The organism is Streptomyces sp. NPDC018026 (assembly GCF_044327745.1).
GTDB lineage: Bacteria > Actinomycetota > Actinomycetes > Streptomycetales > Streptomycetaceae > Streptomyces > Streptomyces rubrogriseus.
On sequence record NZ_JBIRFY010000012.1, the window covers coordinates 57,199 to 113,759 of the forward strand.

Below are 56,561 nucleotides of genomic sequence, written 5' to 3' on the forward strand. Positions count from 1 at the left end.
GCGATACAGAAGGGGACGGAGGACGTGAAGGAGGAGCCGGGGTTGCAGTCGGTGGAGAGGGCCACCGTGGCACCCGCGTCGATGAGACGCCGGGCGTCCGGCCACTGGGCGCGGGTGGAGAACTCGGCGCCGGGCAGCAGGGTCGCGACCGTACGGCTGTTCGCGAGGGCGTCCACGTCGGCGTCGGTGAGGTGGGTGCAGTGGTCGGCGCTGGCGGCGTCGAGTTCGACGGCGAGTTGGACGCCGGGGCCGTAGGAGAGCTGGTTGGCGTGGATGCGGGGGTGCAGGCCCCTGGCCCGGCCCGCGGTGAGGATCGCGCGGGCCTGGTCGCCGTCGAAGGCGCCCTGCTCGCAGAACACGTCGATCCAGCGGGCGTGCGGGGCGCAGGCGTCGAGCATCTCGCCGGTGACCAGGTCGACGTAGGCGGCGGGGTCGTCGGCGAGTTCGGGGGCGACGATGTGGGCGCCGAGGAAGGTGACCTCGTCGGTGTGGCGGGCGGCGACGCGCAGGGCGCGGGACTCGTCGGCGGTGGTCAGGCCGTAGCCGGACTTGGTCTCGAAGGTCGTGGTGCCCTGGCGCAGGGCCTCGGCGAGGTAGCGGGTGAGGGACGCCTCCAGTTCCGCGTCGCTCGCGGCGCGGGTGGCGGCGACGGTGGTGCGGATGCCGCCCGCGCTGTAGGGGCGGCCGGACATCCGGGCGTTGAACTCCTCGGTGCGGTCGCCCGCGAAGAGGAGGTGGGAGTGGGAGTCGACGAAGCCGGGGAGGACCGCCCGGCCGGCGGCGTCGACCCGATTGTCAGTGGCGGGTGCTTTGCTTGATTCACCGGTCCACACGACGCGGTCGCCCTCGATGACGACGGCCGCGTCCCGGACCAGACCGAGCGGGGAGTGGTCGCCGAGGGAGGGGTCGTTGGTGACGAGTGCGGCGATGTTGGTGATGACGGTGCTGCTGCTCATGGGGTCCCTGGTGTCCTCGTGGGGGCGGGGGCTGGTCGTTCTGCTCAGGCGCGCAGGGCTTCGACGGCCCGCGCCAGGGCCTGCGGCACATCCGGTACGAGGGCGTGCGCCCCGTCGCGTACGACGTGCCGCCCGCCCACGACCGTGTGCCGTACGTCCGCTGCCGTCGCGGCGAATACGGCCGTCTCGGCGCCGAGCCTGGGCAGCGGCCCCGCTGTCCTGACCGAGTCCAGCGCGACCGTCGCGAGGTCGGCACGGGCTCCGGCCTCGATGCGGCCGGTGTCGTCCCAGCCGAGGGCGGCGTGCCCGTCGGCGGTGGCGGCCCGCAGCAGGGCGGCGGCGGTCCAGTGGCCGCGGGCGCGGGTGCGCAGGCGCTCGTTCAGCTCCATGGCGCGCGCTTCTTCCAGCAGGTCGACGACGGCGTGGCTGTCCGAGCCGAGGGAGAGCGGGGAGCCGGCCCGTTGGAGCGCGGCCGCGGGGCCGATGCCGTCGGCCAGGTCCCGTTCCGTGGTGGGGCACATGCAGGTGCCGGTGCGGCTGCCGCCGAGCAGGGCGATGTCCTCGTCGGTGAGGTGGGTGTTGTGGACGCCGGTGGTGCGGGCGCCCAGCACCCCGTGGTCGGCGAGGAGGCGGGTCGGGGTGCGGCCGTGGGCCTGGCGGCAGGCGTCGTTCTCGGCGGTCTGCTCGGACAGGTGCACATGCAGCGGGGCCCGCCGCGCCTCGGCCCACTGCGCCACGGTCGCCAACTGGTCCGCGGGCACGGCCCGTACGGAGTGGATCGCGGCCCCGATCCGTGCGTGATCCCGTTCCTTGAGAACTGAACAGCGTTCGGCCCAGGCCTGAGCCGTGCCGTCGGAGAAGCGGAGCTGGTGGGTGTTCGGGGGGTCGCCGAAGCCGGAGGACAGGTAGCAGGTGTCGAGGAGGGTGATGCGGACACCGGCTTCGGCGGCGGCCTCGATCAGCGCCTCGCCCATCGCGTTGGGGTCGGCGTAGGGGGTGCCTCCGGGCGCGTGGTGCACGTAGTGGAACTCGCCGACGGCGGTGATGCCCGCCAGCGCCATCTCGGCGTACACGGCGCGGGCGAGGGCGTGGTAGGTGTCCGGGGTCAGCCGGTCGGCGACCGAGTACATCACCTCTCGCCAGGTCCAGAAGGTGCCCGAGCCGACCTGGACGGTGCCGCGCAGCGCGCGGTGGAAGGCGTGGCTGTGCGCGTTGGCGAGGCCGGGCAGGGTCAGTCCGCGCAGGATCTCGGCGCCCGGGGGCGGGGTGGGGACGCCCGTCCGGACCGCGGCGATGCGGCCGTCGCTCACGTCCACGGCGACACCCGGCTCGACGTGGGTGCCGAGCCAGGCGTGCTCCAGCCAGTACGTGCGGGTCCGCTCGGAGGAGGTCACGTGCAGGCCAGCCCTTCCAGTACGTCGGCGAGTGCGTTCACCCCGGCCACGCAGTCGTCCTCGGCGGCGTACTCGGCCGGGGAGTGCGAGACGCCGGTGGGGTTGCGTACGAACAGCATGGCGGTCGGGATGCGGTCGGCGAGGATTCCGGCGTCGTGTCCGGCGCCGGTGCCGAGGACGGGCACCCTCAGCTCCGTCTCCGTGCCGAGGATGCGGGCGAGTTCGTCGCGCAGGGCGTGGTCGAACTCGACGACGGGCGTGAAGGACTCGCGGACCACGTCGAGGTCCACGCCCTGGGCCGCGGCGTACTCACGGGCGGCCTTCTCGATGCCGGTGACCACGGTGTCCAGGCTCGCCTGGTCGGCGGCGCGGGAGTCGAGCCAGCCGCGTACCAGGGAGGGGACGGCGTTGACGCCGTTGGGCTCGACGCCGATCTTGCCGAAGGTGGCCACGGCGCCGGCGAGTTCGGCCTCGCGGCGGGCGGCGAGGACGGTCTCGGCGTACGACAGCATCGGGTCGTGCCGGTCGGCGAGGCGGGTGGTGCCGGCGTGGTTGGCCTCGCCCCGGAAGTCGAACCGCCAGCGTCCGTGCGGCCAGATGGCGGAGGCGATGCCGACACGGTCGCCGGACAGGTCGAGGGCGCGGCCCTGCTCGACGTGGAGTTCGACGAAGGCACCGATGCGGGCCAGCCGTTCGGGGTCGGGGCCCAGGGTGCCCGGGTCGTACCCGGCGGACTCCATGGCCTGCGGGAGGGTGATGCCGTCGCCGTCGGTGAGGCGGTGCGCCTGCTCGACGGTGAGCGCGCCCGCGGTGAGCCGGGAGCCGACGCAGGCGAGGCCGAAGCGGGCGCCCTCCTCGTCGCCGAAGTTGACGATGCCGAGCGGCCTGGTGAACCGCGCTCCCCTCCCGCGCAGTTCGTCCAGGGCGGCGAAGGCGGAGACCACGCCGAGGGGGCCGTCGAAGGCGCCGCCGTCGGGCACGGAGTCCAGGTGGGACCCGGTGACGACGGCGTTACCGGCCGCCGGGTCGCCGAGCCAGGCCCACTGGTTGCCGTTGCGGTCGGTCTCGTAGGCCAGGCCGCGTGCCTCGGCCTGCTCCTGGAACCAGGTCCGGCAGTCGGCGTCGGCGCCGGTCCAGGCGGCGCGGCGGTAGCCGCCGGAGGCGGAGCTGCGGCCGACCGGCAGCAGCTCCGCCCACATGCTGTGGAAGCTCACGCGCCGTCACCCTCGCGCATCGGCACCCGCACGTCGCGCTCGGCCGCCACCGACTCGGCGATGTCGTACCCGGCGTCGACGTGCCGGATGACGCCCATGCCGGGGTCGTTGGTGAGCACCCGGCGGATCTTCTCCCCGGCGAGCGGGGTGCCGTCGGCAACGGTGACCTGCCCGGCGTGGATGGAGCGGCCCATGCCGACGCCGCCACCGTGGTGGAGGGAGACCCAGGAGGCACCGGAGGCCACGTTGACCATGGCGTTGAGCAGCGGCCAGTCGGCGATGGCGTCGGAGCCGTCGAGCATCGCCTCGGTCTCGCGGTACGGGGAGGCGACGGAGCCGCAGTCGAGGTGGTCGCGGCCGATGACGATCGGTGCGGCCAGCTCGCCGCTCGCGACCATGTCGTTGAAGCGCTCGCCGGCCTTGTCCCGCTCGCCGTAGCCGAGCCAGCAGATGCGGGCGGGCAGGCCCTGGAAGTGGACGCGCTCCCCCGCCATCTTGATCCAGCGGGCCAGCGACTCGTTCTCCGGGAAGAGGTCGAGGATCGCCTTGTCGGTCTTGGCGATGTCGGCGGGGTCGCCGGACAGGGCGGCCCAGCGGAAGGGGCCCTTGCCCTCGCAGAACAGCGGGCGGATGTACGCCGGTACGAAGCCCGGGAAGGCGAACGCCCGGCCGTACCCGGCGAGCTGGGCCTCGCCCCGGATGGAGTTGCCGTAGTCGAAGACCTCGGCACCGGCGTCCTGGAAGCCGACCATGGCCTCGACGTGCCGGGCCATGGACTCGCGGGCCCGGGTGGTGAAGCCGGCCGGGTCCTTGGCGGCGGCGTCGGCCATGTCCTCGAAGGCGATGCCGGTGGGCAGGTAGGCCAGCGGGTCGTGGGCCGAGGTCTGGTCGGTGACGATGTCGATCGGGGCGCCCATGGCGAGCAGCTGCGGGACCAGCTCGGCGGCGTTGCCGAGGACGCCGATGGACAGCGGCCTGCGCCGGTCGCGGGCCTCGGTGGCCAGCTGGAGGGCGTGGTCGAGGGAGTCGGCCTTCACGTCGAGGTAGCGGTGCTCGATGCGGCGGTCGATGGCGCGCGGGTCGCAGTCGACGCAGATCACGACGCCGTCGTTCATGGTGACCGCGAGGGGCTGGGCGCCGCCCATGCCGCCGAGTCCTGCGGTGAGGGTGATGGTCCCGGCCAGGGTGCCGCCGAACTTCTTGGCGGCGACGGCGGCGAAGGTCTCGTAGGTGCCCTGGAGGATGCCCTGGGTGCCGATGTAGATCCAGGAGCCGGCCGTCATCTGCCCGTACATGGTCAGGCCGAGGGCCTCCAGGCGGCGGAACTCCTCCCAGTTGGCCCAGTCGCCGACGAGGTTGGAGTTGGCGATGAGGACGCGCGGGGCCCACTCGTGGGTCTGCATGACGCCGACCGGGCGGCCGGACTGGACGAGCATCGTCTCGTCCTGCTTGAGGGTGCGCAGGGTCCGCACCATCGCGTCGAAGGAGCGCCAGTCGCGGGCCGCCTTGCCGGTGCCGCCGTAGACGACGAGCTTGTCGGGGTGCTCGGCGACCTCCGGGTCGAGGTTGTTCTGCAGCATCCGCAGGGCGGCCTCCTGCTGCCAGCCCAGGGCGCTCGGCTCGGTACCGCGTGGCGCTCGGACAGGACGAGGTCCGGACATGGTCTGCCTCCTGGTGGCTTGCTCCCGGCGGATTGTTGCTATGGATATTCATATCCTCGCCTCCTGAATAGAGCTAGTCAACAGGGTCGTGTCCGTGCCGCGCGCAAACGAGCGCGGGGCCCCGGTCGGGGGCCCCGCGCTCGTACTGCCGGATGTCGTTCAGACCGCCGCCGGCGTCTTCCGCCTCGCTCCACCCGGTGCCGCGTCGCCCGCCGCGATGCCGGTGCTGCGGTAGGCCTTGACCGCCTTGCCCGCGGGGCGGCCCGCGTTGTCGGCGAGCCAGTCCACCCGGACCCACAGCAGGGCGTCCCCGGCCTGTTCGCGGCGGCCGATCCAGGCGGACTTGAGCCACAGCCCGGCACCGCAGCCGGCCAGCAGCAGCCCACCGGCGGCAGGCAGGGCGAAGGCGCTGCCGAGGGCGGCGAGGAAGGCGAGGAGCAGCCACCAGCGGTGGCCCCGGCGCCAGTTGCGCACGGTCACCCCGCGGTCCTGGAGCACGTCGTGCTTGCCCGCGCGGACCGCCGAACCGGCCAGGGCCGTGTAGCGCCGCCGGCGCAGCCACGCCACGACGGCCGTGGCGACGATGAAGAGGGCGGCGCCCGCCAGCACACCGATCCGGCGTCCGGTGAGCCCCGGCACCAGCACGCCGATGCCCGCCGCGAAAACGCCCAGCCACCACAGTGGTGCGGCGCCCGCCCGTACGACGACGGCGACCCGAGCCAGCCCCACCTGTCCTCCGCGCGCCACGTCCTGCCTCCTGTCCCGTTCCTGCCTGTGCGATGCGTCTGAAGGGTGTGTCAGGCGCCGCACTGTAACGGGGCAAGCTGAGACGAATCTGAGAACCCGTCCGCCGTCCGGGTCACCTCGGGGGTGCTCCCGGGCCAGTCGGGTCAGTCCACGAAGAGCCCCCGCGCCGCGGCCTTGGCGTCGAACTCCTCCAGCCGGGCCTGCGCGTCCGGCAGGTCGTCGCACATCGCCTCCAGGAGCACCCGGCCGAGCAGCATCGGCGCGCAGGCGGTGTCGAAGGCGAGGCCGGTGCCGACGGCGGCGGGCAGCAGCAGGTCGGACACCTTGGCGACCGGCGCGAAGGCGGAGTCGGCGACGGTCACCACCGTGAGCCCGGCCTCCTTGGCGTGGGCGAGCGTCTCGACGACCTCGCGCGGGTGCCGGGGCAGGGCGAAGCAGAGCAGTGTACCCGCCCCGGCCCGGACGGCGGCGTCGATGCGGTCGCGCAGCATCGTGCCGCCCTCGCCGAGGAGCCGGACGTCCGGGTGGACCTTGGCGGCGAAGTAGGCGAAGCCGTGTGCCTGGGCGGCGGCGGCCCGCAGCCCGAGCACCGGCAGCGGCCGGCTCCCGGCGAGCAGGCGGCCCGCCTCCCGCACGGGCCCCGGGTCGGCCAGCACCTCCGCGAGGTGCCGCAGGTTCTCGATCTCGGCCGCCACGGCCTGCTGGTACTCGTTGACGGCACCGGTGTCCGCGGCCGGTTCCGCGGGCGCGACCTCGCGCAGATGACGGCGCAGCGCCGGGTAGCCGTCGAAGCCGAGGGCGACGGCGAAGCGGGTCACGGACGGCTGGCTGACCCCCGCCAGCTCGGCCAGCTCCACGCTGGACAGGAAGGGCACGTCGGGGGCCCGGCGCACCATGCTGTGCGCGATGCGCCGCTGGGTCGGCGTCAGCCGGTGCCCTTCGAAGAGCGTCTGCAGCCGCGCGGCCGGACTGTCGGTCCCGCTCGTCCCGCTGGTGCCGCCGGTCCCGTTCATGACGTGGCCCCCTCGACCTATTCACGCGCCCCGACTTCTGCATACCTTTATACAGCGAGGCGGCGTCGCAGGCCGACCCGTACCGGCCCGCCCCCGGTGAAAACGGGGGCTGTCCCCAGTGCCGCCGGCGACCCCGCTGCCTAACGTGGGGTCCATGACGGGAATGGACGCACGCGACGCCGACCTCAAGAAGGAACTCGACGCCACCCTGCAGACCCGCAGGGAGCTGGGCGAGGAGTACGAGTCCGCGCTGGTCGACTCGTTCCTGGAGAAGGTCGACCAGCGCATCGACGGGGCGGTGGAGCGCCGGGTGCGCCGGCAGCTCGCCGAGCAGCAGATGACGGCCGCCCGGGACAGCCGGACGCCGGGTCCCACGGACTCCTTCGGCGAGCGCTTCGGCTTCGGCATCGTCTCGCTGGTGCTCGCCATCCCGCTGTCCGCGATCGGCGGCGGCGTGGCGCACCTGCCCGGGATGCTGGTCGCCTGGGCGGGCATCGTCGGGGTCAACGTGGTCCAGGTCGCCCGCACCAACCCGGACCTGTTCGGGCGGCGCCGCCGCGCCGAGCGGGACGACGCCTGGCAGGACTGAGAGAGACAGGACTGAGAAAGGCCTGGAGGACCGGGGGAAGACTGCGCGGGGACCGCCGCACCCCCATCGCTGGGGGGCGGGACGACGGCGGTCCCCGCGGGGGACGCGCGCGGTGCCGGGCCTCACGGCCGGGGCGGCGCGTCCGTGGCGTCCTTGGAGGTCCGGGAGCCGCTCCGGAAGGTCCGTGACGCCGTTCGGCGCCGGCGGAACCGGGGAGCCTCCCCCAGGGCTGAACGCCTGGGAGGTGCCTCCACCAGTCCCTGCCGACACCCCTTACTCTGCCGGTCCCGTGTTAAGCGACTGCTGCGCGCACATGACGCGCGCGTACCACTTCCGCGAAGTCCGCGAAGATCACCGGCCGGGTCACGGATCCCCGCCCGACCCGCTCGTCCTACTTGCCCTTGGCGAGGAAGGACAGCAGGTCCTGCCGGCTCACCACACCGGTCGGCTTGCCCTCGACGAGGACGATCGCCGCGTCGGCGCCGCCGAGCACCGACATCAGGTCCGCGACCGGCTCGCCGGAGCCGACCTGGGGCAGCGGGGCGGACATGTGCTTCTCCAGCGGGTCCTCCAGCGAGGCGCGCTTGGCGAACAGCGCGTCCAGCAGCTCGCGCTCCACCACCGAGCCGACGACCTCGGCGGCCATGACGTCCGGGTGACCGGCGCCGGGCTTGACGATCGGCATCTGCGAGACGCCGTACTCGCGCAGCACCTCGATGGCCTGGCCGACGGTCTCGTCCGGGTGCATGTGGACGAGGGAGGGGATGTGGCCGCCCTCCTTGTGGTTCAGGACCTCCGCGACGCGGGCGCTGGGTCCCGCGTCCTCCAGGAAGCCGTAGTCGGCCATCCACTCGTCGTTGAAGATCTTGCTGAGGTAGCCGCGTCCGCTGTCCGGCAGCAGGACGACCACCACGTCGTCCTCACCGAGCCGCGCCGCCACCTCCAGGGCCGCGACGACCGCCATGCCGCAGGAGCCGCCGACCAGCAGGCCCTCCTCCTTGGCGAGGCGGCGGGTCATCTGGAAGGAGTCCTTGTCGGAGACGGCGACGATCTCGTCGGCGACCTCGCGGTCGTACGCCGTCGGCCAGAAGTCCTCGCCGACGCCCTCGACCAGGTACGGGCGCCCGGAGCCGCCGGAGTAGACGGAGCCCTCGGGGTCGGCGCCGATCACCTTGACCGCGCCGTCACTGGCGTCCTTCAGGTACCGGCCGGTGCCGGAGATGGTGCCGCCGGTGCCGACACCGGCCACGAAGTGGGTGATCTTCCCCTCGGTCTGCTCCCACAGCTCGGGGCCCGTGGAGTGGTAGTGCGAGAGCGGGTTGTTCGGGTTGGAGTACTGGTCCGGCTTCCAGGCGCCCGGCGTCTCGCGGACCAGCCGGTCGGAGACGTTGTAGTACGAGTCGGGGTGCTCGGGGTCGACCGCGGTCGGGCAGACCACGACCTCGGCGCCGTACGCGCGCAGCACGTTGATCTTGTCGGTGGACACCTTGTCGGGGCAGACGAAGATGCACTTGTAGCCCTTCTGCTGGGCCACGATGGCGAGGCCGACGCCGGTGTTGCCGCTGGTCGGCTCGACGATCGTGCCGCCCGGCTGCAACTCACCGCTCTTCTCCGCGGCCTCGATCATGCGCAGGGCGATGCGGTCCTTCACCGAGCCGCCCGGGTTGAAGTACTCCACCTTGGCCAGGACGGTCGCCCTGATCCCCTTGGTCACGCTGTTGAGCCGCACCAGCGGGGTGTTGCCGACGAGGCTGATCATCGAGTCGTGGAATTGCACCGTGGTCTCCGGATGCCGCAAATGAAGGGTCGATATCGGTCCGGCCAGCCTATGGCCTGCGGGCCCGCGGATGCCCCGTGACGGTCGTTCACCCTGCGTTGAGATTGGGCGACCGTCCGTACGGGGCAAGGAGTGGGTGTACGGGTTGAGGAGGTGGCGGCGACGCATGACGAGCATGTCGAGGGCGAGGGTGGCCCGGCGGATCGCGGCCGGCGCGGCGTACGGCGGCGGCGGCATCGGGCTGGCGGGAGCGGCGGCGGTCGGTCTGGTGGTGGCGGAGGTGCAGCTGGCCAGACGCAGGGTGGGGGTGGGCACGCCGACCCGGGTGCCGAACGCGCAGGGACTGTACGGCGGCACCCTGCCCACGGCCGGTGACCCGCCGCTGCGGCTGATGATGCTGGGCGACTCCACGGCCGCCGGGCAGGGCGTGCACCGGGCCGGGCAGACGCCGGGCGCGCTGCTGGCGTCCGGGCTCGCGGCGGTGGCGGAGCGGCCGGTGCGGCTGGGGTCGGTCGCGCAGCCGGGGGCGTGCTCGGACGACCTGGACCGGCAGGTGGCGCTGGTGCTCGCGGAGCCGGACCGGGTGCCCGACATCTGCGTGATCATGGTCGGCGCCAATGACGTCACCCACCGGATGCCGCCGACCCGCTCGGTGCGGCACCTGTCCTCGGCGGTACGGCGGCTGCGCACGGCCGGTGCGGAGGTGGTGGTCGGCACCTGTCCGGACCTGGGCACGATCGAGCGGGTGCGGCAGCCGCTGCGCTGGCTGGCCCGGCGGGCCTCGCGGCAGCTCGCGGCGGCACAGACCATCGGCGCCGTCGAGCAGGGCGGGCGCACGGTGTCGCTCGGCGATCTGCTGGGCCCGGAGTTCGCGCAGAACCCGCGGGAGCTGTTCGGCCCCGACAACTACCATCCCTCCGCCGAGGGGTACGCCACCGCCGCGATGGCCGTACTGCCCTCGGTGTGCGCCGCGCTGGGCCTGTGGCCGGCCGAGGAGGAGCACCCGGACGCGCTGCGCCGCGAGGGCTTCCTGCCGGTGGCGCGGGCGGCGGCGGAGGCGGCGTCCGAGGCGGGCACGGAGGTCGCCGCCGCCATGCCCACGGGGCCTCGGGGGCCCTGGGCGCTGCTGAAGCGCCGACGGCGGCGCCGGGTGGCGGAGGCGGAGCCGGCCCCGTCGGGACAGCCGGGGTAGGAGCCGGGGGCGCTCGCGGCGCTTGCCGGGTGCCGCCGCGCCCACCCGTGCCGCCCTGCGGCACGACTGCCCGCAGCTCCGGGGGAGGCCAAGCAAGCGCTTAGACAGTTGCGGTCCATGTCACATGCCCATAGCCGTGACCCGGGCCATACGGCCGGGTAACTTCCCAACCAGCCGTGCCCGCCCCGTACCGTCTCGCCACTGGAGCCGTGATGCCCGAAGCCGTGATCGTCTCGGCCGCCCGTTCCCCCATCGGCCGCGCCTTCAAGGGCTCCCTGAAGGACCTGCGCCCCGACGACCTGGCCGCCACGATCATCCAGGCGGCCCTCGCGAAGGTCCCCGAGCTGGACCCGCGGGACATCGACGACCTGATGCTCGGCTGCGGTCTGCCCGGCGGCGAGCAGGGCAACAACCTCGGCCGGATCGTCGCCGTCGAGATGGGCATGGACCACCTGCCGGGCTGCACGATCACCCGGTACTGCTCCTCGTCCCTGCAGACCTCCCGCATGGCCCTGCACGCCATCAAGGCCGGCGAGGGCGACGTCTTCATCTCGGCCGGTGTCGAGATGGTGTCCCGGTTCGCCAAGGGCAACTCCGACAGCCTCCCGGACACCCGCAACCCGCTGTTCGCCGAGGCCGAGGCCCGCACCGCCGAGGTCGCCCAGCAGGAGGGCACCACCTGGCACGACCCGCGCGAGGACGGCCTGGTCCCCGACCCGTACATCGCGATGGGCCAGACCGCGGAGAACCTCGCCCGCGCCAAGGGCATCACCCGGCAGGAGATGGACGAGTTCGGCGTCCGGTCCCAGAACCTCGCCGAGGAGGCCATCAAGAACGGCTTCTGGGAGCGCGAGATCACCCCGGTGACGCTGCCCGACGGCACGGTCGTCAGCAAGGACGACGGCCCGCGCGCCGGCGTCACCCTGGAGGGCGTCCAGGGCCTCAAGCCGGTCTTCCGCCCCGACGGCCTGGTCACCGCCGGCAACTGCTGCCCGCTCAACGACGGCGCCGCCGCCCTCGTGATCATGAGCGACACCAAGGCCCGCGAGCTGGGCCTGACCCCGCTGGCCCGCATCGTCTCCACCGGCGTCTCCGGCCTCTCCCCCGAGATCATGGGCCTGGGCCCGGTCGAGGCCAGCAAGCAGGCGCTGTCCCGGGCCGGGCTGGGCGTCGGCGACATCGACCTGGTCGAGATCAACGAGGCGTTCGCCGCGCAGGTCATCCCCTCCTACCGCGAGCTCGGCATCCCGCTGGAGAAGCTGAACGTCAACGGCGGCGCCATCGCCGTCGGCCACCCCTTCGGCATGACCGGCGCCCGCATCACCGGCACGCTGATCAACTCCCTCCGGACGCACGACAAGCAGTTCGGCCTGGAGACCATGTGCGTCGGCGGCGGCCAGGGCATGGCCATGGTGATCGAGCGCCTGAGCTGACCCCCGCCGGAGGACACTGAGGGACCGTCAGTAGCACCTCGCGGACCCAGTGTGACGACTCGGCCCGGAACCCCGTTCACCCCAGGGTTCTGGGCCGTTTTGTGACCCAAACTCCCCCAGGATGTGACCTACCTCTCCCGCCCCATGGATTTACGCAGGTCAGACCATCCCCACCCCTACCTCGCGGGCCCAAAGTCCTGTCCGTTTCGTGACGTTACGCACTGACAGACGGTTAGTCCTCCCTTCAAGCTGATGTAGGAAGTCGGGGGTCGACTTTGAACCGGGAGTACGTCAGTGAGCGCCATGCCGATCGCCCTGCTGCTCACCACGGCCGCCACCGGCGCCGTGGGCGTCGCCGTCCTGCGCAGCATCCTGGTGTTGCGCCGCCAGGTGACCGCCCTGCGCGCCGAGCTGGCCGAGAGCCGGGCCACCGCCACGCGGGCCCGGGTGCCCGCCGCCCGCACCACCGCCGACGCCGAGGAGATACGCGCCGCCGTCGCGGAGGCGCTCGCCGAGGAGCGCGAGCGGGAGCTCGCCGAGGCGCGGGCCTTCTGGGCCGCCCAGGAGACCCGGGACGCCTCCGACGCGCCCCTGCTGCTCGGTCTGTCCGACAGTGAGCTGTTCCTGCCCCGCCAGGCGGACCTCGTGGGCCTGGAGCCGGTGACCGAGCCGGCCGCGGACACCGACGAGCCGTCCGCGCAGGACGCGGGTCACGCCGGTCCCAGGGAGTCGGCCGAGCTGGCCGCCGCCCGCCGCCGCCACCCCTCGCACCCGGACTTCGTGCCGAACCCGTCCCCGGCCGTGAACGATCACGACCGCACCGTGGCGACCCTGGAGGGGCTGGCCGAGTCGAGCGTCGCGCTGGCCGACGTCCGTCCGGGTCCGCTGGGCACCCTCGACGTGTACGTCTTCGCCGACGGCACCACCCTGTGCATGACCCCGGGCCACCGCGAGACCGCGGAGCGCCTGGCCGCCGCCCTGGGCGCGGGCCAGACGCCGTACCTCCTCGGCGGCTCCGGCATCTCCGGTGCCTACACGCTGACCTTCGCGTGCGGCGAGGAGAACGTCTACATCCTGGCGGACCGGGTCATCGCGTCCCTGTAGTCACGCCAGTCACACGCCGGTCACGCCGACCGCGCCAGTCACGCCAGTCGAGTCGGCCCCGCCGGCCGCATCAGACCCCGGCCCGCTTGCGGGCCTCCTCGACCAGCGCCGCCGCTTCTTCCACCTGGCCCTCGTCCTCCAGGACGAGGGCCAAGTCGTGTGCGGCGACGGCGATCTGGTCGGCGGCGGCGAACATGCCCGCGTCCGGCATCTCCCGTGGCTCGGCCCCGGGGTCCTCCACGAGCTGGGCGCGCCGGGCCAACTCCCTGGCCAGGCCGAGCGCCTCGGCGGCGGCGCCGCGTTGCAGCCTGCTCTGCGGGGCGGCCCGCAGGCGGTCGGCGAAGTCGTCCACGGCACGGGTCAAAGGCGTCGTATCAACCACGGCGCGAGCGTACGCGGCCGTCCGGGACTGTTGCCAACGGGCGAACGCTCAGGCACGGTGACCTGAAGGACCGGCTCACATCCCCTTTCGCCCGGAGGCGCCGATGTCCCAAGTCTTCTCCGAGGAGACCCATCGCAATCTGCTCGCCCGTATCCCCCAGTGCACCGGCCGTGAGATCTCCGACTGGCTGCGCGCCGTCGAGGACGGCCCCTCCCTCTTCCGCTTCGAGGAGAAGGTCAGCTGGCTCCGCCACGAACACAACCTCGCCTACGGCCACGCGAAGGCGATCGTCCACGAGTACGACCTGAGAAGGGCCGCGCGCAACCTGCTGTGAGCGGCGCCCTCCGCACGACGACGCCCACGACGACGAAGGGCCCCGGGCACGAAGCCCGGGGCCCTTCACCTGTGCGGTCCTACTAGTCGTTGCTGTTCAGGATCGCGATGAGGCGCAGGAACTCCAGGTAGATCCAGACCAGCGTCAGCGTGAGGCCGAAGGCGGCGAACCAGGCCTCCTCGCGCGGGGCGCCGTAGGCGAGCCCGTCCTCGACCTGCTTGAAGTCGAGGGCCAGGAAGCACGCGCCGAGGATGATGCCGACGATGCCGAAGACGACACCGAGCGCGCCGCTGCGGAAGCCCAGGCCGTCACCGCCGCCGAAGACGGCGAACAGCAGGTTCACCATCATCAGGAAGACGAAGCCGAGCGCGGCCGCCATCACGAAGCCGTAGAAGCGCCGGTTGACGCGGATCCAGCCCGCCTTGTAGGCGATCAGCACACCGGCGAAGACGGCCATCGTGCCGATCACGGCCTGCATGGCCGCGCCGTCCGCGATGCGGTTGTCGACGACGCTGGAGACGACGCCGAGGAAGACACCCTCGAACGCCGCGTAGGACAGGATCAGCGCCGGCGTGGGCTTGCGCTTGAAGGACTGGACGAGCGCCAGGACCATGCCGATCAGCGCGGCGCCGATGCCGATGCCGTACGAGCGGCTGATGTTGGCGTCGTCCACGGGCAGCAGTGCCCACGCGAGCGCGGCCGTCACCACGAGCACGCCGAGCGTGCTCGCCGTACGGATGACGACGTCGTCCATCGTCATCCGGCCGGCGGTGGCGGGCGCCTGCGGCGGCGCGCCGAACTGCTGGTCCGGCTGGGCGTACGGGTTCTGCGCGTACGGGTTGCCGGCGGGCGGCTGGGCGTACGGGTTGCCCTGGGTGCCCTGCGCGTACGGGTTGGCCTGCGTGGCGACGGCGGGTCCCCCGGCCTGCGGCGCGGCGTTGAAGCCCGCGTAGCCGTTGTCGCGGCTGAACCCCCGTCGCGAGAAGACCGGGTTTCTGCTCCTCATTTCACTCCTCCATGGCCACACGGCGCAGCCTTGGCTCAAGAGTAATAGAACGGCAAAGGAATGACCCTACTGCTTGGGGAGGATCTTTCCCTCGCCTTGCGACTCAACACGCTACGCCGATCAGTGATTCCCCTCACGGCCGGGGGTGCCGGGCCGACCGGCGCCACTCACCCGATCGGGAACCCGGTGTAGGCCTCGGCGAGGTCGGTCTCGGCGGCGCGAGAGGAGGTGATCCGGTCGAGGCGGGCCAGCTGGAGCCGGTCCTCGAAGGGCGTGGCGTCCGGGGCGGTGTGCAGCAGCGTCGTCATGTCGTACGAGAACCGCTCGGCCTGCCAGACGCGGCGCAGACAGGTCCCGGAGTAGGCGTCGAGCAGGTCGTCGGAGCCGGTCGCGGTGCGGTGGGCCAGGGCCCGCGCGAAGGTCACCACGTCGCCGACGGCGAGGTTGAGGCCCTTGGCGCCGGTGGGCGGCACGATGTGCGCGGCGTCCCCGGCCAGGAAGAGCCGGCCGTGCCGCATCGGCTCGTGGACGTAGGAGCGCATCGGGGTGACCGACTTCTGGGTGATGGGGCCCCGTCGCAGGCTCCAGTCGTCGTCGGTCTCGAAGCGGCGCTCCAGCTCGTCCCAGATCTCCTCGTCGCTCCAGTCGTCGGCGTCGGTGTCCGCGGGGACCTGGAGGTAGAGGCGGGACACGGACGGGGAGCGCATGGACAGCAGCGCGAAACCGCGGTCGTGCCGGGCGTAGACCAGTTCGTCGTGCGAGGGGGCGACGTCGGCGAGGATGCCGAGCCAGGAGAAGGGGTACGTCCGCTCGAAGGTGCGCCCGTCCGGGACCGCGCTCCGGGCCACTCCCCAGAAGCCGTCGCAGCCGACGACGTAGTCGCACTCCAGCACGTCCTCGACGCCCTCGACGCCCTCGCGGCGGAAGCGGACGCGTGGCCGGTCCGTGTCGGCGCCCTCCACCGCCAGCGCCTCGGTCTCGAACAGCAGTGGGCCGCCCTCCTTGAGCTGGAGGGCGATGAGGTCCTTGCAGACCTCGGTCTGGGCGTAGACCATGACGGACCTGCCGCCGGTGAGCGCGGGGAAGTCGACGCGGTGGCGGCGGCGGTCGAACCGCAGCTCGATGCCGTCGTGACGCAGCCCCTCCCGGTCCATCCGCTCCCCGGCCCCGGCCTCGCGCAGCACGTCCACCGTGCCCTGCTCCAGGATCCCGGCGCGCTGCCTGCGCTCGACGTAGGCACGGTCGCGGCTCTCCAGGACGACCGAGTCGATCCCGGCGTTGTGCAGCAGCCGGGCCAGCAGGAGCCCGGCGGGGCCTGCCCCGATGATGCCGACGGTGGTGCGCATCGGTCGTTCCCTTCGATCGGCGTCGTTGCCATGGGCCGACGGTGTTCGCCTGGTGAAATTTCCTTCACCGTCGACTGCGCCGAGTCTCGGCCTCCCGCGCGCCACTGTCAACGGGCGAACCGGACATCCTTCCGAAGAGCCCCTCCCGGTCTCGGCCCTCCCGGTTCTCAGCCCTCCCGGTGTTCCCGCAGCAGTCGCTGGATCTCGGCCAGCGTCTCCCGGTCGCTGCCCCGGCCGGCGCCCGTGAGGGCGTCCAGGCGTTCGGCGGTGCGGAAGTCGTAGGCCCGCTCCTCCTCCTGGCCCGGCACGGCGGCGTACGCCTCCTTGTCGGTGAAGCCGACGACGACGTCCACGACCTTGGCGATGATCCAGGTCAGGACGAAGGAGAACGCGCCCACGGCGAGGATGGCGACGATCTGCTTCCAGAGCAGCGAGCCGCCGCCCCCGTAGAAGACGCCCTCCTTGCCGCTGACCGTTTCGGTGGCGAAGAAGCCCACCATGAGCAGTCCGACCAGGCCGCCCGCGCCGTGCACGCCGACCACGTCCAGGGTGTCGTCGACGTTCATCCGGTACTTGAGGGTGACGGCGAACGCGCAGACGAAGCCCGCGACGAGTCCGGTCACCAACGCGCCGGCCGGGTTGATCTCCCCGCAGGCGGGGGTGATGGCCACCATGCCGGCCACGGCCGACGAGCCCACGCCCATCATGGTGACCCGCCGGGTGCGCCAGTACTCGACCAGCGGCCAGCTGACCATCGCACCGGCCGCGCCGAGCTGGGTGTTGATGAAGGCCGTGGCGGCGCTGCCGGTGTCGCGTACGGCCGACCCCGCGTTGAAGGCCAGCCAGCCGAACCAGAGCAGCGCGACGCCGATCATGACCAGGGGGATGTTGTTGGGTGTCGGTTCCTTGCGCCGGAAGTCCGCCGGGCCCCTGATGACCAGCGCGGCGGCCAGTCCGGCGATGCCCGAGTTCAGCTCCACCGGCAGGCCGCCGGCGAAGTCCAGCGCGCCCAGGTGCTTGGTGATCCAGCCGTGCTCGGCGTCGAAGACCCAGTGCGCGATCGGCACGTACACGATCAGCAGCCACAGCACCGAGAAGACCAGCCAGCCCTTCATCGTGGCCCGGCCGGCGATCGAGCCGCTGATCAGCGCCACCGTGACGATGGCGAAGCCCATCTGGAAGGTGGCGTACACATAGGTGGGGATGGACCCGGTCAGGGTGTTCGGCTCGATGCCGCGCAGGAAGGCGTGGTCGAGGTTGCCGATGAGCCCGACGCCTCCGACGTCGGGGCCGAAGGCGAGCGAGTACCCGACGATGAACCAGAGGATGGTGACGAAGCACAGCGAGGCGAAGCTCATCTTGAGCATGACCAGGATGTGCTTGGTGCGGACCATACCGCCGTAGAAGAAGGCGAGGGCGGGGGTCATCAGCAGCACCATGGCCGCCGCGGCCAGCATCCAGGCGGTGTCGCCCGAGTTGTAGGCGGGGGGCATGGGGGCGGGCGCGGTGATCACGGGCACGGTCTCCTGAGCGGGGGCGGGCGGGACTACGGTTTGCGCAGATCGGGTGCGGGGTGACCGGTGAGCAGCCGGCGTACGGCGTCCCACGCGGCCCGGACGGCCTCGGTGACCCGGGGTTCCTCGTGGCCGAGGATCCGCACCCAGGCCCCGCAGTCGTCCGGGAGCACACTCGCCCCGTGCAGGACCTCGCGCCCCTCCAGGGACGCGTGCAGGGCGTCGGCGATCTCGGCGGCGGGGCACCGGCCGCTCACCACGAACAGGGAGGCGACGTGGTCGTGCCCGGCGAAGACGCCCGGGCCGTCCACCCCGCCCGGCCGCTGTGGGGTGAGCCGCAGCGTGTCCACCGCCAGCAGGGTGCCGTCGGGCCGGCGGATCTCCAGGTCGCTGCCGAGGACGGTGTAGGCGTGCCGTTCACCGCGCGCGATCCGGCCCGCGGTGACGGTCTCCGCGTAGACGGCCGTGGCGTCCGCGTCGACGGTGAGCACGACGTTCTGGTGGAAGCGCGCGCCCGCGAAGGGGATGAGCGGATCGGGCAGGTACTCGACGTACGCGCCCTCGGCGGCACTGAGCCGGACCAGCTGCGTGGCGTAGTCCTGCTCCATCCGGTAGACCTTCGTGGCCGCCTGGGTCGTGAACAGCGCCTGGGTGTCCGGACCGCACCGCAGGTCCTGGCGGTAGCGGTCGGCCTGGGCGATGCCGCCGCCCGTGGCCATCACGTAGGTGAACGCCATGCCGGGCAGCGCCGGATCGACGTAGAGCGGGCGCATGATCTCCAGCGGCGTCTTCTGGTACCGCTCCACCAGCTCGGTGCGCTCGCCGCGGCGGGCGAAGCCGAGGTCGAGGATGCCGACCTTGGCCGGCGAGCCCGGCCCCAGGGTCTCGGGCACGGCGGACAGCGCCGACAGCTCCGGGGGGAGACGGCCGGGCTCGTAGTACTCCGGCGCGAGCCGGTCGCGGACGGCCCGCATGTCAGATCAGGACCTCGCGCCGGGACTCGAGGAAGGCGAGGACCTCGTCGACGCCCTTCCCGGTGAGGCAGTCGGTGAGCACCACCGGCCCCGCACCGCGCACCGTGTGGGCGTCGGACTCCATGACGCCGAGGTCGGTGCGCACGTACTGGGCGATGTCGATCTTGTTGATGACGAGCAGGTCGGAGTCGGTGATGCCCGGTCCCCGCTTGCGCGGCATCTTCTCGCCCTCGGCGGTGTCCAGGACGAAGACGAACACGTCGACCAGGGCCGGGCTGAAGGTGAGGGTCAGGTTGTCGCCGCCGCTCTCGAAGAGCAGGACGTCGGTGTCGGGGAAGCGTTCCAGCATCTCCGCGCCCGCCGCCAGGTTCATCGTCGGGTCGTCGCGCACGGCGGTGTGCGGGCAGGCGCCCGTCTCCACGCCCACCACGCGGTCGCCCGCCAGCACCCCGTCGAGCGTGCGGCGGATGTGCTGGGCGTCCTCCTGGGTGTAGATGTCGTTGGTGATCACGGCGGGCCGGTGGCCCCGTTCGATCAGGATCGGTACGAGGGCCTCGATGAGGGCGGTCTTGCCCGATCCGACGGGCCCGCCGATCCCGACGCGCAGCACGTTGTCCGGCACTTTCTTCCTCTTCTCCTGGGTCTGGCCCACCGGGATCGCGGCCGGCGGGTGGGTCGGTGCGTGCTCAGCTCGCGAACAGCCGGGCCGGAGCCCGCTCGTGACGGGCCGACATGACGTCCACCGCGAACGTGGTCGCCCCGAGGTCGTCGAGCCCTCGGTCCAGGGCCGCGCGGGTGGTCTCCTCGATCACCGGTGCGGCCCGTCGCAGCAGGCCCTGGGCCAGCCGGTGGTCGGTCAGCCGCAGCCTCAGCGCCGCCCCGGCGAAGCTGGCGCAGAAGGCGAACAGGTCGGCGGCGACGGCCTGCCGCACGGGCACCCCGGTCGCCGCGTACACGACGCCCGCGGCGACGGCCTGGGTGCCCGGCGCCCGGCGCTCCGTCACCACGCGGTGGTAGTGGGCGACGCCGGGCGCGCCGAAGACCTCGGCCGCGAGGTCCAGCAACTGGCGTCCGGTCCGCGTCGCCGCCTGTCGCGTCTCCCGGCCCAGCTTCGTGGCGTACAGGCGGCGGTCCGCCGCGGCCACCGCCTCCCAGTCGCCGGCCGCGGCGGCACGGTGGGCCAGGGCGAGCGCGGTGGCGTCGGCCGGGCCGACACCGTGCCTGAGGACGTCGTGCAGCAACGGGGACAGGGAGCCGCGGTCGACCGCCCCCTGCTGTGCGAAGCCCTCAAGGCCGTGGGACAGGGTGTAGAACCCGCTGGGGAACGCCGAGTCGGTCAGTTGCAGGCTGACGAGGAGGTGGCCCAGGTCGGGTACCGGGGCCGTCTCCGCGTCCGCGGCGTGCGGACCGTCGTCCTTGGCCACCTCGGCCGTCGCGGTCTTCTCGTCGCGGTACACGGTGCTCAGGCGAGGAAGAAGAGCTGGTTGAGCGGGAGCTTCTGGGCCGGGTCGATGGTCGCGACCTTGCCGTTGACCGTGACCTTGTACGTCTCCGGGTCCACCTTGATGTCGGGCACCACGTCGTTGCGGATCATGTTGTGCTTGCCGATCGTGCGGGTCTTGCGCACCGGCAGCACCTTCCTCTGGAGGCCGAGCTTCTCCGGCACCCCGGCCGCGATGCCGGCCTGGGACATGAAGGTGACGTGCGTCGACTGCAGGGCGCGCCCGTACTGGCCGAACATGGGCCGGTAGTAGACGGGCTGGGGGGTGGGCAGGGAGGCGTTCGGGTCGCCCATCTGCGCCCAGGAGACGATGCCGCCCTTGATGACCATCTTGGGCTTGGCACCGAAGGAGTGCATGGGCCACAGCACGATGTCCGCGAGCTTGCCCGCCTCCAGCGTCCCCACGTAGTCCGAGATGCCGCTGGCGACGGCCGGGTTGACGGTGACCTTGGCCAGGTAGCGCAGGACGCGGTTGTTGTCGTTGCGCGCGGAGTCCTCCGGCAGCGGGCCGAAGGCCTCCTTGCAGACGTGGGCGATCTGGAAGGCGCGGGTGACGGACTCGCCGATCCGGCCCATGGCCTGCGAGTCGGACGAGATCATGCTGATGACGCCCTGGTCGTGCAGGACCGTCTCGGCCGCGATGGTCTCCGCCCGCACCCGGCTGTCGGCGAAGGCGACGTCCTCGGGGATGTCGTGGCTGAGGTGGTGGCAGACCATCACCATGTCCAGCAGCTCGTCCACGGAGTTCTTGGTGTACGGCAGCGTCGGGTTGGTCGACGAGGGAAGGACGTTGGGTTCGCCGGTGACCCGCAGGATGTCGGGGGCGTGGCCGCCGCCCGCGCCCTCGCTGTGGAAGGTGTGGATGGTGCGGCCGTCGATCGCGGACCGGGTGTCCTCGAAGAAGCCGCCCTCGTTGAGGGTGTCCGTGTGGATGGCGACCTGGACGTCGTGCCGGTCGGCGACCGCCAGCGCGTTGTCGATGACGGCGGGCGTGGAACCCCAGTCCTCGTGCACCTTGAGCGCGGCGGCGCCCGCCTCGATCTGCTCGTCCAGGGCCGCGGGGAGACTGCCGTTGCCCTTGCCCATGATGCCGAGGTTGACCGGCAGCTCCTCGGCCGACTCCAGGAGGCGGCCGAGGTTGTAGGGACCGGGCGTGCAGGTCGTGCCGTTGGTCCCGTCCGTCGGCCCGGTGCCGCCGCCGAAGAGGGTGGTGATGCCGTTGCTGAGCGCCTGCTCGCACTGCTGGGGCGCGATGAGGTGGACGTGCGAGTCCATCGCCCCCGCCGTCGCGATCAGGTGCTCGCCGGCGATGACCTCCGTACCCGGGCCGATGACGAGCCGGGGGTCGACGGCGTCCTGGGTCTGCGGGTTGCCGGCCTTGCCGATACCCGCGATGAACCCGTCCTTGACGCCGATGTCGCACTTGACCACGCCGATCACCGGGTCCAGGACCACGGCGTTGGTGATGACGAGGTCCAGGGCGCCCTGTGCCGCGGTGGCCTGGGGGTCCGCGGCCATGCCGTCCCGCATGGTCTTTCCGCCGCCGTAGACCACCTCGTCGCCGTAGGAGCCCTCGCGGACGTCCTTCTCGACCTCGATGACGAGATTGGTGTCGGCCAGCCGGATCCGGTCGCCCACCGTGGGGCCGAACAGGTCGGCGTACTGCTTGCGGGTCAGGGTCGGCATGTCAGTTGGATCCCTTCTTCTTGGCCTTCTTGGCGCCGCTCTTGTCCGGGGCGCCGGTGCTCCGGAAGCCGCGCTCCAGTGCCCGGCTCACGGCCTCCACCCGCGCGGGGTGCGACTTGACGCTGCCGTTGAGAAGGCCGCTGAAGCCGGTGAGGCGGCCGGTGCCGGCGTAGGCGCACAGCTCGACCTCGCGCTTGCCGCCGGGCTCGAAGCGGACGGAGGTGCCGGCGGCGATGTTGAGGTGCATGCCGAGGGTGGCCTCGCGGTCGAACTCGAGAGCGGAGTTCGCCTCGAAGAAGTGGTAGTCCGAACCGACCTGGACGGCGCGGTCGCCGGTGTTGCTGACCGTGACCTTGAGGGTCCGCCGGCCGGCGTTGATCTCGATCGGTTCGTCGCCGTACTGGTAACGGGGAGGGAGTTTCATCGAAGGCTCCTGCTGGATGGGAGAACGGAGGAGACGAGGGAGGCGGAGGAGGCGGGGGAGGCGGCGTGCGCGGGGGTGGCCGCGCCGTGGCAGGGGCTGCGGCTGTCGCTGTGGCTGTGGCTGTGGCTGTCGCTGTGGCTGTGGCTGTGGGCGTGGCCACCGTGGTCGTGGTCGTGGCCGCCCGGACCGTGGCTGTGGGAATGGCCGTGGTCGTGGGCCGCCGTGAGGCCCCGGGGCAGGCCGTCGTCGCCGTGCCTGTCGCGCCGGTGCCAGGCGTCGGCGACGCGCGCGTCGAGCACCCCCGCCGTGGCGGGCGCCGTCAGCAGGGGCCCGCCCGGCTCGCAGTACCCGGGGTCCGGCACACGCGGGACCGTCCAGGCGGCCGGGAGCAGCACGACGCGCCCGGCGCCCAGGGCGCGGCACCGCCGGACGCCCTCGGCCGGGTCCGGATCGCCACCGGTGAGGGCGACCTCGACGATGCCGTGGCGGCCGTACTGCCGCACCAGACGTGCGGTCCGGAAGAGGTCCGCGTCGACGAAGGGGTCGCCGGAGGGCGCGGTTACCAGCAGCGCCCGGTCCTCCGGGACCCGCGAGGCCGCCGCCCGGAGCCAGCCGACCAGGTGCCCGGTGGTCCCGAACGGCTCGGCCAGCACCGTCCCGGCACGCTCCTTCGGGGTCAGGCCCAGCAGGGTGCGGGCGGCGTCGGCGACCAGCTCCGGGTCGCGGCCCAGCGTCATCGGCACCACGCAGACGTCCTCACCGCGGGAGCGCGACGCGCGGACATGCCGGAGCAGTTCACGGCCGCCGGACACGCAGGAGACGCGGGGATCCACGAGGTCCCGCAGGGCGTGTCCGCCGTCGCTCTCATGACCGCAGACCGCGATCACCGTGCCGCGGCGCACGGTCAGCCGCCGACCGGGTCGTGGCAGGAGACGAGCTTGTTGCCGTCGTCGAAGGTGGCCTCGACCTGGAGCAGCGGCAGCATCTCCCGTACGCCCGGCATGGTCTGCTGCTCGCGGACCACCTGCCGGCCCAGTTCCATGCAGTCGGCGACGGTCTTGCCGTCCCGGGCGGCTTCGAGGATGGCCTCGGTGATGAGGGCCACCGATTCGCTGTAGTTGAGCTTGAGGCCGCGTTCCCTACGTTGGCGCGCCAGGTTCGCCACCACGTACACCAGCAGCTTGTCGATTTCTCGGGGGGCCAGGTTCATGGGACTGCCTTCCTCGGTGACGCGGGGAGCGTGACTCGGTCGTGGTCGGGCCGGACCTCAGGAGTCGTCGGCCAGCAGGGTGATGCGGGACAGGAAGGGGACCGCCGCCAGCAGCGCCCAGGTGGCGATGTTGAACGGCCAGGTGAAGGTGTGGCTGCCGAACTTCTCGAACAGCACCGACAGGGATGCGGTCAGGGCGGTGGTGGAGGCGGCGGCCAGCACGGTGTAGACGAAGTTCCAGACGGTGGCGCGCAGCAGGACGACGCCGAACGCGAGACTGGTCAGGACCGCGTTGTAGCCGTAGATCCCCTCGCCGATCAGTGCGGCCGGAGCGCCGAGCGCCCACGCGGTGAGGATCCCCACGACGCTGCCCAGTACGGCGAACATCCCCACCCGCCACCCGGCCAGGAAGAGGCCGGCCAGCATGATCAGGCCGACGTACCAGGTCTCGACGAAGAAGATCTGCGAGAAGTTGGAGAAGAAGCCCTGCCACACGTCCGTCCAGCTGACGTAGGGGCTCTTGGGGGTGGCCGGGGTGATGGCGGACTCGGGGGTCCCGTGCCAGACGCGCTCGAACGAGGGGGCGCCCAGCACCATCACCAGGGAGACCAGGCAGAACGGCCCGGTGAAGGCCCTGAGTCCGAACGGCGTGAGCAGGGTCCCGAGCGTGGCGGTCACCAGGGTGCATGTCACGGCCGCGCACACGGCCATCACATAGGTCGAGGGGTGGTTCCCGAGGTAGACCACCATGGCGATGCCGCCCAGCACACCGCAATAGGTCATCAGCCCCTGGGTCACCGAGTCGTGCGAGACCGCCAGCACTCGCGCCGTCAGCGTGGCGACGACCGCTCCGATGGTGGCGAACAGGCCGATCTCCCAGCCCGCCACCCAGAGGGCGACGAGGATGACGAGCGAACACCACAGGCTCGCCTGGAAGTCCACCTGGCCCACGCCGCGCAGCGCACCGAGCGCGGTGCCCTTCCACGTATGCGCCGGCGACTGCGGCGGCGGCGACCCCGCACCGTGCTCGATCGACTGCGAAGCCACGTCGGCTCCTTCGGGCAGGACTTGAGGCCTCTGACGGGCCGTCGAGAGGCGGGGAAGCCGTCGTCCGTGCATGCGGAGACGCATGATCGATCCCCAGCTAGTGTGACGATATGCACCTTATTGGCGATACGCACCTTCATCCTCATCCGGACACCACGAGCGGCCCGCAGTGGCCCGTGGTCGGCGTGGTGGCGGTCGGCGGAGCGGTCGGTGCCCTCCTGCGCTACGGGGCCTCCCGCCTGTGGCGCAACGGAAGCGACGCCTCCCTGCTGTGGCACTCCGGCGAGGCCGCGTTCCCCGTGACGACCCTGCTGATCAACGTGGTCGGGTGCTTCCTGATGGGCGTGCTCACCGTCGCGCTCAAGGAGCGCTTCACCGGCGCCCCGCGCCTGCTCAATCCGATGCTCGGCACCGGCGTCCTCGGCGGCTTCACCACGTTCTCCTCCTACACCGACGACACCCGTCGGCTGTTCGAGAACGACCAGCCGGGTTACGCCGTGGCCAACCTGCTGGTGACGGTGGCGGGCTGTCTGACGGCGGTGGTCCTGGGCGTGGTCGTGGCTCGGCTGGCCCTGGCGCGCCGCCGGCCCGCGGCGGCCGGCGAGGGAGGCGGATCCTGATGGAGTGGCTGCTGGTCCTGGCGGGCGGCGCGGTCGGCGCACCGGCCCGCTATCTGATCGGTACGGCGGCGAAGGAGCACCTGCGGGGCCCCTTCCACTGGGGCACGTTCCTCGCCAACATGGCCGCCGCCCTGCTCCTGGGCTTCCTGGTCCAGGCGGGCACCGAGGACACGCTCGGCCGGACGGGTCAGGCGCTGCTGTCCACGGGCTTCTGCGGCGCGCTGTCCACCTGGTCGACCTTCTCCAACGAGGTCCACTCCATGGCGAGCGCCCGGCGGATCGCCGGGGCCGCGGGCTATGTGTTCGTGACGGTCGCCCTCGGTCTCGGGCTGTCGTTCGCCGGCATGGCGGTCGCCCGGGCCCTGTGGTGACCACGGGCGCCACCCGGACGGCGCACCGGTGGCGGGCGACACCGCCCCGGTTCGACCGGGGGCGCGCCGCGCGCTCGCTGGCCGCCTTCGGATTCTCCCTCGGCACGGTCACGGCGGTCGGCGGGATCCACTACGGGATCTTCGCCGCGATGGGCTGCTACGTGGACGCGTACGGCGCCCGCGACCCCTACCCCCGGCGGGGACCCCTGCTCGTGATCCTCTCGGCGGCCTTCCTCGTGGCCTTCGCCGCGGGCTCCGCCGCCGCCGGAGAGGTGTGGGCCATGGTGGGGGCGCTCTCCGTGGTCTCCGTCGCGGCCACCCTCGTGGTGCGCACCCTGCGGCTGAGCGGACCCGGCAGCTACTTCGTCGTCCTCGTCGCCGCCATGGCGGCCTTCCTGCCGCCGGCCCCGCCCTCGGAGACGGCGGTCCGGGCCGGCTGCCTGGCTCTCGGGGCGGCCGTGTCCTGGCTGTCCGGCATGTCGGGGTGGCTGTCCCGCCCGTACGAACCCGAGGAGCGGGAGGTGTCAGCCGCCTTCCGCTCGGTGGCGGCGTTCGCGGAGGCGCGGGGCGGTCCCTCCGCCGCCGGGCGGGACGCCTACGCGGCCGTGCACCGGGCGTGGGCGGCGCTGAACGACGCCCGCGAAGGGCACGGCGAAGGGGCCGCACCGGAGCCCGCGCCCCGGCGGATGACGTTGTACGCCCTGATGACCGGACTCGAGTCCCTGCTCGACGCGGTGCAGAGCGCGGCGGAACGGGGCGGGGAGTCGGTGTCACCCGAACGGGTGACGTGGCTGCGGGCCGCGGCCGTGCGGATCGCGGCGGGAGACCTGCCGGAACCGTGCCCCGGCGACCCGGTCACCGCTCGGGAACTCCTGGAGACCGCCCGCGGACTGTGGCCGGTACCGTTGCCGCCCCGCAAGAGTCTGCTCGCGGAACTGCGCCGCCTGCTGTCCCGGTCCTCCCCCGGCCTCCCGGTCGCCCTCCGGGTCGGGCTCGCCGTCGCGGTGGGCACCGCGCTGGGCGCCCTGCTTCCGCTCCTGCACCCGGCGTGGGTGGCCGTGGGCGCGGCCGCCGCCCTCCAGGGCGGGCCCGGCCAGCAGCCCGCCCGGCGGGCGCGGGCCCGGCTCGTCGGGACCGTGAGCGGTGTGGCGCTCACGGCCCTCGTCTTCCACTCCTACCAGCCGGGCACCTGGGTGACGGTGGCCGTCGCCACCGTCGCGCACGCGGTCTCCCGGGGCCTGCCGCCCGGTGCCCTCCTCACGCGCACTCTGCTGAACACGCCGGTCGCGCTGCTGCTGGTCGCCACCGCCGTCCCGGCCGGCCTGGGCCGGCTCGCCGCCTTCCGGCTCCTGGACCTGACCCTCGGTCTGATGCTGGGCGTGGCCGCCGCGCTGCTCATGGGCGGTGTGCCCCGGCGCCGGGTGTGCGCGGCGGTGGCGAACGCCGTGGCGGCGACGGGGGCCGCCGTGCAGGAGCGTCTGCGGACGGGGGCGGTCCGGGTCGCCTGCGAGGGGAGGGCCTGGCAGCGGATGGCGGAACTGTGGGACATGCACGCCGCCGTGCCCACCGAGGAGATCCGTACGAGCGGCACGGCGGACCGGCTGTGGCCGACCGTGCTGGCGGTACGACGGCTGCTGTCCTGGACCGTGCTCGGCGGCCCCACGGCTCCGGACCCGGACGGAGCCTCCCTGGTCAGGGGCCCCGTCGAGGCACTGACCGGTGCGGCGCACGCCAGCCTGCCCGGCTCACCCGCGCTCCGACGGTCGCTGTCCGGACCACCGCGGGCGCCGGAGTCCGCACACCATCCCGAGCTCCACCGGAGACTGGCCGACCTGACGAGCGCGCTGACCGACCCGGCCCCCGCCGCACCGGGGGGCCACAAGTGAACGAAAGCAGGGAAAGTGCCCGGAGCCGGACTTGAACCGGCACGCCCTCGAAGGGGCAGCGAGGTTTAAGCTCGCCGTGTCTGCATTCCACCATCCGGGCAGGCCATGGGCTCCGCTTCGCGCGCCTTGAGCCTATCGGGACGCCCCTCCCGGCCTCGGGCGGGACGGCCGATGTTGTCTTATTTTATTGGCGCCTGAGGGGGCATCAGTTACCGGGGCAGGCCAACAGCACATGCCAACAGCCTTGCGTGCGACCGCCCGCGCTGTATGCGGAATGACGGGATTTCACCGTCTCGACGAGGGCGCCCGCCCCGTTCTCACCCGCCCCGCCGTCGGGGTCGGCCGTCATCCCCAGGTATGACACCGGACCGGCCCGTCCGACCGAAGTCGCCCCCCTGAACCGGAACAGCGGCTGACTACAGGGCGCCGTACGGCCGGGACGATGGATGACGTCCCCGAGCACCCGCCGTACCGACAGGAGCGCCCTTCCCGTGACCACCGCACCCATCGCCGACCGGTCCACCCTCGTGGCCGCGCGCGCCACGGAGCTTTCCAAGATCTACGGCCAGGGCGAGACCCAGGTGGTCGCCCTGGACCGGGTCTCCATCGACTTCCGGCAGGCCGAGCTCACCGCGATCATGGGCCCCTCCGGCTCCGGCAAGTCCACGCTGATGCACTGCGTCGCGGGCCTGGACACCTTCTCGTCCGGCTCGGTACGCATCGGCGAGACCGAGCTGGGCTCGCTCAAGGACAAGCAGCTCACCAAGTTGCGCCGGGACAAGATCGGCTTCATCTTCCAGGCGTTCAACCTGCTGCCGACGCTGACCGCGCTGGAGAACATCACCCTTCCGATGGACATCGCGGGCCGCAAGCCCGACAAGCAGTGGGTGGACTCCGTGATCCAGATGGTCGGGCTGTCCGGACGGCTCGGGCACCGGCCCGCCCAGCTCTCCGGCGGGCAGCAGCAGCGGGTCGCCGTGGCACGGGCGCTGGCCTCCCGGCCGGAGATCATCTTCGGTGACGAGCCGACCGGAAACCTCGACTCCCGTTCCGGCGCCGAGGTCCTCGGCTTCCTGCGCAACTCGGTGCGGGAACTCGGCCAGACCGTGGTGATGGTGACCCACGACCCGGTGGCCGCGGCCTACGCGGACCGGGTGGTCTTCCTCGCGGACGGACGCATCGTCGACGAGCTGTACGGGCCGACGGCCGACTCGGTGCTCGACCGCATGAAGCGGTTCGACGCCAAGGGCCGCACCAGCTGACGCGCCCCGTCCGTTCCCACCCCGTCCGCTCCCCCGCCCCGTAGCTCGCACCCGTACGTCGTACCCGTACGTCTGGACAGAGAAGACCCCCATGTTCCGTACCGCCTTGCGCAACGTCTTCGCGCACAAGGCCAGGCTGTTGATGACCGTGCTCGCCGTGATGCTCGGCGTGGCGTTCGTGTCGGGCACCCTGGTCTTCGCCGACACCCTCTCCAACGCCTTCCGCAACCAGTCGGCGAAGAGCTACGACGACGTCGCCGTCGCCGTCACCTCGCACGCCGACCCGGACAACCCCAAGGAGGAGCCCGGTCTCTCCGGCGAGCTCCTCGACCGGATCTCCGCCGTGGACGGCGTCGCCGGGGTGTACGGCCGCGTGGAGGGCTTCGCCGGCGTCGCCGACCCCGACGGCAGGCTCATCGGCGTCGGCTGGTCCAACAAGGGCTCGAACTTCGCGCCCGGCAAGGACGGCAAGGACGGCGCGTACACGTTCACCGACGGCTCGGGACCGGTGCGGGACGACCAGATCGCCCTGGACGAGGAGTCCGCCGGCAAGGGCGAGTACGAGGTCGGCGACCGGGTGCGCGTCGCGACCAACGGACCGGTGAAGGAGTACACCCTCAGCGGTGTCTTCACCACCGAGGACGGCGCCGTCAACGCGGGCGGCAGCCTGGTCCTCTTCGACACCGCCGTCGCCCAGAAGCAGTACCTCCGGCCCGGCTACTTCGAGGAGGCCAACGTCGCCGCCGCCCCCGGCGCCGACGACGCCCGGATCCTGGCCGCGGTCGAGCCGCTGCTGCCGGAGACCGCCGAGGCCCAGACCGGCCGGGCGCTCGCCGACGAGCAGGCCGACCAGATCGAACAGAGCATGGGCAACCTCAAGCAGGTCCTGCTCGGCTTCGCGGGCATCGCGCTCTTCGTCGGCATCTTCCTGATCTCCAACACCTTCACCATGCTGGTCGCCCAGCGCACCAAGGAGATCGCCCTGATGCGCGCCGTCGGCGCGTCCCGCAGGCAGATCACCCGCTCGGTGCTCGCCGAGGCCGCGCTGGTGGGCCTGGTGGCCTCGGCCGTCGGCTTCGCCCTCGGCGTCGGGCTGGCCGTCGGGCTGCGCTCCGGCATGGCCGCGTTCGACATGAAGATGCCGGCCGGTCCGCTGGTCGTGTCCGCCACGCCGGTGGTCGCGGCGTTCGCGGTGGGCGTGCTGATCACGGTGTTCGCCGCCTGGCTGCCCGGCCGCCGGGCCGCGAAGATCCCGCCGGTGGCGGCCATGAACAGCGTCCACGCGGTGGCCACCACCAAGTCGCTGGTGGTGCGCAACTCCATCGGCGCGGCCATCACCGCCCTCGGTGCGGCCGGGATCGTCGCGGGCGCCTCGGCCGGCGGCGACGACGGCCGGATGTACATCGGCGCGGGCGCGTTCTTCGCGCTGATCGGCGTGATCGTCCTCATCCCGCTGCTGTCCCGGCCCGTGATCGCGCTCGTCCGTCCGCTGCTCGTCGGGCCCTTCGGGGTGGCGGGCAAGCTGGCCGGCCAGAACGCGGTCCGCAACCCGCGCCGCACCGGCGCCACCGCCTCGGCGCTGGCGATCGGGCTGACGCTGGTGACCGCCCTGTCGGTGCTCGGCGTCACGGTCGGCGCGGCCATCGACAAGATGACCACGGACAACATCAGGGCCGACTACATGGTCTCGATGGCCAACGGGGGCGACCTCGACCGGTCCGCGCTGACGGCCCTGGAGAAGGCCGACGGCGTGTCCGCGGTGTCACCGCAGCAGGACGCCTACTTCCAGGTCGACGGCGACTACATGTCCGCCTCGGCGGTCACCCCCGGTGACATCGAGAAGGTCCTGACCGTCGACGTCGTCAGCGGCAGCGCGGGCTCGCTGGCCCAGGGCCGGATCGCGGTCGCCGAGAAGACGGCCGAGAACAGGGGCTGGAAGCCCGGCGACACCGTCCCCGTCACCTTCGACGACGACGAGAAGGCCACGCTGACGGTCGGCGCCGTCTACAAGGACAGCGAGTTCCTCTCCCCCGTCCTCGTCGACCGGAAGGTCGTGGACCGGCACGAGGCGAAGCCGTCCATCCGGCAGATCTTCGTGAAGGTCGACGGCGGCCAGACCGCGGCGAACGAGGAGGTCCTCGTCGACGCGCTCGGCGACAACCCCGCGATCACCGTGATGGACCGGCAGGACATCCGCGACGAGTTCGGCGGCGCCATCAACACCCTGCTGAACGTCATGTACGGCCTGCTGGCGATGGCCCTGATCATCGCGGTCCTCGGCGTCGTCAACACCCTCGCGATGTCCGTCTTCGAACGGCAGCAGGAGATCGGCATGCTGCGCGCGATCGGCCTGGACCGGCGCCGGGTGAAGCGGATGGTGCGGCTGGAGGCCGTCGTCATCTCGGTGTTCGGCGCGGTGGTCGGCATCGGGCTCGGCACGTTCCTCGGCTGGGCGATCGGCGAGACCGTCGCCGCCGAGATCCCGGGGTACGCGCTGGTCCTGCCCTGGGACCGGATCGGGATCTTCGTGGTGCTGGCGGGTCTGGTGGGCGTCCTGGCCGCGCTGTGGCCGGCCCGCAACGCCGCCCGGCTGAACATGCTGAACGCGATCAAGGCCGAGTGACCTCGCCCCGCGACACGGCACACCGAAGGGCCGGGCTCCCGTACGGGGAGGCCCGGCCCTTCGGGTCGGGTGCGGATCAGGCCGGGCCGGGCGCGCCCCACACGCGGGCCCGCAGCGGCAGCCCGGAGGCGCCCGAGGCGGGCGTCTTCACCGCGAGGACCTGGTTGACTCCGATGCGGTTGCGTTCGAAGGCGAGCGCGGAGGCCGCCATGTACAACTGCCAGACCCGGGCGCGGCCGGGGCTGACGAGCCGGACGGCGGTCGCCCAGTCGGACTCCAGGTTGGCGACCCAGCGGCGCAGGGTGAGCGCGTAGTGCTCGCGGATCGACTCCACGTCGCGGACCTCGAACCCGGCACGCTCCAGCTGGGTGACGGTGGTGCCGACGGGGGCCAGTTCGCCGTCGGGGAAGACGTAGGCGTCGATGAACTCGTCGACGTTGTAGGAGGACTCGTCCCGCTGCGGGCGGCGGGCGATCTGGTGGTTCAGCAGCCGCCCGCCGGGCTTGAGCAGCCTGTGCAGGTCGGTGGCGTACTCCAGGTAGCGCTCGGCGCCGACGTGCTCGGCCATGCCGATGGAGGAGACGGCGTCGTACGGCCCGTCCGCGACGTCCCGGTAGTCCTGGACGCGGATCTCCACCCGGTCGGTGAGCCCCTCGTCCGCGACGCGCTTGCGGGCGTAGGCGGCCTGTTCCTGGGACAGGGTCACGCCGACGACGCTCACGCCGTGCTCGCGGGCCGCGTGGATCGCCATCGAGCCCCAGCCGCAGCCGACGTCGAGGAGACGCTGACCGGGGCTCAGGCCCAGCTTGCGGCTGACGAGTTCGAGCTTGTCGCGCTGGGCGTCCTCCAGGGTGCCGCCCTCGGCCGGCGGGGCGGGCCAGTAGGCGCAGGAGTACACCATGGAGGGGCCGAGGACGAGTTCGTAGAAGTCGTTGCCGACGTCGTAGTGGTGGCTGATGGCCCGCTTGTCGCTGCGCTTGGTGTGCAGGTGGCCGCGGGAGCGGCGGACCTCCTCGGGCGGCGGGGCGGGCGGCAGCGGAAGCCCGCCGAGCTTGACCAGTCCGCGTACGGCGGCCCGGACCTCGGGGTCGCGGAGCGCCTCGGCCAGGCCGCGGGCGTCCTCGCCGCGCTCCCAGATCAGGCCGGCCATCAGCCCGAGGGCGGTGTAGAGGTCGCCGTCGATGTCGATGTCGCCGGCCACCCAGGCGCGGGCCAGGCCCAGTTCACCCGGTTTGAACAGCAGGCGGCGCAGGGCCCTGCGGTTGCGGACGACGAGGGTCGGCGCGCCCGGCGGACCCGCCTGCGAACCGTCCCAGGCGCGGATGCGCACCGGGAGTGGTGCTCCCAGCAACTGTTCGAAGAGGTTCTGCAGCCGCAGCGCGGCGTCAGCCATGGCGTACCTCCGTGACGAGCGATCCCGGAATGTCCAACACCACGTAAACACCTGGGAGCCCGCGGTACAGTCCCCGGCGCGCGTTACGACTCGGCAAAATACCTGTACACACCAACGGGTTTGTCGCCCCGACGGCGCAGCACGCGCGCAGCGCGAAGGGGCCGCCCGCACCACGGATGGCGGACGGCCCCTTCGGGCACTGCTGAGGACTGCTGCGGCCGGGAACGACCGGGCGTCAGGAGGCCTTGGCCTCGGTCTTCTCCTGCTTCGCGGCCTTCTCGCCCTGGTCGGCGGCCTTCGCCGCGGCGGGCTTCGGGGCCGGCTTGGCGGCCTCGTAGAACTCCTCGCGCGGGGTCTCCATCGCGCCGAGGGAGACGACCTCGCGCTTGAGGAACATGCCGAGCGTCCAGTCCGCGAAGACACGGATCTTGCGGTTGAAGGTCGGCATGGCCATGCCGTGGTAGCCGCGGTGCATGTACCAGGCGAGACGGCCCTTGAGCTTGATCTTCATCTTGCCCATGACGATCATCGCGACGCCCTTGTGCAGGCCGAGACCCGCCACCGCGCCCTTGTTGGCGTGGCTGTACTCCTTCTGCGGGAAGCCCCGCATGCCGGAGATCACGTTGTCGCCGAGGACCTTGGCCTGGCGCAGCGCGTGCTGGGCGTTCGGCGGGCACCAGGCGTTCTCGTTGCCCGCCTTGCGGCCGACCAGGTCCGGCACCTGGGCGTTGTCGCCCGCGGCCCAGATGTAGTCGGTGCCCTGCACCTGGAGGGTGGCCTGGGTGTCGACGTGGCCGCGGGGGCCCAGCGGCAGGCCGAAGCGGGCCAGTGCCGGGTTGGGCTTGACGCCGGCCGTCCACACGATGGTGTTGGAGTCGACCTCAAGACCGTTCTTCAGCACCACGTGGCCGTCGACGCAGGAGTCCATGGAGGTGGACAGGTAGACCTCGACGCCGCGGCCCTCGAGGTGCTCCTTGCCGTACTGGCCGAGCTTGGGGCCGACCTCGGGGAGGATCTTGTCGGCGGCGTCCACGAGGATGAAGCGCATGTCCTCGCGGGAGACGTTGTTGTAGTACTTGGCCGCGTCCCGGGCCATGTCCTCGACCTCACCGATGGTCTCCGCGCCGGCGAAGCCGCCGCCGACGAAGACGAAGGTGAGCGCCTTGCGGCGGATCTCCTCGTCGGTGGTGGAGTCGGCCTTGTCGAGCTGCTCCAGGACGTGGTTGCGCAGGCCGATGGACTCCTCGATGCCCTTCATGCCGATGCCCTGCTCGGCGAGGCCGGGGATCGGGAAGGTGCGGGAGACCGCGCCCATCGCGATGACCAGGTAGTCGAAGGGCAGCTCGTACGCCTCGCCGACCAGCGGCGCGACGGTGGCGACCTTGCGGTCCTGGTCGATGGTCGTGACCCGGCCGGTGAGGACCTCCGCCTTCGGAAGCACGCGCCGCAGGGGGACGACGACGTGCCGCGGGGAGATGCTGCCGGCGGCGGCTTCGGGGAGGAAGGGCTGGTAGGTCATGTACGACCGCGGGTCGACGACGGTGACGGTCGCCTCGCCGTAACGCATCTTCTTCTGGATGCGTCGAGCTGCGTACAGGCCTACGTACCCACCGCCTACTACGAGGATCCTGGGACGCTCCGTGGTGCTCATGCCATCGAGTATCCACCCGGTTGAGGGGGGTGGATCGTGCGCCCCTTCACAAGCTTCGGTGGGTGCTGTGCTACTATCCGCCACCCACGTGACGAGGATCATGGCGGGCGAAGGAACCAGCGTGTAGGCGACCCCGTTGTCAATGCCGCGTGAGCTGCACCTCCTCGCTCCGGGAGCGGTGGACCACCCTTCTACGAGGGCTCCTCGGGACCCCACCGCGACACCGACCTGAACACGTTCAAAGGGCAGTTGAAACCCCAAAAGGGTCAACGCGCGCGCTTTCGTCGTCCGACAGGGCCCAATTCCTTGTGAAGAACTTCACGAACTTTCCCGACGGGACGTCACCGAGGGGCCCCGAAAGGCCCCCCGGCACCCGCTCAATCGTCGTCCGTCCTGCTCAGACCGCTGCCGGCGCCGCCACCGCACCGCCACCGCGAGCGCCCTACGCGATCGACCACGCGATGCCGTCGAGGATGTCGTGCTCGCTCACGACGACCTCCTCCGCGCCCGTCCGCTCCATGATCGCCAGCAGCACCAGGGACCCGGCGGCGATCACGTCGACCCGGCCCGGATGCATGGAGGGAACCGCCGCGCGCTCGGCGTGGGTGGAGGCCAGCAGCCAGTCGGTGATCTCCCGGACCCGGGCGCGGGAGACGCGGGAGTGGTGGATGGCCGCCGAGTCGTACTCCGGCAGCTCCTGCGCGATCGCGGACACCGTCGTCACCGACCCGGCCAGGCCCACCAGCGTGCGCGCCTCACGCAGCGGCACCGTCCGCTCGGCCAGGTCCAGGGCGGCCTCGATGTCGGCCCGCATCGCGGCGACCTGCTCCGCGGTGGGCGGGTCGGTCACCGCGCCGTCGCGCACCAGGTGCCGCTCGGTCATCCGGACGCAGCCGACGTCCACGGAGCGGGCGGCGCGCACGTGGTCGTCGCCGACGACGAACTCGGTGGAGCCGCCGCCGATGTCGACGACCAGATAGGGCTTGTCGAGGTCCGCCCGGCCGGCCAGCTCCTTCGTCGCCCCGGTGAAGGAGAACTCGGCCTCCTGGTCGCCCGAGATGACCTCGGGCTCGACGCCCAGGATGTCCAGCACGCCGCGCACGAAGTCGTCCCGGTTCTCCGCGTCGCGGGAGGCGGAGGTGGCGACGAAGCGCAGCCGCTCGGCGCCGTGCTCCTTGACGACCTCGGCGTACTCGCGGCAGGCGGCGAAGGTCCGCTCCAGCGCCTCGGGCGCGAGCCGCCCGGTGCGGTCGACGCCCTGGCCGAGCCGCACGATGGTCATGCGGCGGTCCAGGTCGGTCAGCTCGCTCGTGGCCCGGTCGACGTCGGCCACCAGCAGCCGGATGGAGTTCGTGCCGCAGTCGACGGCGGCGACACGGGTCACTGGACGCCCTCCTGGCCGGTCCGGCCGGACTCGCCGGCCCGGCGGGTCTCGTCGGCCGGGTCGGCGGGCGTCACGCAGGGGCCCTTGCGCCACCACTCGGGCAGCATCGCGATCGCCTCGTCGCCCAGCGGGTTGACGCCCGGACCGGCGGCCAGCGAGTGGGCGACCAGCACGTGCAGGCACTTCACCCGGTCCGGCATGCCGCCCGCGCTCGGGAAGCCGGTCAGCTCCTCGATCTCGTCGCGGCGCCGGATGTAGTCCTCGTGCGCGGCGCGGTAGGCGGCGGCCAGCTCCGGGTCGGTGCCCAGCCGCTCGGTCATCTCCTTCATCACGCCGTTCGCCTCCAGCGTGCCGATGGCGGAGGCCGCCTTCGGACACGTCAGGTAGTACAGCGTGGGGAAGGGCGTGCCGTCGGGCAGCCGCGGTGCCGTCTCCACCACGTCGGGCTGTCCGCACGGGCAGCGGTGCGCGATGGCCCGCAGTCCGCGCGGCGGACGTCCGAGCTGCTGCTTGAAGGCCGCCACGTCCGCGTCGGTCGGCTCGGTGCGCGGGGTGGTCGGCGGGGGAGTCTGCATGACTGTCTTCTGCTGGTCTTCCTGTTGGAGTCACTGCCGGTGGGCGACGGCGTCGGCCTTGTCGACCCCGTCCCACACGTTCCGGTACCAGGGACGGTCGGCGGCGCCGGCCCGGGCCCGGGTCTGCTCCGCCGCCTCCGGGTCGACGACGACGAACCCCGTCTCCCCCGGCATCACGTAGTGCAGCCGCAGCCGGACCTGCTGCTCGGCGTAGGCGTCGTCCTGCCAGCGGGCCTTCAGGTCGCGCAGGTCCTCGACCCGCTGCCGGGTCTCCCGCTGCTCCCGCTGGAGATCGGCGATCTCGGCGCGCTGGGCGACGTACTGCCGTATCGGGTAGGCGAGCGCCACGACGAGCGAGCAGAGCACCATCGCGAGCAGCGCGGCCCGGCCGGTCAGCCGGGAGCGCCGGGCCTGGCGCCTGGTCTGCGAGCGGTAGACCCGGGCCGCGGTCTGTTCCCCGATGATCCGGATCCTGGTCGCGGTGGAGAAACGGTCCCGGTCCTTCACGGCCATCTGGTCTCCGCCTCCCGTGCACGCGCGTACGTCCCCGCACACGGTACGGGACCGGATACGGGGACGTACGTACGACGCTGCCTCTTACGGGGCCTTACCGGGTGGCGCTCAGCCCTTGAACCGCGGGAAGGCGCTGCGGCCGGCGTACACCGCGGCGTCGTCGAGGATCTCCTCGATGCGCAGCAGCTGGTTGTACTTGGCGACGCGCTCGGAGCGGGCCGGGGCGCCGGTCTTGATCTGGCCGCAGTTGGTGGCGACGGCCAGGTCGGCGATGGTGACGTCCTCGGTCTCGCCGGAGCGGTGGGACATCATGCACTTGAAGCCGTTGCGCTGGGCCAGCTCGACGGCGTCCAGGGTCTCGGTCAGCGAACCGATCTGGTTGACCTTGACGAGCAGGGCGTTGGCCGAGTTCTCCTCGATGCCGCGGGCCAGGCGCTCCGGGTTGGTGACGAACAGGTCGTCGCCGACCAGCTGGACCTTGTCACCGAGCTTGGCGGTGATGGTGTTCCAGCCGTCCCAGTCGTCCTCGAACAGCGGGTCCTCGATGGAGACCAGCGGGTACGCCTCGACCAGCTCGGCGTAGTACTCGGTCATCTCGGCGGCGGAGCGCGTCTTGCCCTCGAAGCTGTAGGCGCCGTCCTTGTAGAACTCGGACGCGGCCACGTCGAGCGCGAGGGCGATCTGCTCGCCGGGGGTGTAGCCGGCCTCCTTGATCGCCTCGAGGATGAGGTCGAGGGCCTCGCGGTTGGAGCCGAGGTTCGGGGCGAAGCCGCCCTCGTCGCCGAGGCCGGTGGCCAGGCCCTTGTTCTTCAGGACCTTCTTGAGGGTGTGGTAGACCTCGGCGCCCCAGCGCAGGGCCTCGGAGAAGGACTCCGCGCCGATCGGGGCGATCATGAACTCCTGGATGTCCACGTTGGAGTCGGCGTGCGAGCCGCCGTTCAGGATGTTCATCATCGGCACCGGCAGCAGGTGCGCGTTGGGGCCGCCCAGGTAGCGGAACAGCGGCAGGTCGCTGGCCTCGGAGGCGGCGTGGGCGACGGCGAGGGAGACGCCGAGGATGGCGTTGGCGCCGAGCGAGCCCTTGTTGTCGGTGGCGTCCAGGTCGAACATGGCCTGGTCGATCAGGCGCTGCTCGGTGGCGTCGTAGCCGACCAGCTCCGGGCCGATCTGCTCGATGACGGCCAGCACGGCCTTCTCGACGCCCTTGCCGAGGTAACGGCTCGGGTCGCCGTCACGCAGTTCGATGGCCTCGAAGGCACCGGTGGAGGCGCCGGACGGAACGGCGGCACGACCCGTGCTGCCGTCGTCGAGGCCGACCTCGACCTCGACCGTGGGGTTGCCTCGGGAGTCCAGGATTTCCCGGGCTACGACGACGTCGATGGACGGCACGAGCATCTCCTTCTTCAATGTGACGCTTCACTGTGACGCTACGGTCTGCCGCGGTCCCGAGGGACCGCGACGGCTCTGCGGGACCGAGCCTAACCGGCTCCGGACGATCGGCCAGCCGATCGCCCACCCGCTGGACAGAACCGAGAGTAAATTGTTTCCGAACGGAACAAAGGCGGAACATGAAAGTCCCGCCCCGGTGCGTACGGGGGAACACGCACCGGGGCGGGAGTCGCGGGGCCGCCGCCGCTTACTTCAGGTGCAGCTGCTGGCCCGGGTAGATCAGGTCGGCGTCTTCGACGATGTCGTCGTTCAGCTTGAACAGCTTCGCCCAGCCGCCCTTGACGTCGTGCTCCTCGGCGATCGAGCTGAGGGTGTCGCCCTTGACGACCTTGTACTCGCCGTCGCCCTTCTCGACCTTCTTGCCGGTCGGGGTGGTGACGGTCTTCTTGGCGGGCTTCTCGGCCTTCGGCTCGGCGGCCGGGCGCTCGGAGGAGCGGGAGGCCTTCTGCTCGGTGGAGCGCTCGGCGGTGGAGCCGCTGCTCTGGCTCTGCGAGCTCTCGGAGCTGCCGGAGCCGCTGTCCTGCGAACCGCCACCGGTGTACGCGGCGCCCGACAGGCCGGTGCCGCAGACCGGCCAGGCACCCTTGCCCTGGCCCGCGAGGACCTTCTCGGCTATCTCGATCTGCTGAGACTTGCTCGCCTGGTCGGCGCTGGAGGCGTACTGCGTACCGCCGTAGGCGGCCCAGGTGGAGGCGGAGAACTGCAGACCGCCGTAGTAGCCGTTGCCGGTGTTGATGGACCAGTTGCCGCCGGACTCGCACTGGGCGACGGCGTCCCACTCGGACGCGGTGGCGGCGGAGGCGTTGCCGGCCGCCATCAGCGGGGCGGCGACGGCGGCACCGGTGACACCGGCGACGGCGATGACACGGGTGGCCTTGGACGGACGACGGTGCTTGCCCTTGCCGGAAAACAGCATGGTTGATCCCCTCACCGACGCCTGCGAGGTGAGCTGTCGGGTTCGGGCCGGTTGAGTTGCCCGGCCGGGTTCCTCGCGGAACTCGGCTTCACCCCTAGCCGCTCCGGCTCAACTGCCCGGTGCGGCACTTACCTTGGGTCCCCCGCTCCTGCCTGCGGCGCTTGACGCGACGACTGTTCCCGTACGGCCGCTGGCAGGATTCGGCGTTGCGGCTGTCGGGGCCCGCGGTGGCGAGCGGTCATGACCGTAGACACGCGCTCCGCGGATTTTCAAAGACGATCACGGCTTCTGAGACCTATCTCTCACGAGATCCAAAAGGGACATACGGTCTCTAACCGTGACGCGAACTCCCCCTACTTTTCGCCCGATTCGCCCGTGACCGTGAGCGTCTGACCGGGCAGGATGTGGTCGGGGTCGGCGCCGACGACGGTCTCGTTGCCGGCGTAGAGCGCGTACCACCCGCCGTCGACGTCAAGGGAGTCGGCGATGCCCCAGAGAGTGTCGCCGGTGCGGACGACGTAACGCCCGTCCCCGGCCTCTCGCTCGTCACCGTCGCGCGAGGCGTGCCGGCCCGTCGCCGGGTCCGTACGGCCCTCCCCCGCCGCATCCTCGTCCGCGCTGCCGCCGCGGTGCTTGCCGGAGCCGGACGAGCCCTCGGTGCCCTGCGGTTCGGCACTGGCGGAGGGGTCGGATTCGGTTGAAGTGTCCGGCTTGGTGGATTGATCCGCACCGTCGGACGAGTCGCCCGAAGCGCCGCCGGAACCGTCGGACGGGGCGTCAGGCGACGAGGAAGCCGAAGAAGAGGGCGAAGGGGACGAAGAGGACGCACCGGACGTCGACTCCGACGTCTCGGACGAGCCGGTCGAGTCGGACGACTCCGACGACTCGGATGTCTCGGGCGATTCGGTGGGCGCGGGCGATTCGGACGACTTGGTGGTGCCCTGCTCCCCCGAGGCGTCCGAACCTTCCGACGCCCCGTCACCGGCCGAGCCGGAGCCACCGTCCGTGACACCGGGGCCATTGCCCAGACCGGCGAGCAGACCACAGGTCGGCCAGGCGGCGATGCCCTGGTCCGCGTGCATCTTCTCGGCGATTCCTATCTGCTGGGAGCGACTGGCCTGGTCGGCGCTGGGGGCGTAGTCCAGGCCGCCGTACTGCTCCCAGGCCTCCTGGGACAGCTGCAGGCCGCCGTAGTACCCGTTGCCGCTGTTCTGGCTCCAGGCGCCGCCGGTCTCGCACTCGGCGACCTGGTCCCAGTTCGCCGAGCCGGCCGCGTGGGCACCGGTGGCACCGAGCAGCGGGATCGCGATGGCGGAGCCGGTCACTCCGGCGGCGACGACCAGTGCGGGTGCCTGGCGGGGGCGGCGGTGACGACCGTTCCCGGAGAGCATGCGACGACCTTTCACGAGACGACGGGGACCGCGCGGCGGTTGACGCTCGACACCACGCTGATCCGTGAACGTATAGGGAGATCATCGCTTGTCACAAGTTCATGCCGCGCAGATCACGTGAAGATCACAGAGTTGAGCGCGTGTCACTTTTGCGTCGGCGACGGACCGTTGCCCACCGGTGACGCGGGCGGTGTGAACGAGACGGGCAAGGTGCGCAGACCTCGCATGATGAGGCCGCCGCGCCACCGGAGTTCGGCCGGGTCCGCGGCGAGGCGGAGGTCCGGCAGCCGGGTCAGCAGCGTGGCCAGCGCGGTCTGCCCCTCCAGCCGGGCGAGCGGGGCGCCGAGGCAGTAGTGGATGCCGTGGCCGTACCCGAGGTGCTGGCTGTCGCGGCGTGAGAGGTCCAGGGTGTCCGGGTCGGTGAACCGCTCCGGGTCCCGGTCGGCGGCGGCCAGGACGACGAGGACCGGGTCGCCGGCCGCGACGTCCTGTCCGCCGATGGTCAGCGGCCGGGTGGCGAAGCGCCAGGTGGCCAGCTCCACCGGGCCGTCGTAGCGCAGGAGTTCCTCGACGCCGGTCTCCAGCAGGCCGCGCTCGCCGGCGGCCAGCGAGGTCTGCAGCCGCTCCCGCTGCCCGGGGTGGGTGAGCAGCGCGTACGTGCCGTTGCCGACCAGGTTGACGGTGGTTTCGAACCCTGCGAAGAGCAGGATGAAGGCCATGGCCGCGGCCTCGTTCTCGGTGAGGTGCTCGCCGTGGTCGGAGGCGCGGATCAGACCGGAGATGAGGTCCTCGCCGGGGGCGGGCTCGGACGGCAGGGCGGCACGCTTGCGGTGGATGAGGTCGGCGAGGTAGCCGCGCATCTTCTTCACCGACCGGGCGACGCCGCCCCGCGGGCCGCCCTGGTGACGGATCATCATGCCCGCCCAGTCCCGGAAGTCGTCCTGGTCCTCGCGAGGGACGCCGAGCAGGTCGCAGATGGCGTAGATGGGCAGTGGGAAGGCGAACTCGTGGATCAGGTCGGCGGAGCCGGAGTCCGCGAACCGGTCGATGAGGCCGTCGGCCAGCTCCTGCACCCGGGGCGCGAACTCGGCCACGCGGCGAGGGGTGAAGGCCTTGCTGACCAGCCGTCGCAGCCTGGTGTGGTCGGGCGGGTCGATGTTGAGCAGATGGGTCATCAGCTCGGCCTTCCGCTCCCCCGGAATGCCGGTCTTGCCCTTGGCGTGCGCGGGCTCGGCATGGTGCGCCGGGTTCTTGGACAGCCGCGGGTCGGCGAGCGCCTGCTTCGCGTCGGCGTACCGGGTGACCAGCCACGCCTCCACTCCGCTGGGCAGCCGGGTGCGGTGCACGGGGGCGTGCTCGCGCAGCCAGGCGTAGGCGGGGTACGGGTCGCTCGCGAACTCCCAGCTGAACAGCTCGGGGACCGGGGCGGAAGGGCTGCCGGTCATCCCTCGACCGCCCGGATCGCGTCCCGGTAGGTGCGGGCCGCCGCTCTCAGGGCGGCCTCGGGGTCGGTGCCCTCGGACTCGGCGCGGGCGGCGAGGGCGAGCAGGTCGTAGCCGATGCCCTCGCCGGCCGGCAGCGGGACGTCGAGGCCCGCGGTGCGGACGCGGGAGTGGAGCTTGGCGGCGAGGGCCAGGCCGGGCTGGCCGAGGGGGACGCCCTCGGTGACCGAGGTGCGCTGCTTCTCGGCGGCCTTGGTGCGCAGCCAGTGGGCGCGGACCTCCTCGGGGGTGTCGGCCGTCTCGTCGCCGAAGACGTGCGGGTGGCGGTGGACGAGCTTGTCGACGATGGTGCCGGCCACGTCGTCCACGGAGAACGGGGCGTCCGGGTCCTCCTCGGCGATGCGGGCGTGGAAGACGACCTGGAGGAGCACGTCGCCCAGCTCCTCCCGCAGTTCGTCGCGGTCGCCGTCCTCGATGGCCTCGACGAGTTCGTACGCCTCCTCGATGGCGTACTTGGCCAGGCCCTTGTGGGTGCGCTGCGAGGACCAGGGGCATTCGAGGCGGATGCGGTCCATGACCTGGACGAGGTCGAGGAGGCGGGCGCCCGGGAGGTCGTAGGAGGCGGGGAGCAGTTCGAGGTCGGGCATCCGGACGCGGCCGGAGCCGGCGAGGCGGGCCAGGCCGTCGGTGAGCGCGGGGTCGCCCTCGCCGGTCGCGACGACCACCGCGGTGCGGCCGCCGGTGCACGCGTCCACCAGTTCCTCGGCGGTCGGGGCGGCCTCGTCGACCCGTATGCCCGCCTCGCGCAGATAGGGCAGCTGGGGGTGGGCTCCGTCGGCGCACAGGACGCGGTCGGCGGTGCGCAGGGCCTGCCAGGCGGGCCAGGACAGCAGGCCGGGGGCGACGCGGTGGCTGGTGGTGAGCAGGACGATGCGGCCCTGGTCGGGGGCGGTCGGGCCGGCGGTGGTTGCGTTCACTCCTCGAACCTAACGCACCCCGCCGACGGCCCCCCGAGTTGTCCACAGGGGGCCGTATCGCCGCTGGTCAGGGGCGCTACGCCGGCTGTTGGGAGCCTGCCGCCGTGATCTCCCGCAGCCAGGGTGTCCCCGTGTCGACGCGGCTGCTCTTCTGGACGTCCCAGGCGCCGTAGCGCGGGTTGAGGTCGACGTCGAGCTTCTTGGAGGCCTCGGACAGGGCCTGCCAGAACTCGGGCCGGCTGGTGTCGGTGCCGAGGCTCTGGGCGAGCTTCTGGGCCTCGATCTGGACGGAGAGGTTGTCGTCGAGGCGGTCGGGGGCGACGCCGTACTGCTGGAGCCAGACCGTCTCCAGCTGCTCGGGGCCGCCGGCCTGCTTCTCCAGCCCGTCGCGCATGTCCTGCACTTCCTTGCGGCTGACGGTCACCCCGGCGTCCTGGGCGGCGCGGTGCAGGACCCGGTCGAGGACCATGCCGTGCAGGGTGTCGCGGGTGAGGGTGCCGGTCCGGGCGACGACCTGCTGGTACTGGGTGTCGTCCGGCACGGCGGCGCGCTGTGCCTCGCGCACCTCGTCCACGCGGTTCTCCAGCTGGGCGACGGTGATCCGCTGGTCGCCGACGACGGCCGCCGCGCCCGGATGCGCGTCGTTGCCGCAGGCGGCGAGCAGGGGTGCCGCGGCGGCGATCGCGGCGGTGAGGAGGAGCGCGGAGCGACGGCGGCGGTGCAAGGGAACCTCCCGTTGGAGATTGTGCGACGGTGCACAAAGTCTTGCGATGATCGATGTTAGGCAGTGGCCCGGCTCTGGCCAACCCATTGGACCAACGATTCATCAGGACTTCGGGCACCGCCTGCGCCCGGTCCGCGTGGCGGCGGTGGTCAGCCGCGCACGCGGCCCAGCCACTGGAGCGTGCGGCGGACGTCGGCCGCGAGCGGATGGCCGGGGCCGTGGACGCGCTCCACGTCGTGCAGCAGCCGGGCCAGCGTGTCGTGGGCGGCGGCGCGGTCGCCGAGGGCGAGCAGGAGGTGGCCGATGCGGCGGCGGACGTCGTGGGCGAGGTCGGGGTCGCCGGCCACGTACTGGTTCTCGTAGTACGGCAGCAGCGCCCGGTACTCGGCGAGGGCGGCGGCCGGTTCGCCGAGCTGTTCCAGGCACTGGGCCGCGTCGTAGCGGTGGCGCAGGCACTGCGGGTCGGCCTGGCCGGCCTCGGCGGCGCGTTCGTCGGCGAGGCGGCGCAGTTCGGGCAGGGCGCGCCGGTACTGGCCGTCGTCCATGAGGGTCGCCGCGTACTGCCTGCGCAGGGTGCGCACGACCGGGGAGCGTTCGCCGTGCTGTTCGGCGGCGGCGGGCAGGATCGCGCCGAGGACGTCGACGGCCTGGGTGATGCGGCCCTCGCCGAGGAGGCGCTTGACGTCGTCGACGGCGCGGGCGACGTCCGGCTTGGCGGCCTCGGCGGTGGGGGGTACGGGGGCCGGCTGCGGCGCGGGGGTGCGGGCGCGGTCGGGCCAGGGGGCGTGCGGGCGCACGAAGGGGCGGGTGGGGTCCAGGGGGCCGCCGGTGGGCACGCCGAGCGCGGGGAGCAGCAGCGCGAGGTGCTCGTAGACCTCCTGCGCGGAGTCGGGGCGGTGCTGCGGGTCCTTGGCGAGCAGGCGCAGGACCAGGGCTTCGAGCGACTCCGGGACCTCGGGGCGGATGCGGCGCACGGGCAGCGGGGGCTCGTACAGGTGCCGGTGCAGTACGCCGAGCGCCGTGGAGCCCGCGAACGGGACGTCCCCGCTGAGCAGTTCGTGCAGCAGTACGCCGAGTGCGTACAGGTCGGTGTAGGGGCCGACGGCGCCGCCCATGGCCTGCTCGGGGGCCATGTAGGCGGGCGAGCCGATGGGGGTGCCGGTGTGGGTGAGGCGGGTGGTGTCGGCGTCCATGACGGAGGCGACGCCGAGGTCGAGGACGGTGACGGTGCCGTCCTGCTTGACCATGACGTTGCGCGGCTTGAGGTCGCGGTGGACGATCGGCACGGCGTGCACGGCGCTGAGGACGGCGCACAGCTGGGCGGCGACCGCGACGGCCCACTGCCACGGGTACGGGTCGTGCTCGGCGAGGTGGTCGGAGAGGTCGGCGCCGTCGACGTACTGCATGACGAGGAACAGTTCCTCGCCCTCGCTGCCCGCGTCGTGCACCGTGACCAGGCCGGGGTGGTCGACCTGCGCGGTGATGCGGCACTCGCGCACGAACCGGCGGCGCAGTTCGTCGGCCTCCGCCCCGGCGACCTTGTCGGGGCGCAGCAGCTTCACCGCCACGCGCCGGTCCAGGCGCCGGTCGTAGGCCGTCCAGACCTGTCCCATGCCGCCCTGGCCGATGAGCGTGGACAGCTCGTACCGGCCGGCGACGACGCGTCCGGTCGCCACGGTCACCTTCCGCCCTGGTGGCCGCCGTCGCGGCCGTCGCGGCCGTCGTGGTGGCGCAGGTAGTCGCTGAGTTCGTCGAGTTCGGCGCGGACCTGTTCGATGCGGGCGGGCGCCGGGGGGTGCTGCGGCGGGGCGACGGGGTGCTGGACGGGGGCGGGAGGCGGGTACGGCCCCACCGGATGCGCCGGGCCGTAGTGCGGTCCCGCGAAGTGGGCGTGGGGCGGCGGGTTGCCGACGTAGGGACGCGGGGCGGCGTGCACGCGTATGTCGACCACGAGGAAGTACGCGGAGGCCGCCGCCCCCGTCAGCAGCAGTCCGGCCAGCGCGGCGTCCGTCCGGAGGTCCGACTCGGGCAGCGAACCGACCACGGCGAAGCAGGCGATGGACAGCGGCAGGCTCACCCAGGCGGCCGTCCAGTCGTACCAGCGGCCGCGCAGGACGGCGACCCGGAACAGCGGTACACAGGCGAGCAGACCGCACGTCAGGAAACCGGCGGCGGCGTACAGCACCCGCAGGGTGATGACAGTGGCCGCGCCGCGGGTGGGCGGCGGCCCGGCGGTGTTGCCGTACATGACTGCTCCTGGACCGGTGATGCCGAGGACTCGTCGAACGGACCGGGCCGTTCGGAGTGGGAGTCCGAGCGTATCGGCCCGGACGGACAACGGGTCGCGGTTGTACCGAACCGTTGTCGTCCTGGTCACTCGGTCCGCGCGGGGCGTTCAGCCGGGGGCGACCGTGCCGTCCGTGAGCCCGTCGTACATGCCCCGCACCAGTTGCTCCCCCAGGCGGCCCGCGAGGCGCAGCGCGCGCTCGAACTCGTCGAGGGCGCGGAAGCGGTCGCCGTAGCCGCGCTGGGCGTCGAGGGGCAGCCGGGGCAGTTGGAGGCGCCGTACGTCGAGGCGGGTGGCGGTGGAGGCGTAGCTGCTGGCCTGCCGGTGGTTGGCGGTGCCGCGCAGGAACCCGGCGAGGAACCAGGGGTCGAGGGCGGCGGGGTCGGGGCGCAGGAGCACGAGGTTGCGCCCGAGGGCGGCGCCGGCCGCGTCCGCGTCGATCACGCGCGCGACGGAGCCGCCGCCGAGGACGGGCACGACGACGTCACCGGATTCGGTCAGGACGGGTTCCTCGTCGCCCTCCGGGAGGGTGCCCGAGGGGCCGGTGCCGGTGAGGACGTCGTGGTCGGTGAGCAGGGGCACGCGCGCGTGGCCGCCGTTCGTGCCGGTGCGCAGCACGAGGGCGCCGGCGCGGGCGAGTTCGCCGACGGTGGTGAGCGGCCTGCGGGGTGCGGCGCGTCCGGTGCCGGGGGCCGCGGGGGCCAGCTCCGCGGTCAGGCGCAGGGTCTCGTCGAGGCGCTCGCGCACGTCCGTGAGCCGTTCGGTGCCGCCGGTGGCGGTGGGGGGCGGCAGGTGGCGGGCGGGGGCCAGGTCGACGTCGTCGTCGAGGAGTTCGACGACGGGCAGGCAGCGGGCGAGGCCCGGCCGGTCGTCGAGCCGGCCGGTGCGGTCGAACGCGGTCCAGGCGTCGACTACGGCGTCCCGCACGGACCGCCAGTCCGGCCCGCCGCGCCCCTCTCCGGCGAACTGCCCCGCGTCGGCGAGCAGCACCCCGGGCCGCGCGGGCGCCCGCTCGGGCCGGCGCAGCACCCACAGGTGCAGGGGGAGGTTGTACGGCGGTGCCGCGCCGGCCGGCAGGGCGATCACGGCGTGCAGCGCGCCCCGGCGCAGCAGGTCGGCGCGGACCCGGCGGCCGGAGCGGCGGGAGGCCGCGGCGGGCGGCATCAGGACGACGACGGTGCCGCCGTCCCTGACCCGGGCCAGGGCGTGCTGCACCCAGGCCAGTTCGGACTCGGTGCGGGCCGGGAAGCCGTACTCCCAGCGGGGGTCGTAGGCGAGTTCGTCGTGGCCCCAGTTGCGCTCGTTGAACGGCGGGTGGCACAGCGCGGCGTCGGCGCGCAGGCCGGTGCGGGCGTCGGCGCGCAGGCTGTCACCGGCGGCGACGCGCACGGCGGCGTCCGTGCTCAGGGCGAGCCGCAGTGCGGTGAGGGCGGTCAGTGCGGGGTCGCTGTCCTGGCCGTACAGCTCCTGCCCGGGGCGGGCGGTGGTGGCGGCGGCGCGGAGCAGGGTGCCGGTGCCGCAGGCGGGGTCGAGGACCGTGCGGGCGGGACCGGCGAGTTCGGCCATCAGGTCGGCGAGCGGTTCCGGGGTGAGCGTGTACTGCCGCGGGTTGGCGTCGAGGTGCCGGCCGAGCAGGAACTCGTACGCCTTGCGGGCGCCCGGTCCGGCGGCCAGTTCGGCGGCGCCGCGCAGGAGCGGTGCGGAGGGGAGCAGGCGGGGGCCGGCCGGGGTGGTGACGGCGCGCTCGGGGCCGGTGCCGAAGCGGGCGTCGAGTACCTGGTCGAGGGCGGCGGGCAGCAGGTCGGCGAGGCGTTCGTCGGAGCCGGCGCTCGCGTCCAGCCAGAGGGTGGGGCGGTCGTGGATCAGCAGGAGGACGCAGCCGGCCTGCACCAGGGCGGCGACCGGGCCCTGCGGGTGGCCGGCCAGTTGCTGCCAGACGCGTTCGCGCGGGGGGACCTCGGCGAGTTTGCCCTGGGCGCGCAGCCATGCCTCGACGTCGGCGAGGGCGAAGGACGGGCTGGTCTCGGTGCCGCCGACCGGTCTGGGGAAGTCCGCGTGCCGACGGCGCCAGTTGCTGACGGCGGCGCGGCCGACGCCGGCGAGCCGCGCGATACCGGCGGCGGTCACCTCTGTCCCGTGGTCCTGCACGCTCGGGCCCCCTCGTCCTGGTGTGTGGGGCCGATCCTACCGATGAACGCGATCCGCCCCCGTTCACATCGTGTACCGATGTAACGCCGTGAATCGTGTTGACTCAGTTCACAAGCTCTGTTCTCATTGACACGTCGGACCGGCCGAGGCGACGGGCTTCGGTTCACGGTCGACCGATCTGTCTCTGGGGAGAGGACTGACGTCATGGGCATGAAGACCAAGATCGCGCTGGGCGCCGTGGTGGGGATCGCCGTCATCGGCGCGCTGTCGGCGAACGCGGGCGACGGGGACGGCGACGCGAAGAGCGCCAAGAGCGACAACCGGGCCTCGGCGAGCGCGGGCGGAAAGCAGGACGGCGCGTCCGAGGCCAAGCCCGCCGAGGACAAGGCCGTCGAGAAGGCCTCCCAGGCCGAGCGGTTCAAGGCGTTCGTGCAGAAGAACGGGACGCCCAAGGAGAAGGACGCCGTCTCCCACGTCACCAAGGTGCAGGGCGCCGACGAGCAGAACGACATCCTCGACGCCGCCGACGTCTACACGGACTTCACCGGCGGCATCATGGGCTCCGGCACGGGTCCGGCCAAGCTCGTCGCCTCCGCGTTCGCCGACTGGAAGGACAGCGAGAACGGCCTCGTCACGATCTACGATGCCGACGGCGAACTGCTCGGCAACGGCCAGTTCTGAGCGCCGGACCGCGCTCACCGTTCACCGAGAGTCCCTGGGGGGATCCACCATGCGCCGTCGCGCGCGCCGCACCGCACTCACCGCTCTTCTCCTCGCCGCGGGCGCCACCGCCTGCCTGACCGGCTGCCAGTCCGGCCAGGACGGCGACGGCGCGTCCGACGGGGCGGCCCGGTCCGCCGCGTCCGGCGGGTCCTCGACCGCGTCGCCGTCCGCCACCGCACCCGGCTCGACCGCAACACCGGCAGAGGCGTCCGCGTCGGCCTCGGCACCGTCATCGTCGTCGGACGAGCCGTTCGCCGGGCTGACCGGCGCGGAGATATCCGAGCGGGCGCTGAAGGCCACCACCGGGGCACGCTCGCTGCGCATGACCGGCAGCGTCCCGGACGACGAGAGCGGCGGCACCATAGAGATCGACCTCGCCCTGGACCGGCGGGGCGACTGCGCCGGGACGATGGGCATGGACGGCCAGGGCGAGGTCGAGCTGATCAAGACCGGCGACACGGTCTACCTGAAGTACGACGAACGGTTCCTGCGGGCCCAGAGCAAGGGCGAGCCGCAGGCCGACACCGAGGCCCTCGTGTCGCTGCTGGCCGGACGGTGGACCAGCATGTCCGCCGACGGCGCGGACGCGAAGGAGATGGCCGGGTTCTGCGACCTGGACAAGCTGCTGGAGGACGCCGGGGGCAGCGGCGACGACGCCCCGACGAAGGTGACCCGCGGCAGGGCCACCACCGTCGACGGCAGGCCCGCGTTCACCCTGTACGAGACGGACGGCTCCGTGCGCAACACGGTGTACGTCGCCACCGAGGGCAAGCCGTACCTGCTGCGCTTCGAGAGCGGGTCGAAGCAGGAGCCCGGCGCCCTGTCCTTCACCGGGTACGACGAGCCGGTGCCCGCCGAGTCCCCCTCCGGAGAGGTCATCGACCTGGACGGCCTGGCCGGGGCGAGCGCCTGAGCCGCGGGAGCCGGGCCCCTCACCCCGGGTCCCCTCACCCCGGGTCCCCTCACCCCCGGGCCGTGGCGACCCCGAAGCCGTCCATGTAGTCGCGGGCCCGGGCGATCAGCCCGTCGCGCACATGGAGCACCAGGAGGCCGGGGACGGTGAACCCGGTGCGCGCGGGAGGCACCGCCCCCACGACGACGTGCTCGGCGACGATCACGCCGGGCCGGGCGGTCTCGTGGACCGCGACCTCCCTGATCTCCTCCACCCGGGCGGGGCCGGCGCCCCAGGCGGCCCGGTACCCGGCCCGGACGGCCTCGCGCCCCTCGAAGTGCCCGGGGAAGCCGGGCGCGGTGAACGGAAACTCGTGCACCGCGTCCACGGCGTACAGATCGGCGAGGTCGTCCGCGGACTTGTCGAGCATGGCCCGGTAGTAGCGGGCCAGCACCTCGCGCGGGGTGCGAACGGCGGGCGCGTCCGAAGGCGGCATGATGACCACTCCACTCGCTCAACAACTGTTGACCCAACCACCGTAGAGCCGCGCCCCGGCTCGGTCAACAGCTGTTGAACGAACGGCGGTAGAGTGGACCGGTGCCCACGCCCCACCAGTCCCGCGCAGACCGCCGCCGAGCGACCGAGGCCCGCATCCTGGACGGCGCTCGGGAGCTGTTCGCCGAGCGGGGTTTCGACCGCACCACGATCCGCGCCGTGGCGACCTCGGCGGGCGTCGACCCGGCGCTGGTCATGCAGTACTTCGGCTCGAAGCGGGAGCTGTTCACCGCGGCCGTGCGGGCGGCACCCGCACCGCCGCCGGACGCGGCCCCCGACACGCTCGTCGATCAGCTGCTGGCCACGCTCGGCCTCAAGCTCGGCGGCCTGCCCGAGGGGACGCTGGCGATGATGCGCTCCATGCTCACCGACCCGGCGGCGGCCGACCAGGCCCGGGCGGCGCTCGGCCGGCAGATCGACGGCATCGGCGCCGCCCTGCCCGAGGACGCGGACCCGGAACTGCGCGCCGCACTGGTCGTCAGCACCCTGCTGGGCGTCTCCGTCGGTCACCAGCTGCTCGGCCTGTCACCCCTCCGGGACGCCTCGGCCGACCGGATCGCGGAGCTGCTCCGCCCCGCCCTCGCGGCGCTGACGACACCGACGCCGTAGAGCCTGCCCTGGCCGCGTCAGCCCTGGCACTGCTTCGACATCATCGCCCGGTCCGCCTCCGTCACCGCCAGCTCGTACTCGACGGCGACCTGGGCGAAGCGGACCGCGTACGCGCACCGGATCGCCTTGTCCGGCGGCAGCCAGGAGGCCGGGCCGGAGTCGCCCTTGGCGGAGTTGGCGCGGCCCTCGACGGGGAGCAGGTTGAGCGGGTCGTTGGCCAGTTGCTCGCGCTTGTTCTCCGGCCACCGCGAGGAACCCATCTGCCAGCTGTAGGACAGCGGCACGACGTGGTCGATCTGGACCTCGCTCGCGTCCTGCTTGCGCCAGTCGATACGCGTCCCGGTGTACGGGTCGTCGAGTGTCATCGCGATGACCACGCAGTCCGAGCCGGACTTGAAGCGCACCTCCTGACCATCGCGTTTGAGCAGGTCGTTGCGAGTGTCACAGCCGTTTCGGGCGAGCGGGACGCCGTCGGCGGTGTCCATCCAGGCGTAGCCGAACTCGTCCCGGTCGTACCCGGTCTTCGGGCCCCGCCCCTTGGTCCGCAGACCGTCGATCAGCTTGCGGGCGGCCGCCTGCGGGCCCTCGCCCGTGACCGGGGCCAGGCCCGGTTCGGTGCCGTCCGGGTTGTCCAGCGGGCTGACGGCGTGCCCGGCGGCGGGTGCCTCGGCGCCACCGCCCGAGGCCGGGGCGTCGCCGTCGGCCTCCAGACCTTCGCAGCCGGTCACCAGGGCGAGGGCCAGGGCCGCCCCCGCGGCCCAACCGGTGCGGATCCTGCTGTGCCGCGTCATGCGCGCCCTCCCCTTGCCGTTCGCAGCCACCACCGTAGCGAGGGAGAGGCCCGGCCCATAGGAGGCCTTAAGTGGGCGTTACTGGGCACACGAGACATATCTGTCGTACCTTCGACAGTGAGTCACGCCTCGGAAGGAGCTCTGCATGGGCATCCTCGACAAGATGAAGAGCATGGCGGGCAAGGACAAGGACAAGTCAAGGAAGATGTCCGACGCCGCCGAACGCCAGGTCAACCAGAGGACCGGCGGCAAATACGAGAAGCAGGTCGACGCCGCGCAGCAGCAGGCCGAGGGCAAGCTCGGCTTCGGACGCGAGCAGGGCGGCGGCCGGGAGCAGCAGTAGCAGCCACTCCCCGTACCCGGACACGTCGAAGCCGTCCACGGAACTGTCCCCGTGGACGGCTTCCCCCGTGGACGGCTCCCCTGTGGACGGCTTCCCCGTGGGTCGGCCCGGATTTCGAGCGCTACGACCCGAGGATCGAGGTCAGGAACTCGCCCACCCAGCCGAGCAGTTCCCGCCCGACCAGCGGCTTGCCGCCCACCTTCGCGGTCTTCGGGCGCGGTACGAGCACCTGGTGGGTGCCTGCCTTGATGACGCTGCCGGGGTAGAGCCGCTTGAGCCTCAGCTCCTGGGACTCGCGCAACTCCACCGGCGCGAAGCGGATGTTGTTGCCCTGGAGCACGATCTCGCCGACGGCGCACGCCCGCGCGAGCATCCGCAGACCGGCGACCAGCAGCAGGTTCTCCACCGGCTCCGGCAGCTTGCCGTAGCGGTCGACGAGTTCCTCGCGTACGGCCTTGACGTCCTCCTCGCTGTTGGCGGAGGCGATGGACCGGTAGGCCTGGAGGCGCAGCCGCTCGCCGGGCGCGTAGTCGTGCGGGACGTGCGCGTCGACGGGCAGCTCGATCTTGACCTCGAGCGGCGGTTCCTCCTCGACGCCGCCCTCCAGGGAGGCCCGGTAGTCGGCGACGGCCTCGCCGACCATCCGCACGTACAGGTCGAAGCCGACACCGGCGATGTGGCCGGACTGCTCGCCGCCGAGCAGGTTGCCCGCGCCGCGGATCTCCAGGTCCTTCATGGCCACGTACATGCCGGCACCCATCTCGGTGTGCTGGGCGATGGTGGCGAGGCGCTCGTGCGCGGTCTCCGTCAGGGGCTTCTCCGGCGGGTACAGGAAGTAGGCGTAACCGCGCTCGCGGCCACGGCCGACCCGGCCGCGCAGCTGGTGGAGCTGGCTGAGGCCGAAGTTGTCGCCGCGCTCCACGATGAGGGTGTTGGCGTTGGAGATGTCGATGCCGGACTCGACGATGGTCGTGGAGACCAGCACGTCGAACTTCTTCTCCCAGAAGTCGACGACGACCTGCTCCAGGGCCTGCTCCGACATCTGGCCGTGGGCGGTGGCGATGCGCGCCTCGGGGACGATCTCGCGCAGCTTGGCCGCCGCGCGGTCGATGGACTCGACCCGGTTGTGGATGTAGAAGACCTGGCCCTCGCGCAGCAGCTCGCGGCGGATCGCGGCGCCGATCTGCTTGTGCTCGTAGGGGCCGACGAAGGTCAGCACCGGGTGGCGCTCCTCCGGCGGGGTGGTGATCGTGGACATCTCGCGGATGCCGGTGACCGCCATCTCCAGGGTGCGCGGGATGGGGGTCGCGGACATGGTGAGCACGTCGACGTTGGCGCGCAGCTTCTTCAGCTGCTCCTTGTGCTCGACGCCGAAGCGCTGCTCCTCGTCGACGATGACCAGGCCCAGATCCTTGAACTTGGTCTCCGAGGAGAACAGGCGGTGGGTGCCGATGACGATGTCCACGGAGCCCTCGCGCAGGCCCTCCAGGGTCGCCTTGGACTCGGTGTCGGTCTGGAAGCGGGACAGCGCCTTCACGTTCACCGGGAACTGGGCGTAGCGCTCGCCGAACGTGCCGAAGTGCTGCTGCACCAGGAGCGTCGTGGGCACGAGGACGGCGACCTGCTTGCCGTCCTGGACGGCCTTGAAGGCGGCGCGGACCGCGATCTCGGTCTTGCCGTAGCCGACGTCGCCGCAGATCAGGCGGTCCATGGGGACCGTCTTCTCCATGTCGTCCTTGACCTCGGCGATGGTGGTGAGCTGGTCCGGCGTCTCCGCGTACGGGAAGGCGTCCTCCAGCTCGCGCTGCCAGGGGGTGTCCGCGCCGAACGCGTGGCCGGGCGCCGCCATCCGCGCGCTGTACAGCTTGATCAGGTCGGCGGCGATCTCCTTGACCGCCTTCTTGGCGCGGGCCTTGGTCTTGGTCCAGTCGGCGCCGCCGAGCCGGTGCAGGGTGGGGGCCTCGCCGCCGACGTACTTGGTGATCTGCTCCAGCTGGTCGGTGGGGATGTACAGCCGGTCGCCGGGCTGGCCGCGCTTGGCGGGGGCGTACTCCACGACCAGGTACTCACGGGTGGCGCCCTGGACGGTGCGCTGCACCATCTCGATGTAGCGGCCGACGCCGTGCTGCTCGTGGACGATGTAGTCGCCGGCCTCCAGGGTGAGCGGGTCGATGGTCTTGCGGCGCCGGGCCGGCATCCGCGCACCCTCGCGCCCGGCGGCCTTCTGGCCGGTCAGGTCGGTCTCGGTGAGCACCGCCAGCTTGAGGGCCGGGTCGACGAAGCCGTGGTCGATCGAGCCGCAGGAGACGTGCACGACGGAGGGGCTGAGGGTTTCGAGGTCGTTGTCCAGGCGGGCGGCGATGCCCTCGCCGCCGAGGACCTCGACGGTGCGGGAGGCGGGGCCGTGGCCCTCGGTGACGTAGACCGCGCGCCAGCCGTCGGCGAGCCAGCCCTTGGTGTCGGCCAGCGCCTTCGCGGTGTCGCCTCGGTAGGTCTCGGGGGCGTGCATGCCGAGCTTGAGGGTGTCCGAGTCGCCCTCCGCGTCCACGGCGGACGTCAGCGACTCGTCGGCGGCGAAGGGCGAGACCGACCACCACATCATGTCCAGCTCGCGGGCCCGCTCCCGGACGTCCGCGATGGACCACAGGGAGGCCGCGTCCACGTCGATCGGGGCCTCGCCGCCGCCCGCCGTGGCCGCCCAGGACGCCTGGAGGAACTCCTGCGAGGTCGCCACCAGGTCGGCGGCCCGGGTGCGCACCCGCTCGGGGTCGCAGACCAGCGACATCGACCCCTTGGGCAGTACGTCGAGGAGCAGCTCCATGTCGTCGACGAGGACGGGCGCCAGGGACTCCATGCCCTCCACCGCGATGCCCTCGGCGATCTTCCCGAGCAGTTCGCCCAGCTCGGGGTGGTCCTCGGCGAGGACGCGGGCGCGCTCGCGCACGTCGTCGGTGAGCAGCAGCTCCCGGCAGGGCGGGGCCCACAGGCCGTGCTCGGCGACCTCCAGGGAGCGCTGGTCGGCGACCTTGAAGTAGCGGATCTCCTCGACGTCGTCGCCCCAGAACTCGACCCGGAGCGGGTGCTCCTCGGTCGGCGGGAAGACGTCCAGGATGCCGCCGCGCACGGCGAACTCGCCGCGCTTCTCCACCAGCTCGACGCGCGCGTACGCCGCTGCCGCCAGGGCCTGGACGATCTCTTCCAGGTCGGCGCTCTGTCCGGTGCGCAGCGCCACGGGCTCCAGGTCGCCCAGGCCCTTGACCTGCGGCTGGAGCACGGAGCGTACGGGTGCGACGACGACGGAGACCGGGCCGGTCTCGGGGTCGTCGGGGCGGGGGTGGGCCAGGCGCCGCAGGACGGCGAGGCGGCGGCCGACGGTGTCGCTGCGCGGGCTGAGCCGCTCGTGCGGGAGGGTCTCCCAGGAGGGGTACTCCACGATGCCCTCGGGGGGCAGCAGGGAGCGCAGGGCCGCCGCCAGGTCCTCCGCCTCGCGTCCCGTCGCCGTCACCGCCAGCACCGGGCGGCCCGTCTCGCGGGCCAGGGCGGCGATCGCGAAGGGGCGGGCCGCGGGCGGGCCGACCAGGTCGACGTGCATGCGGTTGCCGTCCGCGGCCGCCGCGATCGCTTCCGCGAGGGCGGTGTCCTTGACGACGGCGTCGAGCAGACCGTGCAGGCTCATTCGGGGCGCTTTCCGTGCGGGGGTGTACAACACGACGGGCCCGACGCGCGCTGCGGGCCGGGGTGTGTCCAGCGTACGTCGATGCGCTCGGGTGCGTCGGGGGCTGTGGACGACGCCGGGTGCGTGGTGGCCGGTGCCGCGGTGGCCGTACCAGGGGGCTCCGCCCCCTGGACCCCCGGGACCTATGCCCACCCACCACCCGACTCGGTGGGCTGAAAGGCGAACGCCCGGGTGACGGACGACTCGGGGGCGCAGAGGGTGAGGGGAGAGACTCGGGGGGGCGCAGAGAGGCTCGGCGGGCTCGGGGGCTCGGGGGCTCGGGAGGGGCGGGGGCTCAGGGGGCTCGGAGGCTCGGAGGGCTCGGGAAGGGCGGAAGCTTGGGAAAGGCGGAAGCTCGGGAAGGGGAGGTGGCTCGGGAGGGAGAGGTGGCTCGGGAAGGGGAGGTGGCTGCTCGGGGCGCGGTGTGAAAAAAAGCCCGGCGCCTTCGTCCCGTTGGGACGTCGGCGCCGGGCTCTCCTCCGCAACCCCCGTGTGCGGTGGCTGTCGGGTCGGGTGCTACTCCGTCGCGATGGCGTTCAGGACGTTCATCCGGCCCGCCCGGAAGGCCGGGACCAGCGCGGCGAACAGGCCCACGAAGGCCGAGCCGATGAAGACCCCGATGATCGTCGGCCAGGGGATGTCCAGGACGTTCAGGCCCTCCAGGGCGAGCAGCTTCTGGGCCGTGGCGCCCCAGCCCATGCCCAGGCCGAGGCCGAGCAGGGCACCGAAGAGGGCGATGACCACGGACTCCATGCGGATCATGCGGCGCAGCTGGCGGCGGGAGAGGCCGATGGCCCGCATCAGGCCGATCTCCCGG

Annotated in this window: 51 protein-coding genes, 1 tRNA gene and 1 riboswitch (2 of these 53 only partly in view); of the genes, 14 read left to right on the plus strand and 38 right to left on the minus strand. The window is 72.4% G+C overall.

Going from position 1 to position 56,561, the window contains the following annotated elements:
• From hutI to ACH4D3_RS30460, 6 genes are all read right to left on the minus strand, one after another.
• Positions 1–956 carry the 5' portion of an imidazolonepropionase gene (hutI, locus tag ACH4D3_RS30435; protein WP_398328604.1) on the minus strand. Its footprint begins 220 nt before the window's first position, so the window shows 956 of its 1,176 coding nt (coding positions 1–956); it begins with the start codon at positions 954–956; its stop codon lies beyond the left edge, outside the window.
• A gap of 44 nt (positions 957–1,000) precedes the next feature.
• A complete protein-coding gene (locus ACH4D3_RS30440) occupies positions 1,001–2,350 on the minus strand; it encodes a formimidoylglutamate deiminase (protein ID WP_398328607.1) in 1,350 nt (449 codons plus the stop codon).
• Complete coding sequence (locus ACH4D3_RS30445) at positions 2,347–3,564, minus strand: allantoate amidohydrolase (protein WP_398328610.1); 1,218 nt, start codon at positions 3,562–3,564, stop codon at positions 2,347–2,349. Before ACH4D3_RS30445 ends, ACH4D3_RS30440 begins: the two co-directional genes overlap by 4 nt.
• Positions 3,561–5,225 carry a urocanate hydratase gene (gene hutU / locus ACH4D3_RS30450; RefSeq protein ID WP_398328613.1) on the minus strand — a complete coding sequence of 555 codons (1,665 nt, stop codon included), beginning with the start codon at positions 5,223–5,225 and terminating at the stop codon, positions 3,561–3,563. The genes ACH4D3_RS30445 and hutU overlap by 4 nt, the downstream gene beginning before the upstream one ends.
• A gap of 159 nt (positions 5,226–5,384) precedes the next feature.
• A complete protein-coding gene (locus tag ACH4D3_RS30455; RefSeq protein ID WP_398328616.1) occupies positions 5,385–5,972 on the minus strand; it encodes a hypothetical protein in 588 nt (195 codons plus the stop codon).
• 143 nt (positions 5,973–6,115) lie between these two features.
• Positions 6,116–6,985, minus strand: a complete 870-nt coding sequence (locus ACH4D3_RS30460; RefSeq protein WP_398328619.1) for a MurR/RpiR family transcriptional regulator — start codon at positions 6,983–6,985, stop codon at positions 6,116–6,118.
• A gap of 163 nt (positions 6,986–7,148) precedes the next feature.
• Here ACH4D3_RS30460 and ACH4D3_RS30465 point away from each other — a divergent pair, with 163 nt between their 5' ends.
• Positions 7,149–7,574, plus strand: coding sequence for a hypothetical protein (locus tag ACH4D3_RS30465; RefSeq protein WP_398329045.1), 426 nt, complete (start codon positions 7,149–7,151; stop codon positions 7,572–7,574).
• A gap of 391 nt (positions 7,575–7,965) precedes the next feature.
• On the opposite strand, the gene ACH4D3_RS30470 is transcribed toward ACH4D3_RS30465, so the two are convergent.
• On the minus strand, positions 7,966–9,351 hold the full coding sequence (locus ACH4D3_RS30470) for a cystathionine beta-synthase (protein ID WP_398328622.1): 1,386 nt from the start codon (positions 9,349–9,351) through the stop codon (positions 7,966–7,968).
• A gap of 166 nt (positions 9,352–9,517) precedes the next feature.
• On the opposite strand from ACH4D3_RS30470, the gene ACH4D3_RS30475 reads away from it, so the two are divergent.
• The 3 genes from ACH4D3_RS30475 to ACH4D3_RS30485 all read left to right on the plus strand — a co-directional run bounded on the left by ACH4D3_RS30475 (position 9,518) and on the right by ACH4D3_RS30485 (position 13,080).
• Positions 9,518–10,543, plus strand: a complete 1,026-nt coding sequence (locus ACH4D3_RS30475; RefSeq protein WP_398328624.1) for an SGNH/GDSL hydrolase family protein — start codon at positions 9,518–9,520, stop codon at positions 10,541–10,543.
• Between the two features lie 212 nt (positions 10,544–10,755).
• On the plus strand, positions 10,756–11,976 hold the full coding sequence (locus ACH4D3_RS30480; protein ID WP_398328627.1) for an acetyl-CoA C-acetyltransferase: 1,221 nt from the start codon (positions 10,756–10,758) through the stop codon (positions 11,974–11,976).
• A gap of 294 nt (positions 11,977–12,270) precedes the next feature.
• Positions 12,271–13,080: a hypothetical protein gene (locus ACH4D3_RS30485; protein ID WP_398328630.1), complete on the plus strand. Its 810-nt coding sequence runs from the start codon at positions 12,271–12,273 to the stop codon at positions 13,078–13,080.
• Positions 13,081–13,150: 70 nt separating this feature from the next.
• Here the strand turns inward: ACH4D3_RS30485 and ACH4D3_RS30490 are convergent, their stop codons facing one another.
• On the minus strand, positions 13,151–13,462 hold the full coding sequence (locus ACH4D3_RS30490) for a hypothetical protein (RefSeq protein ID WP_193783529.1): 312 nt from the start codon (positions 13,460–13,462) through the stop codon (positions 13,151–13,153).
• Positions 13,463–13,565: 103 nt separating this feature from the next.
• On the opposite strand from ACH4D3_RS30490, the gene ACH4D3_RS30495 reads away from it, so the two are divergent.
• Complete coding sequence (locus ACH4D3_RS30495) at positions 13,566–13,796, plus strand: DUF4287 domain-containing protein (protein ID WP_064728274.1); 231 nt, start codon at positions 13,566–13,568, stop codon at positions 13,794–13,796.
• A gap of 82 nt (positions 13,797–13,878) precedes the next feature.
• Here ACH4D3_RS30495 and ACH4D3_RS30500 read toward each other — a convergent pair whose 3' ends face one another.
• The 11 genes from ACH4D3_RS30500 to ACH4D3_RS30550 form a co-directional block, all read right to left on the minus strand.
• Positions 13,879–14,802, minus strand: coding sequence for a Bax inhibitor-1/YccA family protein (locus ACH4D3_RS30500; protein ID WP_398328634.1), 924 nt, complete (start codon positions 14,800–14,802; stop codon positions 13,879–13,881).
• 167 nt (positions 14,803–14,969) lie between these two features.
• A complete protein-coding gene (locus tag ACH4D3_RS30505) occupies positions 14,970–16,148 on the minus strand; it encodes a 4-hydroxybenzoate 3-monooxygenase (RefSeq protein WP_398328637.1) in 1,179 nt (392 codons plus the stop codon).
• Between the two features lie 167 nt (positions 16,149–16,315).
• Complete coding sequence (locus ACH4D3_RS30510) at positions 16,316–17,662, minus strand: ammonium transporter (RefSeq protein ID WP_398328640.1); 1,347 nt, start codon at positions 17,660–17,662, stop codon at positions 16,316–16,318.
• A gap of 32 nt (positions 17,663–17,694) precedes the next feature.
• Positions 17,695–18,636 carry an urease accessory protein UreD gene (locus ACH4D3_RS30515; RefSeq protein ID WP_398328643.1) on the minus strand — a complete coding sequence of 314 codons (942 nt, stop codon included), beginning with the start codon at positions 18,634–18,636 and terminating at the stop codon, positions 17,695–17,697.
• 1 nt (position 18,637) lies between these two features.
• The gene (gene ureG, locus ACH4D3_RS30520; RefSeq protein ID WP_398328646.1) at positions 18,638–19,258 is read right to left on the minus strand and encodes an urease accessory protein UreG; all 621 of its coding nucleotides are present in this window, start codon (positions 19,256–19,258) and stop codon (positions 18,638–18,640) included.
• Between the two features lie 64 nt (positions 19,259–19,322).
• On the minus strand, positions 19,323–20,093 hold the full coding sequence (locus ACH4D3_RS30525; RefSeq protein WP_398328649.1) for an urease accessory protein UreF: 771 nt from the start codon (positions 20,091–20,093) through the stop codon (positions 19,323–19,325).
• Between the two features lie 5 nt (positions 20,094–20,098).
• Positions 20,099–21,823, minus strand: coding sequence for an urease subunit alpha (ureC, locus tag ACH4D3_RS30530; protein ID WP_398328652.1), 1,725 nt, complete (start codon positions 21,821–21,823; stop codon positions 20,099–20,101).
• A gap of 1 nt (position 21,824) precedes the next feature.
• On the minus strand, positions 21,825–22,247 hold the full coding sequence (locus ACH4D3_RS30535) for an urease subunit beta (protein WP_398328654.1): 423 nt from the start codon (positions 22,245–22,247) through the stop codon (positions 21,825–21,827).
• Positions 22,244–23,149 (minus strand): sirohydrochlorin chelatase, encoded by a 906-nt coding sequence (locus ACH4D3_RS30540; protein ID WP_398328657.1) that lies wholly within the window; start codon positions 23,147–23,149, stop codon positions 22,244–22,246. Before ACH4D3_RS30540 ends, ACH4D3_RS30535 begins: the two co-directional genes overlap by 4 nt.
• Before the next feature lie 2 nt (positions 23,150–23,151).
• Positions 23,152–23,457 (minus strand): urease subunit gamma, encoded by a 306-nt coding sequence (locus ACH4D3_RS30545; RefSeq protein WP_153179504.1) that lies wholly within the window; start codon positions 23,455–23,457, stop codon positions 23,152–23,154.
• Positions 23,458–23,514: 57 nt separating this feature from the next.
• Positions 23,515–24,504 (minus strand): urea transporter, encoded by a 990-nt coding sequence (locus tag ACH4D3_RS30550; RefSeq protein WP_398328660.1) that lies wholly within the window; start codon positions 24,502–24,504, stop codon positions 23,515–23,517.
• 110 nt (positions 24,505–24,614) lie between these two features.
• Between ACH4D3_RS30550 and crcB the strand changes: the two genes are divergently transcribed.
• The 3 genes from crcB to ACH4D3_RS30565 are packed head-to-tail and all read left to right on the plus strand — an operon-like array spanning position 24,615 to position 27,381.
• The gene (gene crcB / locus ACH4D3_RS30555) at positions 24,615–25,124 is read left to right on the plus strand and encodes a fluoride efflux transporter CrcB (protein ID WP_398328663.1); all 510 of its coding nucleotides are present in this window, start codon (positions 24,615–24,617) and stop codon (positions 25,122–25,124) included.
• The gene (locus ACH4D3_RS30560) at positions 25,121–25,495 is read left to right on the plus strand and encodes a fluoride efflux transporter FluC (protein WP_398329048.1); all 375 of its coding nucleotides are present in this window, start codon (positions 25,121–25,123) and stop codon (positions 25,493–25,495) included. Before crcB ends, ACH4D3_RS30560 begins: the two co-directional genes overlap by 4 nt.
• Positions 25,492–27,381: an FUSC family protein gene (locus ACH4D3_RS30565; protein ID WP_398328666.1), complete on the plus strand. Its 1,890-nt coding sequence runs from the start codon at positions 25,492–25,494 to the stop codon at positions 27,379–27,381. Before ACH4D3_RS30560 ends, ACH4D3_RS30565 begins: the two co-directional genes overlap by 4 nt.
• A gap of 16 nt (positions 27,382–27,397) precedes the next feature.
• On the opposite strand, the gene ACH4D3_RS30570 is transcribed toward ACH4D3_RS30565, so the two are convergent.
• Positions 27,398–27,481: transfer RNA gene (locus tag ACH4D3_RS30570), tRNA-Leu, on the minus strand.
• 391 nt (positions 27,482–27,872) lie between these two features.
• Between ACH4D3_RS30570 and ACH4D3_RS30575 the strand changes: the two genes are divergently transcribed.
• Positions 27,873–28,643 (plus strand): ABC transporter ATP-binding protein, encoded by a 771-nt coding sequence (locus ACH4D3_RS30575; RefSeq protein WP_087790666.1) that lies wholly within the window; start codon positions 27,873–27,875, stop codon positions 28,641–28,643.
• A 91-nt stretch (positions 28,644–28,734) separates the two neighbouring features.
• Positions 28,735–31,266 (plus strand): ABC transporter permease, encoded by a 2,532-nt coding sequence (locus ACH4D3_RS30580; protein ID WP_398328669.1) that lies wholly within the window; start codon positions 28,735–28,737, stop codon positions 31,264–31,266.
• A 76-nt stretch (positions 31,267–31,342) separates the two neighbouring features.
• On the opposite strand, the gene ACH4D3_RS30585 is transcribed toward ACH4D3_RS30580, so the two are convergent.
• From ACH4D3_RS30585 to ACH4D3_RS30650, 14 genes are all read right to left on the minus strand, one after another.
• Complete coding sequence (locus tag ACH4D3_RS30585) at positions 31,343–32,659, minus strand: class I SAM-dependent methyltransferase (RefSeq protein ID WP_398328672.1); 1,317 nt, start codon at positions 32,657–32,659, stop codon at positions 31,343–31,345.
• A 235-nt stretch (positions 32,660–32,894) separates the two neighbouring features.
• The gene (locus tag ACH4D3_RS30590) at positions 32,895–34,310 is read right to left on the minus strand and encodes an NAD(P)/FAD-dependent oxidoreductase (protein WP_398328675.1); all 1,416 of its coding nucleotides are present in this window, start codon (positions 34,308–34,310) and stop codon (positions 32,895–32,897) included.
• A 442-nt stretch (positions 34,311–34,752) separates the two neighbouring features.
• Positions 34,753–35,694, minus strand: a complete 942-nt coding sequence (locus ACH4D3_RS30595; RefSeq protein WP_398328677.1) for an exopolyphosphatase — start codon at positions 35,692–35,694, stop codon at positions 34,753–34,755.
• Positions 35,691–36,269, minus strand: coding sequence for a DUF501 domain-containing protein (locus ACH4D3_RS30600; RefSeq protein WP_398328680.1), 579 nt, complete (start codon positions 36,267–36,269; stop codon positions 35,691–35,693). Before ACH4D3_RS30600 ends, ACH4D3_RS30595 begins: the two co-directional genes overlap by 4 nt.
• 30 nt (positions 36,270–36,299) lie before the next feature.
• Positions 36,300–36,782, minus strand: a complete 483-nt coding sequence (gene divIC, locus ACH4D3_RS30605; protein WP_398328683.1) for a cell division protein DivIC — start codon at positions 36,780–36,782, stop codon at positions 36,300–36,302.
• 108 nt (positions 36,783–36,890) lie between these two features.
• On the minus strand, positions 36,891–38,171 hold the full coding sequence (gene eno / locus ACH4D3_RS30610) for a phosphopyruvate hydratase (RefSeq protein ID WP_398328686.1): 1,281 nt from the start codon (positions 38,169–38,171) through the stop codon (positions 36,891–36,893).
• A gap of 247 nt (positions 38,172–38,418) precedes the next feature.
• Positions 38,419–39,147, minus strand: coding sequence for a resuscitation-promoting factor protein RpfA (gene rpfA, locus ACH4D3_RS30615; RefSeq protein ID WP_398328689.1), 729 nt, complete (start codon positions 39,145–39,147; stop codon positions 38,419–38,421).
• A gap of 3 nt (positions 39,148–39,150) precedes the next feature.
• Positions 39,151–39,317, minus strand: a riboswitch (cyclic di-AMP (ydaO/yuaA leader).
• Between the two features lie 183 nt (positions 39,318–39,500).
• Positions 39,501–40,538 carry a transglycosylase family protein gene (locus tag ACH4D3_RS30620; protein ID WP_398328691.1) on the minus strand — a complete coding sequence of 346 codons (1,038 nt, stop codon included), beginning with the start codon at positions 40,536–40,538 and terminating at the stop codon, positions 39,501–39,503.
• A 143-nt stretch (positions 40,539–40,681) separates the two neighbouring features.
• Positions 40,682–41,983 carry a cytochrome P450 gene (locus tag ACH4D3_RS30625; protein WP_398328694.1) on the minus strand — a complete coding sequence of 434 codons (1,302 nt, stop codon included), beginning with the start codon at positions 41,981–41,983 and terminating at the stop codon, positions 40,682–40,684.
• On the minus strand, positions 41,980–42,957 hold the full coding sequence (locus ACH4D3_RS30630; RefSeq protein WP_398328697.1) for a nucleoside triphosphate pyrophosphohydrolase: 978 nt from the start codon (positions 42,955–42,957) through the stop codon (positions 41,980–41,982). Before ACH4D3_RS30630 ends, ACH4D3_RS30625 begins: the two co-directional genes overlap by 4 nt.
• A 76-nt stretch (positions 42,958–43,033) precedes the next feature.
• Entirely contained in the window at positions 43,034–43,681 is a 648-nt protein-coding gene (locus ACH4D3_RS30635; RefSeq protein WP_398328700.1) for a SurA N-terminal domain-containing protein, read from the minus strand.
• 149 nt (positions 43,682–43,830) lie between these two features.
• Positions 43,831–45,321, minus strand: a complete 1,491-nt coding sequence (gene pkaE / locus ACH4D3_RS30640) for a serine/threonine protein kinase PkaE (RefSeq protein WP_398329051.1) — start codon at positions 45,319–45,321, stop codon at positions 43,831–43,833.
• Between the two features lie 38 nt (positions 45,322–45,359).
• Complete coding sequence (locus ACH4D3_RS30645; RefSeq protein WP_398328703.1) at positions 45,360–45,929, minus strand: hypothetical protein; 570 nt, start codon at positions 45,927–45,929, stop codon at positions 45,360–45,362.
• 147 nt (positions 45,930–46,076) lie between these two features.
• Positions 46,077–48,116: an N-6 DNA methylase gene (locus tag ACH4D3_RS30650; protein WP_398328706.1), complete on the minus strand. Its 2,040-nt coding sequence runs from the start codon at positions 48,114–48,116 to the stop codon at positions 46,077–46,079.
• Positions 48,117–48,320: 204 nt separating this feature from the next.
• On the opposite strand from ACH4D3_RS30650, the gene ACH4D3_RS30655 reads away from it, so the two are divergent.
• Positions 48,321–48,797, plus strand: a complete 477-nt coding sequence (locus ACH4D3_RS30655) for a hypothetical protein (protein ID WP_398328709.1) — start codon at positions 48,321–48,323, stop codon at positions 48,795–48,797.
• A 49-nt stretch (positions 48,798–48,846) separates the two neighbouring features.
• Positions 48,847–49,752: a hypothetical protein gene (locus ACH4D3_RS30660; protein WP_398328712.1), complete on the plus strand. Its 906-nt coding sequence runs from the start codon at positions 48,847–48,849 to the stop codon at positions 49,750–49,752.
• A gap of 49 nt (positions 49,753–49,801) precedes the next feature.
• Here the strand turns inward: ACH4D3_RS30660 and ACH4D3_RS30665 are convergent, their stop codons facing one another.
• Entirely contained in the window at positions 49,802–50,227 is a 426-nt protein-coding gene (locus ACH4D3_RS30665) for a nuclear transport factor 2 family protein (RefSeq protein ID WP_398328715.1), read from the minus strand.
• 101 nt (positions 50,228–50,328) lie between these two features.
• Between ACH4D3_RS30665 and ACH4D3_RS30670 the strand changes: the two genes are divergently transcribed.
• Complete coding sequence (locus ACH4D3_RS30670; RefSeq protein ID WP_398328718.1) at positions 50,329–50,895, plus strand: TetR family transcriptional regulator; 567 nt, start codon at positions 50,329–50,331, stop codon at positions 50,893–50,895.
• A gap of 17 nt (positions 50,896–50,912) precedes the next feature.
• On the opposite strand, the gene ACH4D3_RS30675 is transcribed toward ACH4D3_RS30670, so the two are convergent.
• Positions 50,913–51,686: an HNH endonuclease family protein gene (locus ACH4D3_RS30675; protein ID WP_398328721.1), complete on the minus strand. Its 774-nt coding sequence runs from the start codon at positions 51,684–51,686 to the stop codon at positions 50,913–50,915.
• 145 nt (positions 51,687–51,831) lie between these two features.
• On the opposite strand from ACH4D3_RS30675, the gene ACH4D3_RS30680 reads away from it, so the two are divergent.
• On the plus strand, positions 51,832–52,029 hold the full coding sequence (locus tag ACH4D3_RS30680; RefSeq protein WP_003975703.1) for an antitoxin: 198 nt from the start codon (positions 51,832–51,834) through the stop codon (positions 52,027–52,029).
• Between the two features lie 121 nt (positions 52,030–52,150).
• Here ACH4D3_RS30680 and mfd read toward each other — a convergent pair whose 3' ends face one another.
• Positions 52,151–55,705, minus strand: coding sequence for a transcription-repair coupling factor (gene mfd, locus ACH4D3_RS30685; protein ID WP_398328725.1), 3,555 nt, complete (start codon positions 55,703–55,705; stop codon positions 52,151–52,153).
• Between the two features lie 555 nt (positions 55,706–56,260).
• On the minus strand, positions 56,261–56,561 hold the 3' portion of the coding sequence (locus tag ACH4D3_RS30690; protein ID WP_398328728.1) for an ABC transporter permease. Its footprint extends 2,264 nt past the window's final position; only the last 301 of its 2,565 coding nucleotides appear in the window; the start codon falls outside the window, past its right edge; the stop codon is at positions 56,261–56,263.

Bases quoted from the DNA above. Each gene is read 5' to 3' on its own strand.
- hutU (WP_398328613.1), bottom strand. From the start codon at position 5,225: ATGTCCGGACCTCGTCCTGTCCGAGCGCCACGCGGTACCGAGCCGAGC.
- ACH4D3_RS30460 (WP_398328619.1), bottom strand. From the start codon at position 6,985: ATGAACGGGACCGGCGGCACCAGCGGGACGAGCGGGACCGACAGTCCG.
- ACH4D3_RS30465 (WP_398329045.1), top strand. From the start codon at position 7,149: ATGGACGCACGCGACGCCGACCTCAAGAAGGAACTCGACGCCACCCTG.
- ACH4D3_RS30475 (WP_398328624.1), top strand. From the start codon at position 9,518: ATGACGAGCATGTCGAGGGCGAGGGTGGCCCGGCGGATCGCGGCCGGC.
- ACH4D3_RS30480 (WP_398328627.1), top strand. From the start codon at position 10,756: ATGCCCGAAGCCGTGATCGTCTCGGCCGCCCGTTCCCCCATCGGCCGC.
- ACH4D3_RS30495 (WP_064728274.1), top strand. From the start codon at position 13,566: ATGTCCCAAGTCTTCTCCGAGGAGACCCATCGCAATCTGCTCGCCCGT.
- ACH4D3_RS30500 (WP_398328634.1), bottom strand. From the start codon at position 14,802: ATGAGGAGCAGAAACCCGGTCTTCTCGCGACGGGGGTTCAGCCGCGAC.
- ACH4D3_RS30505 (WP_398328637.1), bottom strand. From the start codon at position 16,148: ATGCGCACCACCGTCGGCATCATCGGGGCAGGCCCCGCCGGGCTCCTG.
- ACH4D3_RS30515 (WP_398328643.1), bottom strand. From the start codon at position 18,636: ATGCGGGCCGTCCGCGACCGGCTCGCGCCGGAGTACTACGAGCCCGGC.
- ureC (WP_398328652.1), bottom strand. From the start codon at position 21,823: ATGCCGACCCTGACCCGCAAGCAGTACGCCGACCTGTTCGGCCCCACG.
- ACH4D3_RS30535 (WP_398328654.1), bottom strand. From the start codon at position 22,247: ATGAAACTCCCTCCCCGTTACCAGTACGGCGACGAACCGATCGAGATC.
- ACH4D3_RS30545 (WP_153179504.1), bottom strand. From the start codon at position 23,457: ATGAACCTGGCCCCCCGAGAAATCGACAAGCTGCTGGTGTACGTGGTG.
- crcB (WP_398328663.1), top strand. From the start codon at position 24,615: ATGCACCTTATTGGCGATACGCACCTTCATCCTCATCCGGACACCACG.
- ACH4D3_RS30580 (WP_398328669.1), top strand. From the start codon at position 28,735: ATGTTCCGTACCGCCTTGCGCAACGTCTTCGCGCACAAGGCCAGGCTG.
- ACH4D3_RS30585 (WP_398328672.1), bottom strand. From the start codon at position 32,659: ATGGCTGACGCCGCGCTGCGGCTGCAGAACCTCTTCGAACAGTTGCTG.
- ACH4D3_RS30590 (WP_398328675.1), bottom strand. From the start codon at position 34,310: ATGAGCACCACGGAGCGTCCCAGGATCCTCGTAGTAGGCGGTGGGTAC.
- ACH4D3_RS30600 (WP_398328680.1), bottom strand. From the start codon at position 36,269: ATGCAGACTCCCCCGCCGACCACCCCGCGCACCGAGCCGACCGACGCG.
- divIC (WP_398328683.1), bottom strand. From the start codon at position 36,782: ATGGCCGTGAAGGACCGGGACCGTTTCTCCACCGCGACCAGGATCCGG.
- rpfA (WP_398328689.1), bottom strand. From the start codon at position 39,147: ATGCTGTTTTCCGGCAAGGGCAAGCACCGTCGTCCGTCCAAGGCCACC.
- ACH4D3_RS30620 (WP_398328691.1), bottom strand. From the start codon at position 40,538: ATGCTCTCCGGGAACGGTCGTCACCGCCGCCCCCGCCAGGCACCCGCA.
- ACH4D3_RS30625 (WP_398328694.1), bottom strand. From the start codon at position 41,983: ATGACCGGCAGCCCTTCCGCCCCGGTCCCCGAGCTGTTCAGCTGGGAG.
- ACH4D3_RS30645 (WP_398328703.1), bottom strand. From the start codon at position 45,929: ATGTACGGCAACACCGCCGGGCCGCCGCCCACCCGCGGCGCGGCCACT.
- ACH4D3_RS30655 (WP_398328709.1), top strand. From the start codon at position 48,321: ATGGGCATGAAGACCAAGATCGCGCTGGGCGCCGTGGTGGGGATCGCC.
- ACH4D3_RS30660 (WP_398328712.1), top strand. From the start codon at position 48,847: ATGCGCCGTCGCGCGCGCCGCACCGCACTCACCGCTCTTCTCCTCGCC.
- ACH4D3_RS30665 (WP_398328715.1), bottom strand. From the start codon at position 50,227: ATGCCGCCTTCGGACGCGCCCGCCGTTCGCACCCCGCGCGAGGTGCTG.
- ACH4D3_RS30675 (WP_398328721.1), bottom strand. From the start codon at position 51,686: ATGACGCGGCACAGCAGGATCCGCACCGGTTGGGCCGCGGGGGCGGCC.
- ACH4D3_RS30680 (WP_003975703.1), top strand. From the start codon at position 51,832: ATGGGCATCCTCGACAAGATGAAGAGCATGGCGGGCAAGGACAAGGAC.
- mfd (WP_398328725.1), bottom strand. From the start codon at position 55,705: ATGAGCCTGCACGGTCTGCTCGACGCCGTCGTCAAGGACACCGCCCTC.